This window comes from Erythrobacter sp. JB1-15 (assembly GCF_057365035.1).
In genome coordinates this window covers 1,371,398-1,429,068 of record NZ_CP200295.1, presented here as the reverse complement: position 1 = coordinate 1,429,068, position 57,671 = coordinate 1,371,398, and the positions used below count along the sequence as shown (strand labels likewise).

General features: G+C 58.4%; 48 protein-coding genes. 29 read left to right on the top strand and 19 right to left on the bottom strand.

Going from position 1 to position 57,671, the window contains the following annotated elements:
• Positions 1–109: 109 nt before the first annotated feature.
• From AC0V6L_RS06825 to guaA, 7 genes are all read right to left on the bottom strand, one after another.
• Entirely contained in the window at positions 110–1,084 is a 975-nt protein-coding gene (locus AC0V6L_RS06825; RefSeq protein WP_486153566.1) for an NAD(P)H-dependent flavin oxidoreductase, read from the bottom strand.
• Between the two features lie 105 nt (positions 1,085–1,189).
• Positions 1,190–1,846 carry an endonuclease III domain-containing protein gene (locus AC0V6L_RS06820; RefSeq protein ID WP_486153565.1) on the bottom strand — a complete coding sequence of 219 codons (657 nt, stop codon included), beginning with the start codon at positions 1,844–1,846 and terminating at the stop codon, positions 1,190–1,192.
• Complete coding sequence (locus tag AC0V6L_RS06815) at positions 1,840–2,232, bottom strand: endonuclease III domain-containing protein (protein WP_486153564.1); 393 nt, start codon at positions 2,230–2,232, stop codon at positions 1,840–1,842. Before AC0V6L_RS06815 ends, AC0V6L_RS06820 begins: the two co-directional genes overlap by 7 nt.
• Positions 2,216–2,554 carry a hypothetical protein gene (locus AC0V6L_RS06810; protein ID WP_486153563.1) on the bottom strand — a complete coding sequence of 113 codons (339 nt, stop codon included), beginning with the start codon at positions 2,552–2,554 and terminating at the stop codon, positions 2,216–2,218. Before AC0V6L_RS06810 ends, AC0V6L_RS06815 begins: the two co-directional genes overlap by 17 nt.
• Positions 2,532–3,059, bottom strand: a complete 528-nt coding sequence (locus tag AC0V6L_RS06805) for a metal-dependent hydrolase (protein ID WP_486153562.1) — start codon at positions 3,057–3,059, stop codon at positions 2,532–2,534. The genes AC0V6L_RS06810 and AC0V6L_RS06805 overlap by 23 nt, the downstream gene beginning before the upstream one ends.
• Before the next feature lie 18 nt (positions 3,060–3,077).
• Positions 3,078–3,692, bottom strand: coding sequence for a YceI family protein (locus AC0V6L_RS06800; protein ID WP_486153561.1), 615 nt, complete (start codon positions 3,690–3,692; stop codon positions 3,078–3,080).
• Between the two features lie 98 nt (positions 3,693–3,790).
• Positions 3,791–5,377 carry a glutamine-hydrolyzing GMP synthase gene (gene guaA / locus AC0V6L_RS06795; RefSeq protein WP_486153560.1) on the bottom strand — a complete coding sequence of 529 codons (1,587 nt, stop codon included), beginning with the start codon at positions 5,375–5,377 and terminating at the stop codon, positions 3,791–3,793.
• A 225-nt stretch (positions 5,378–5,602) separates the two neighbouring features.
• On the opposite strand from guaA, the gene AC0V6L_RS06790 reads away from it, so the two are divergent.
• A complete protein-coding gene (locus AC0V6L_RS06790) occupies positions 5,603–5,929 on the top strand; it encodes a UrcA family protein (protein WP_486153559.1) in 327 nt (108 codons plus the stop codon).
• Between the two features lie 594 nt (positions 5,930–6,523).
• On the opposite strand, the gene AC0V6L_RS06785 is transcribed toward AC0V6L_RS06790, so the two are convergent.
• The gene (locus AC0V6L_RS06785; protein ID WP_486153558.1) at positions 6,524–8,089 is read right to left on the bottom strand and encodes a class I adenylate-forming enzyme family protein; all 1,566 of its coding nucleotides are present in this window, start codon (positions 8,087–8,089) and stop codon (positions 6,524–6,526) included.
• Between the two features lie 161 nt (positions 8,090–8,250).
• On the opposite strand from AC0V6L_RS06785, the gene AC0V6L_RS06780 reads away from it, so the two are divergent.
• The 4 genes from AC0V6L_RS06780 to AC0V6L_RS06765 all read left to right on the top strand — a co-directional run bounded on the left by AC0V6L_RS06780 (position 8,251) and on the right by AC0V6L_RS06765 (position 13,815).
• The gene (locus AC0V6L_RS06780; RefSeq protein ID WP_486153557.1) at positions 8,251–9,039 is read left to right on the top strand and encodes a PIG-L family deacetylase; all 789 of its coding nucleotides are present in this window, start codon (positions 8,251–8,253) and stop codon (positions 9,037–9,039) included.
• 164 nt (positions 9,040–9,203) lie between these two features.
• Complete coding sequence (gene gyrB / locus AC0V6L_RS06775) at positions 9,204–11,762, top strand: DNA topoisomerase (ATP-hydrolyzing) subunit B (protein WP_486153556.1); 2,559 nt, start codon at positions 9,204–9,206, stop codon at positions 11,760–11,762.
• Positions 11,763–11,839: 77 nt separating this feature from the next.
• Entirely contained in the window at positions 11,840–13,024 is a 1,185-nt protein-coding gene (locus AC0V6L_RS06770) for an AI-2E family transporter (protein ID WP_486153555.1), read from the top strand.
• A gap of 2 nt (positions 13,025–13,026) precedes the next feature.
• The gene (locus tag AC0V6L_RS06765; RefSeq protein ID WP_486153554.1) at positions 13,027–13,815 is read left to right on the top strand and encodes a M50 family metallopeptidase; all 789 of its coding nucleotides are present in this window, start codon (positions 13,027–13,029) and stop codon (positions 13,813–13,815) included.
• Between the two features lie 20 nt (positions 13,816–13,835).
• Here AC0V6L_RS06765 and AC0V6L_RS06760 read toward each other — a convergent pair whose 3' ends face one another.
• Entirely contained in the window at positions 13,836–14,474 is a 639-nt protein-coding gene (locus AC0V6L_RS06760; protein ID WP_486153553.1) for a hypothetical protein, read from the bottom strand.
• Between the two features lie 109 nt (positions 14,475–14,583).
• A complete protein-coding gene (locus AC0V6L_RS06755) occupies positions 14,584–15,213 on the bottom strand; it encodes a lysophospholipid acyltransferase family protein (protein ID WP_486149468.1) in 630 nt (209 codons plus the stop codon).
• Between the two features lie 173 nt (positions 15,214–15,386).
• Between AC0V6L_RS06755 and AC0V6L_RS06750 the strand changes: the two genes are divergently transcribed.
• The 3 genes from AC0V6L_RS06750 (at position 15,387) to AC0V6L_RS06740 (ending at position 19,234) form a co-directional block, all read left to right on the top strand.
• Positions 15,387–16,820: a sensor histidine kinase gene (locus AC0V6L_RS06750; protein WP_486153552.1), complete on the top strand. Its 1,434-nt coding sequence runs from the start codon at positions 15,387–15,389 to the stop codon at positions 16,818–16,820.
• 105 nt (positions 16,821–16,925) lie between these two features.
• Positions 16,926–17,696, top strand: coding sequence for an ATP-binding cassette domain-containing protein (locus AC0V6L_RS06745; RefSeq protein WP_486153551.1), 771 nt, complete (start codon positions 16,926–16,928; stop codon positions 17,694–17,696).
• Complete coding sequence (locus tag AC0V6L_RS06740) at positions 17,696–19,234, top strand: ABC transporter permease/substrate-binding protein (protein ID WP_486153550.1); 1,539 nt, start codon at positions 17,696–17,698, stop codon at positions 19,232–19,234. Before AC0V6L_RS06745 ends, AC0V6L_RS06740 begins: the two co-directional genes overlap by 1 nt.
• A 21-nt stretch (positions 19,235–19,255) precedes the next feature.
• Here the strand turns inward: AC0V6L_RS06740 and AC0V6L_RS06735 are convergent, their stop codons facing one another.
• The 3 genes from AC0V6L_RS06735 to lgt form a co-directional block, all read right to left on the bottom strand.
• A complete protein-coding gene (locus AC0V6L_RS06735) occupies positions 19,256–19,687 on the bottom strand; it encodes a DUF2147 domain-containing protein (RefSeq protein WP_486153549.1) in 432 nt (143 codons plus the stop codon).
• Positions 19,688–19,762: 75 nt separating this feature from the next.
• Positions 19,763–21,910: a class I SAM-dependent methyltransferase gene (locus AC0V6L_RS06730; RefSeq protein WP_486153548.1), complete on the bottom strand. Its 2,148-nt coding sequence runs from the start codon at positions 21,908–21,910 to the stop codon at positions 19,763–19,765.
• Positions 21,805–22,716 carry a prolipoprotein diacylglyceryl transferase gene (gene lgt, locus AC0V6L_RS06725; protein ID WP_486153547.1) on the bottom strand — a complete coding sequence of 304 codons (912 nt, stop codon included), beginning with the start codon at positions 22,714–22,716 and terminating at the stop codon, positions 21,805–21,807. The genes AC0V6L_RS06730 and lgt overlap by 106 nt, the downstream gene beginning before the upstream one ends.
• Positions 22,717–22,926: 210 nt before the next feature.
• Here lgt and AC0V6L_RS06720 point away from each other — a divergent pair, with 210 nt between their 5' ends.
• The 3 genes from AC0V6L_RS06720 to AC0V6L_RS06710 all read left to right on the top strand — a co-directional run bounded on the left by AC0V6L_RS06720 (position 22,927) and on the right by AC0V6L_RS06710 (position 30,409).
• A complete protein-coding gene (locus AC0V6L_RS06720) occupies positions 22,927–24,645 on the top strand; it encodes a class I adenylate-forming enzyme family protein (protein ID WP_486153546.1) in 1,719 nt (572 codons plus the stop codon).
• A gap of 39 nt (positions 24,646–24,684) precedes the next feature.
• Complete coding sequence (locus AC0V6L_RS06715) at positions 24,685–27,444, top strand: [protein-PII] uridylyltransferase (protein WP_486153545.1); 2,760 nt, start codon at positions 24,685–24,687, stop codon at positions 27,442–27,444.
• A gap of 256 nt (positions 27,445–27,700) precedes the next feature.
• Positions 27,701–30,409, top strand: a complete 2,709-nt coding sequence (locus tag AC0V6L_RS06710) for a TonB-dependent receptor plug domain-containing protein (protein ID WP_486153544.1) — start codon at positions 27,701–27,703, stop codon at positions 30,407–30,409.
• Positions 30,410–30,465: 56 nt separating this feature from the next.
• Here the strand turns inward: AC0V6L_RS06710 and AC0V6L_RS06705 are convergent, their stop codons facing one another.
• Complete coding sequence (locus AC0V6L_RS06705) at positions 30,466–30,921, bottom strand: hypothetical protein (RefSeq protein WP_486153543.1); 456 nt, start codon at positions 30,919–30,921, stop codon at positions 30,466–30,468.
• Positions 30,918–31,580, bottom strand: a complete 663-nt coding sequence (locus tag AC0V6L_RS06700; RefSeq protein ID WP_486153542.1) for a YggS family pyridoxal phosphate-dependent enzyme — start codon at positions 31,578–31,580, stop codon at positions 30,918–30,920. Before AC0V6L_RS06700 ends, AC0V6L_RS06705 begins: the two co-directional genes overlap by 4 nt.
• On the opposite strand from AC0V6L_RS06700, the gene AC0V6L_RS06695 reads away from it, so the two are divergent.
• The 5 genes from AC0V6L_RS06695 (at position 31,564) to AC0V6L_RS06675 (ending at position 38,546) form a co-directional block, all read left to right on the top strand.
• The gene (locus tag AC0V6L_RS06695; RefSeq protein WP_486153541.1) at positions 31,564–32,139 is read left to right on the top strand and encodes a thiamine phosphate synthase; all 576 of its coding nucleotides are present in this window, start codon (positions 31,564–31,566) and stop codon (positions 32,137–32,139) included. The genes AC0V6L_RS06700 and AC0V6L_RS06695 overlap by 17 nt on opposite strands.
• 136 nt (positions 32,140–32,275) lie before the next feature.
• Positions 32,276–34,666, top strand: a complete 2,391-nt coding sequence (locus AC0V6L_RS06690; RefSeq protein WP_486155067.1) for an FtsK/SpoIIIE family DNA translocase — start codon at positions 32,276–32,278, stop codon at positions 34,664–34,666.
• A gap of 662 nt (positions 34,667–35,328) precedes the next feature.
• Positions 35,329–36,471 (top strand): hypothetical protein, encoded by a 1,143-nt coding sequence (locus AC0V6L_RS06685; protein ID WP_486153540.1) that lies wholly within the window; start codon positions 35,329–35,331, stop codon positions 36,469–36,471.
• A complete protein-coding gene (locus AC0V6L_RS06680; protein WP_486153539.1) occupies positions 36,461–37,609 on the top strand; it encodes a 7TM domain-containing protein in 1,149 nt (382 codons plus the stop codon). The genes AC0V6L_RS06685 and AC0V6L_RS06680 overlap by 11 nt, the downstream gene beginning before the upstream one ends.
• A gap of 10 nt (positions 37,610–37,619) precedes the next feature.
• Complete coding sequence (locus AC0V6L_RS06675) at positions 37,620–38,546, top strand: sugar-transfer associated ATP-grasp domain-containing protein (protein ID WP_486153538.1); 927 nt, start codon at positions 37,620–37,622, stop codon at positions 38,544–38,546.
• A gap of 24 nt (positions 38,547–38,570) precedes the next feature.
• Here the strand turns inward: AC0V6L_RS06675 and AC0V6L_RS06670 are convergent, their stop codons facing one another.
• Entirely contained in the window at positions 38,571–39,677 is a 1,107-nt protein-coding gene (locus tag AC0V6L_RS06670; RefSeq protein ID WP_486153537.1) for a substrate-binding domain-containing protein, read from the bottom strand.
• A 343-nt stretch (positions 39,678–40,020) separates the two neighbouring features.
• Here AC0V6L_RS06670 and AC0V6L_RS06665 point away from each other — a divergent pair, with 343 nt between their 5' ends.
• Positions 40,021–41,619: a sensor domain-containing diguanylate cyclase gene (locus AC0V6L_RS06665; protein WP_486153536.1), complete on the top strand. Its 1,599-nt coding sequence runs from the start codon at positions 40,021–40,023 to the stop codon at positions 41,617–41,619.
• An 11-nt stretch (positions 41,620–41,630) separates the two neighbouring features.
• On the opposite strand, the gene AC0V6L_RS06660 is transcribed toward AC0V6L_RS06665, so the two are convergent.
• Together AC0V6L_RS06660 and AC0V6L_RS06655 are read right to left on the bottom strand one after the other, a co-directional pair.
• Entirely contained in the window at positions 41,631–42,038 is a 408-nt protein-coding gene (locus AC0V6L_RS06660) for an acyl-CoA thioesterase (RefSeq protein ID WP_486149430.1), read from the bottom strand.
• Positions 42,035–44,263, bottom strand: coding sequence for a S9 family peptidase (locus AC0V6L_RS06655; protein WP_486153535.1), 2,229 nt, complete (start codon positions 44,261–44,263; stop codon positions 42,035–42,037). The genes AC0V6L_RS06660 and AC0V6L_RS06655 overlap by 4 nt, the downstream gene beginning before the upstream one ends.
• A 110-nt stretch (positions 44,264–44,373) precedes the next feature.
• Here AC0V6L_RS06655 and AC0V6L_RS06650 point away from each other — a divergent pair, with 110 nt between their 5' ends.
• The 7 genes from AC0V6L_RS06650 to AC0V6L_RS06620 all read left to right on the top strand — a co-directional run bounded on the left by AC0V6L_RS06650 (position 44,374) and on the right by AC0V6L_RS06620 (position 51,843).
• Positions 44,374–46,188: an aminopeptidase P family protein gene (locus AC0V6L_RS06650; RefSeq protein WP_486153534.1), complete on the top strand. Its 1,815-nt coding sequence runs from the start codon at positions 44,374–44,376 to the stop codon at positions 46,186–46,188.
• Positions 46,189–46,358: 170 nt separating this feature from the next.
• Positions 46,359–46,757 (top strand): VOC family protein, encoded by a 399-nt coding sequence (locus AC0V6L_RS06645; protein ID WP_486153533.1) that lies wholly within the window; start codon positions 46,359–46,361, stop codon positions 46,755–46,757.
• Positions 46,754–47,167 (top strand): cupin, encoded by a 414-nt coding sequence (locus AC0V6L_RS06640; protein ID WP_486153532.1) that lies wholly within the window; start codon positions 46,754–46,756, stop codon positions 47,165–47,167. Before AC0V6L_RS06645 ends, AC0V6L_RS06640 begins: the two co-directional genes overlap by 4 nt.
• A gap of 364 nt (positions 47,168–47,531) precedes the next feature.
• Entirely contained in the window at positions 47,532–48,263 is a 732-nt protein-coding gene (locus AC0V6L_RS06635; RefSeq protein ID WP_486153531.1) for an EF-hand domain-containing protein, read from the top strand.
• Positions 48,264–48,420: 157 nt separating this feature from the next.
• Entirely contained in the window at positions 48,421–49,164 is a 744-nt protein-coding gene (locus tag AC0V6L_RS06630; protein ID WP_486153530.1) for a response regulator, read from the top strand.
• Between the two features lie 10 nt (positions 49,165–49,174).
• Positions 49,175–50,686: a sensor histidine kinase gene (locus AC0V6L_RS06625; RefSeq protein ID WP_486153529.1), complete on the top strand. Its 1,512-nt coding sequence runs from the start codon at positions 49,175–49,177 to the stop codon at positions 50,684–50,686.
• A 65-nt stretch (positions 50,687–50,751) separates the two neighbouring features.
• Entirely contained in the window at positions 50,752–51,843 is a 1,092-nt protein-coding gene (locus tag AC0V6L_RS06620; protein WP_486153528.1) for a glutathione S-transferase family protein, read from the top strand.
• Between the two features lie 4 nt (positions 51,844–51,847).
• Here AC0V6L_RS06620 and AC0V6L_RS06615 read toward each other — a convergent pair whose 3' ends face one another.
• On the bottom strand, positions 51,848–53,422 hold the full coding sequence (locus AC0V6L_RS06615) for a helicase HerA-like domain-containing protein (protein WP_486153527.1): 1,575 nt from the start codon (positions 53,420–53,422) through the stop codon (positions 51,848–51,850).
• 103 nt (positions 53,423–53,525) lie between these two features.
• On the opposite strand from AC0V6L_RS06615, the gene pabB reads away from it, so the two are divergent.
• From pabB to AC0V6L_RS06590, 5 genes are all read left to right on the top strand, one after another.
• On the top strand, positions 53,526–55,355 hold the full coding sequence (pabB, locus tag AC0V6L_RS06610) for an aminodeoxychorismate synthase component I (protein WP_486153526.1): 1,830 nt from the start codon (positions 53,526–53,528) through the stop codon (positions 55,353–55,355).
• Positions 55,352–56,122, top strand: a complete 771-nt coding sequence (locus AC0V6L_RS06605; RefSeq protein ID WP_486153525.1) for an RluA family pseudouridine synthase — start codon at positions 55,352–55,354, stop codon at positions 56,120–56,122. Before pabB ends, AC0V6L_RS06605 begins: the two co-directional genes overlap by 4 nt.
• Positions 56,112–56,528 (top strand): alternative ribosome rescue aminoacyl-tRNA hydrolase ArfB, encoded by a 417-nt coding sequence (arfB, locus tag AC0V6L_RS06600; protein WP_486153524.1) that lies wholly within the window; start codon positions 56,112–56,114, stop codon positions 56,526–56,528. Before AC0V6L_RS06605 ends, arfB begins: the two co-directional genes overlap by 11 nt.
• 142 nt (positions 56,529–56,670) lie before the next feature.
• Entirely contained in the window at positions 56,671–56,838 is a 168-nt protein-coding gene (gene rpmG / locus AC0V6L_RS06595) for a 50S ribosomal protein L33 (RefSeq protein WP_007165948.1), read from the top strand.
• 105 nt (positions 56,839–56,943) lie between these two features.
• Entirely contained in the window at positions 56,944–57,654 is a 711-nt protein-coding gene (locus AC0V6L_RS06590; RefSeq protein ID WP_486153523.1) for a LolA family protein, read from the top strand.
• The last annotated feature ends 17 nt before the right edge of the window (positions 57,655–57,671 follow it).

Sequence of the window (57,671 nt, the reverse complement as noted above, 5' to 3'; positions counted from 1 at the left end):
ATCGTTAAGCATGCACTGGAACATGGCATTCACTACAGGCGGCGGCTTTGTTGCGCCGCCGCCCGCATACATCACGGTCTTTCTAGGAAAAACGCGCAGATTGAGACGCTTAACCGCGCGCCATCGCATTCATTTTGGCAAGGATGTCTTCTGCTTCGGTGATGATACGGTCCATCAATTCCTGGCAACTGGGAATATCACTGATGAGGCCTGCAACCATTCCGCAGCTCCACGCCCCTTTGTCCATTTCGCCCTCCATCATGATCGAGGGATAGACCCCTGCAACTTCGGGCAGGATATCCTGAATGGTGATCGCATCGCCCAGCTCTTTTTCCTTTTCGAGCAAGCGATCGACCGCATCATTGGCCAGCACTCGCTCCGTATTGCGAAGGGGGCGCATCACAAGCCGGGTATCCAATTCTGATGCTTCTACAATCGCGCGTTTCACATTGTCGTGCACTGGCGCTTCTTTGGTGGCGATAAAGCGCGTGCCCATATTCATGCCCTGCGCGCCCATTGCGAGGCTGGCGACAAGGCTGCGCCCATCAGCCATACCGCCAGACGATACGAACGGGATTTCCAGCTCATCGGCAGCTCGCGGCAGCAGGATGAAATTGGGAACATCATCCTCTCCAGGGTGCCCGCCGCATTCAAAACCATCGACGCTCACCGCATCGCAGCCAATTTCCTGCGCTTTTAAAGAATGCCGCACGCTCGTGCATTTGTGGATCACTTTGATGCCAGCATCTTTGAGCGGACCCAGCAATTCCACAGGATTACGCCCAGCGGTTTCCACCACAGGCACACCGCCATCAATCACCGCTTTGACAATGCCGGGATAATCGGGCGGGGTCAGCGTTGGCAGGATGGTGATATTCACGCCAAACGGTTTGTCCGTCATATCCTTGCACCGCGCGATTTCATTGGCGAGCTTTTCCGGTGTGCCCTGGGTAAGCCCGGTGATGATCCCCAGCCCGCCAGCATTGGAAACAGCTGCTGCCATTTCGGCAAAGCCGACATAATGCATGCCGCCTTGAATAATCGGATGCTGAATGCCGAACATTTCGGTGATGGCGGTTTTCATTGGTCGTCTCCCTCAATTGCTGTTTGGATGCGAGACAAGCCGAGTTTCACAATCCATGCAAGCGCCGATTTAGGGAGGGTCTGCCAGACGCAGCGCGCCGTAACGTCAGCTTTCTTCCCGGACGATCGGACCAGTCTCGCACAGATCGCGAACCGGGCAGATATCGCATTTGGGAATACGCGCGCGGCAGACCCGTTTGCCAAACTGGATGAGCCAGAAATGCCCATCGTCAAGCGCCCATTGCGGGCTGCGATCCTCCAATTGCTGCGCGGTCTTGTCCGCCGTTCTTGCCGCAGTCAGGCCCATTCGATTGCACACCCTGTGTACATGAGTGTCGACCGCGATCACGGCTTTGCCAAAGGTGAAACTCATCACGATGTCCGCGCATTTTCGGCCAATTCCGGGAAGGTCCATCAAACCCTCCCGCGTATCCGGCACGATGCCATCATACTCAGCGATCAACGCCGTGCAGAACTTGCGAATATTGCGAGTCTTGTTGTTGTATAGCCCGCATGGCTTGATCGCCTGCGCAATAGCCTCATCATCCAGCGCCAGCATAGCCTCGGGGGTTTTGGCAAGCTTGAATAAAGCCTTGGTAGCGGCCGCCGTGTTCCGGTCCAGCGATTGCGCAGACAGCATGCACGATATGCACGAACGAAACGCATCGGGCTGCCCTTTTGGCCCCTTGGCGTTCTTTGTTCGCCCTGGCATCGCGTTTGACAAGCGGCGGTAAACCTCCTCGACCTGGCGCTCGCTCAGCATGCCGGGCTGCCTTGTTGCCCCGTCTTGCAGTCTCGACGCACCGGGCAGTCGCCGCATTGCGCCTTGCGCGGGCGGCAATATGTCTGGCCGAGCTTTTTGAGCAGCAAATGATGCTCGTCCATATCAGCAGCGGACCATTCTTCCGGCACAATCGGCATCAGTGCATCATAGGTTTTGGCCGTATCCGCTTTGGCAGGAACCAGCCCCATGCGCTGCATGATCCGGCGATGATGGCCATCAATCACCATAGCGCGCCGCTCAAACGTGCTCGCATTCATTACCCCGGCGGCATTCTTGCGCGCGACACCGGGCAATGTTTCAAGCCACACCATCGCTTCTGCGGTTTCAAGGTTCGACAGATGGCGCAGATCAACACTGCCGCGCATGGTCTTGATAGCGTTCAAACAGTCTTTCAGCCGCCGGGCGGCAACAGCTTGGGAAAGTCTGGCGCTGCAAATGCGCCTCGAGTGTCCCGGCATCCACATTGGCGACCGCATCCCAATCGCCAAAAGCTTTCAAAAGCCCATCGGTGGATGCGTTGGAGGCGGCGGTTTTCGTTTGCGCGCCAATTACGCCGTGAACCAGCACCCATTCAGGGCTGCGACGTTTATCAGCGGGGCGGATGATCCGCCCAAATTGGCCAATCAAAGCGCCCTGTAACGCGCGCAAAGTATCGCTGCGCGGATCAGAGCCTAGATCGAGCTGCATAGCGCATTGCCCATCCTGCCGCAGCCAAACCAATGCAAGGCAGCCAAATCCAGCGAAATTCAGACAAAGCCGTCTCCAGCCCGCGCATGGAGAAAAAATCCATGCCAATCGGGGACACTCTCACGGGCGTGTATGGGGCAAAAATGCGCGCTTCGCTAAATGGCCACCACAGCGCCGCGCCCAGCCCGCCGCTTGTCAGGGTATCAAGCAGACCGTGACTGGCCATCGCGAATGTCAAAAATGCAAGCGCCAGACCGCTGCGCGCCTCTTTCCAGACCAGCGCCAGCGCACCGGCGCATATGCATGCAAATGCTAGCGAATGGGTCGCACCGCGGTGGCCCCATTCATCGGCATATTCAACGCCCAGCTTGAAGCCCGCCACATCGGCATCAGGCGCAATCGCGAACACCGCGCCGGCAACCGCCAGCTTGGGCGATATACGCCCGCGCCCCGCTGCAACCGCTATGGCAAGCGGGACGACAGCGTGAGTGAAAATGGTAGGCATGTGACCAAGATCGGCCCTTTATCGCTCAAATGTCAGCGAAAAGGTGACAGGCACGGCAGGCGTGATCGCATCAAGGCCGGCCAGTTCCTGCAATTGGGCAAGCCCTTCTGACAATTCGAGCGCATCGGCATAGACGATAACGGGCGCCTCGCTAACGACCAAAACACGATCAGCGCCCGCGCGGGTGACCTGCACTTTGGCTTCAATGGGAGCTTCAACGCCTTTGATGGTGAGCTTAGCTTCAAGCGTTTGGCTTGTGCTCTCTCCTACGTTCAACGCTTCGAAAGCTGCAGGATCAATCGTCGCTGTGATGTCTGCGGTGGGATTGTCAGCCACATTAAAGAACACATCGCGCATGCGTTCATTGCGGATATCGACGCCCGTTTCCAGACTGGCAAGATCAATGCTGATCGCTGCCTCACCCGCCTCAGACACGGTGCCGGACAGCGCGCTGAACGTGTTCGGCTCTGCAACATCGCCCGATTTCACCGAGACATAGGAAAGCGATGAGGCGTCAGGATCAATTGTCCAGACGCCTGCTGTTAGCGCTTCGGGCTGGGAAGCGTCAGGCGCGCAGGCTGCCGCGGAGAACACGGCCAATGATGCGAAGGCGATGCGGGTGATGTTGCTCATGAAAAATGCTCGGCTTTTCGTTGACTTCTGTATCATTGATTACCCTGATGATACGCTTGAACCAGCGCGAAAGTTGCACGGTGATTTCGCGGCGCGGTCTATTCCCACTCAATCGTTCCGGGCGGTTTGCTGGTGTAGTCATAGACCACCCGGTTGATCCCTTGAACCTCATTCACAATCCGCGTGGCCACCTGCGTCAGGAAGCTTGCATCGAACGGATAGACATCAGCCGTCATCCCATCGGTGCTGGTCACAGCCCTCAGGCCGCAGACGCTGTCATAGGTGCGGCTATCGCCCATCACGCCCACGGTTTTTACGGGCAGTAGCACGGCAAAGGCCTGCCAAATGGCATCATACAATCCGGCATTGCGGATCTCTTCGAGGTAGATCGCATCCGCTTTGCGCAAGATATCGCAGCGCTCTTTGGTCACTTCGCCCGGGATGCGGATTGCAAGGCCGGGTCCGGGGAAAGGATGGCGACCAACAAAAGCCTCGGGCAAGCCCAGTTCGCGGCCCAGATCGCGCACTTCGTCCTTGAACAATTCACGCAAAGGCTCGACCAGCTGCATGTTCATGCGTTCCGGCAGGCCGCCAACATTGTGATGACTTTTGATGGTCACCGATGGTCCGCCTGTGAAACTCACGCTTTCGATAACATCGGGATAGAGCGTGCCTTGGGCGAGGAAATCCGCACCGCCCACGCCTTTGGCTTCGGCTTCAAACAGGTCGATGAACGCGCCGCCGATGAATTTGCGCTTTTTCTCAGGATCGGTGACCCCGGCCAGCCCTTTGAGGAACGTGTCTTCTGCATCCACCGCGATAAGCGGGATGTTGTAATGATCGCGGAACAGGCTGACGACCTGTTCAGTTTCATTAAGCCGCATGAGGCCATGATCGACATAGACACAGGTAAGCTGGTCGCCGATGGCCTCGTGGATCAAGACGGCCGCAACCGCGCTATCCACTCCGCCTGACAGGCCGCAAATGACCCGGCCGGTGCCAACCTGTTCGCGAATTTCGGCAATTTTGGTCTTGCGAAATTCCGCCATCGTCCAATCGCCTTTCAGTCCGCAGACATGACGCACGAAATTGGCGAGCAGCCTGCCGCCATCGGGCGTGTGGACGACTTCGGGGTGGAACTGGGTGCCGTAAAATTTGCGCTTTTCATCGGCAATGACAGCAAATGGCGCGCCATCAGACGTTGCGACGATTTCGAAGCCGGGAGCAAACTGCGTGACTTTGTCGCCGTGGCTCATCCAAACCTGATGGCGTTCGCCTTCTTTCCAAAGGCCATCAAACAAGGCGCAGGGTTTGGTCACTGTCAGAAAAGCCCGGCCAAATTCGCCGCCTCTTGAACCATCGCCGCCGGTTTCATGACCGGGGCGCACTTCGCCGCCCAATTGCTGGCTCATCACCTGTTGGCCGTAACAAATGCCAAGGATCGGGATGCCCGCTTCGAAAAAGCTCTGCGGACAACGCGGGCTGCCGTCTTCGGGCACGCTGGCGGGCGAGCCTGACAGAATGATGCCCTTGGGCTTCATCCGTTTGAAAGCGTCTTCGGCGGCGTTGAATGGGGCGATTTCGGAATAAACCCCCGCCTCGCGCACGCGGCGCGCGATCAGCTGGGTCACCTGGCTGCCGAAATCGACGATAAGGATGGAATCGGGGATGTGCGTGTCGTCCATGGACACGCGCGTTACGGCAAGGCGCGGCGCACTGTCCAGCGGGGTTGGGACAAGTTTTCAGGCGGCCTATATCGCTGCGCTGCAACATCGCTGATTGAGCTTGTACATACTGAAACGAAAATTTTGCATCCAACTTGTTGGAACAAACGTAGCGTTGTTCGCGTTTGCACAATTATCTTTGTGCGCTGCACAATGTTTCGATCTGTTTTTCAAAGGACATCTCCCATGCGTTTTTATCTCCCGCTTTGCGCTCTTGCTGCCATCGCTGTGCCTGCAAGTGCCGTGGCAAAAGACAACATCACCACCGTCCCCGTGCGCGTTTCGCTTGAGAATGTGGACCTTGGCAACGCCGCTGACCGCGCCGTGTTGGAGCAGCGCATCGAGGCCAAGCTGCGCAAGGCCTGCACGGTTGAAACCAATGCCCGTTATGCTCTTGGACGCACCATTGTAGACGAAAAGTGCGTCGCTGATGCGCGCGCCGCGGCCATGCAGGCTGTATCCAAGTTTGCCGCCAACGAAGCACGCGGAAGCGGACAGGCCTCTGCCAACTGAACAATCTCAGCTTTTTGATTTGCTGAGCGGCTGCCTGATAGGTCGGGCAGCCGCTTTGCGTTACGGCGCAGAGGGCTTCCGCGCTATGTTGCATAAAGCGCAAATAAAATCGACGTTTTCGCATTTGAGTTTCATGCAATCGAACACCAAATGGCTCCCGTCGCCGGGCGAAAGGTTTCTCTCTCCTCTTTCACCGGGCGCATATAGGCAACCGATCTATCCCGGACACGGGCGATACATCGGATGCCATTCGCTTGCCGCTCGCAAGCGTCCGATCATAAAAGAGAGCGTCGGCAACCCAAAGCCGGGTGTCTTCCAGCACTCAGGCTTTGCCCCTCCCCCTCGCCGCGCTCTTTCGTCAGCGTTCCCCGCGTTGATGCCATTCGGATGCTTTGAGCCGCAGGCAGAGAAGCAGGACCGTCCAGTGCCCCAAAAGGGGTGTGCTGGGATCGGCGGTCCGGTTTCTTTGCCTACCGGCTAAAACGAGCGCGCAGCGATCCGCGAGACGCGGCCACACTCTCCCCCTCTCCCAAAGCGTGGCCGCGTCTCCAATCGCGGCTCTCGCCAAAACGCCCGAGGCTTGCGCGCAGACGGTTATTCGACCCCGCCCAATTGATCCGCTTTTTCGCGCAAATCGCTTTTCAGGATTTTGCCGATATGGCTGCGCGGCAATTCATCAACCGCATGGAGCGCAGCAAGCCGCTGCGTTTTGCCAAGCCGCACATTCACCGCCTGCATGACCGCATCTGGCGCCTGCGCACTCTCGTCAAGCACGACAAAACCCACCGGGCTTTCCCCCCATTTGCGCGAGGAGGCACCGACAACTGCGGCATCAAGCACGCCGGCCTCGCTCAGCAATTCACTTTCCAGATCGCTGGGATAAATGTTGAACCCGCCTGAAATGATCATGTCCTTGGCGCGGCCCACCAATTCCACAAAGCCATCTTCATCCACCCGGGCAATATCGCCCATGCGCATCCATACCTCGCCGGTTTCAGGATCGGTGTACCGCGCCTCGGCGGTTTTGTCGGGGCGGTTTTTATAGCCGGACATCATTGTGTGCGACCGCCCAATCAGATTGCCGGGGGTTCCCGCCGGCACTTCGTTATCCTCATCATCCAGAACCCGCATCTCGCTGCCCGGCGCAGGTCGCCCGACCGTGTGAAGCTTATCGGGAAACTTGTGACATTCCAGCAGGCACACCACGCCGCCTTCGGTCATCGAATAAATCTCCACCAATCCGCCCGGCATCCGGGCGAGCACTTCGCGTTTCAACTCAGCGGAAAACGGCGCGGATGTGCAATATTTGAGCGTCAGCGATGACAAATCAAAATCGGCAAACCCGGCAAAATCCATCAGCCGCTGATATTGCACCGGCACCAGCATCGTGACGGTCGACCGGTCCGCCTGCGCATGGGCAAGCCAGCGCGCGGCATCAAACTTGCCCATGATCCGCACCGTTCCGCCTGCGAAAAGCGGCGCCAAAAATCCGACCATGGTGGTGTTCGAATACAGCGGAGTGGAAGCCAGCGAGCGCACCGGCAGGCCAGCCTCCAGATAGGACATCGCAGTCGGCCCAAACTGACGCCAGCGCATTTGATGCGAATGAACGATCCCTTTGGGAATGCCGGTGGTGCCGCTGGAATAGATAATATTGAACGGATCGCCAGGCGCGGGGTCAAAATTGGGCGCGCGGCTGCCCGGCGGGGCCATCCATTGCGCAATATTCTCAAGCGGAACGCGCATCAGATCAGCAGCAAAATCCGCGCTCAATTCGCTTGCTTTGCCAGCATCAATAAACAGATGCCGCGCGCCCGAATCGGCGACCATGCCAGCCAATTGCTGGGCCGAAGCGCTGGTGGTGAGGGGCGCTGCGACCCCGCCCGCCCGTACCGCGGCCAGAAACACCAAAGCGTAATTGACGCTGGATGTGCCAAGGATCGCCACCGATTGCCCGCGTTCCAACCCCGTTTCGACAAGCCGCGCCGCCAATCGCTCAACCTCGCCAATCAATTCCGCCCAAGCGCAATCGCGCGTGTCATCGACGAGAGCGATCGCATCAGGTTGCGCCATTGCCCATTCACGAAGGATGGCGGCGAAAGAGCCAAATGGCTCGGCGAGTTGGGCCTTGATGGCCGCTTGTGCTGCGGGCGGTGTCATAGGCGAGCAGGATGCCGCGCGAAGCGATCGGCGGCAAGAGCGCTTCGCAGTTTGGATTTGTTTACGCTTGGCCTTCACAAGGAGCAAAAGGCGAGGAGGCCTTAAGCATGACGCGATCATATACATGGGCACATCTATCGGCATATTTACGGGGCTTAGGCATGGTGTGCGCCGGGATTTTCGGGCTGGTTCTCGGTGCGCATGCAAGCGCACAGGACGAAACCGCACCGCCGCCTCCCTCGATGAAACCGACCCCATCCTTTTTGGTGCTGCTGGCCCATCCCGATGATGAAATCATGCTTGCCCCTGCCCTGTCACGCATCGCTCAATCGGGCGGAGAGGTGACGGTGATGTTCGCGACCAGCGGCGATCAAGGACCAGGGTTCAGCGGCCTTGAACCCGGCCCTGACCTTGCAAAACTGCGCGAGGATGAGGCGAATTGCTCGGCCTTTGCCCTGGGATTGAATGCGCCGGAGTTTTGGCGGCTGGGTGATGGCACACTGGCCAAAGATGCGCATTTGCCCGGCAGCACGGCGCGCACGCTTGTTTCTTATGTTGGTGAAGCGATCCGGCTTACCTCTCCAAAGGCTGTTTTGACATTCGGCCCCGACGGCGCGACCGGTCATGCCGATCACCGCATGATATCAGCAGCGGTAACGCAGGCCGTGCAGGGGATGGATACAGGCCGGCCTGATCTGCTTTACCTTGCCATGCCCGGCGACGCGGCAGCGCAATTGCCCGGCTTTGAAGGATCGGGCGGGGTCAATCCGGCGCTGATCACCGACAGGATCGGCTATGACACATCTGATCTGGATGCAGCGCAAATTGCGGTTGAATGTTATGAAAGCCAATTTGATCAGGCCATGCGCGACAATCTGATCCTGACGCTCAACACTCAGGTTTGGCGCGGGCAGGTGCAATTGCGTCTGGCCTTTCCTCCACTGAATTAAGCCGCCTGCAAGCTGTGATCGCCGCCCTTGCTGCATGGCCCGAATTGGGACGCAGCAAGCCCAATTGCGCCCGAAACGCGGGCCGCCCAGACAAAAGGTGGAAAACCCGCTCACCTAAGCCATGATAGCTTGGGTAATCGCGCCATTGCGCCTATATCATCGCTATGGACGAACAGACCCCCGAAAGCTCAGAAAATACCCGCCAGAACGGCGAATATGGCGCCGATCAGATCAAGGTTTTGAAAGGCCTTGATGCGGTTCGCAAGCGGCCCGGCATGTATATCGGTGACACTGATGATGGGTCAGGCCTGCATCACATGGTGTTTGAGGTGTCAGACAACGCCATCGATGAAGCTTTGGCGGGGCATTGCGATCTGGTGCTGATTGAACTGAACGCGGATGGCTCAGTATCCGTAGAGGACAATGGCCGCGGCATTCCGGTCGGCATGCACAAGGAAGAGGGCGTGTCCGCTGCTGAGGTTATCATGACCCAGCTGCATGCAGGCGGTAAGTTTGAAAACACCTCTGATGACAACGCCTATAAGGTTTCAGGCGGGCTTCACGGCGTGGGCGTGTCAGTGGTCAATGCCTTGTCCGAATGGCTGGAGCTGACGATCTGGCGTGATGGCAAAGAGCACTGGATGCGGTTTGAACATGGCGATGCGGCCGGCAGTCTCGAAGTGCGCGGGCCTGCACCCAAAGTCGATCAGAACCCGGATGAAAACGGTTTTAAGAAAGGCACGCGCGTCACCTTTCACCATTCGAATGACACATTCAAAAACGTCACCGAATATGATTTTGACAAGCTTGAGCACCGCTACCGCGAGCTGGCGTTCCTCAACTCAGGCGTGCGCATCCTTTTGCGCGACAAACGCCACGAAGATGTGCTGGAACATGATCTGTTTTACGAAGGCGGCATTGGTGCGTTCGTCAAATATCTTGACCGCAACAAATCACCCCTGATCCCTGAGCCGATTTCGGTCTCGGCGAACAAGGACGGGATTGGCATTGATGTCGCGCTGCAATGGAATGACAGTTATTACGAAAACGTCCTGACATTCACCAATAACATCCCGCAGCGCGATGGCGGCACGCATCTGGCGGCATTCCGCGCGGCGCTGACCCGCACGCTCAACAATTACGCGACCAATTCGGGTCTTTTGAAAAAAGAGAAAGTGTCGCTGTCGGGTGAGGATATGCGCGAGGGGCTGACCGCGATTGTCAGTGTAAAACTGCCTGATCCCAAATTCTCCTCGCAAACCAAAGACAAGCTGGTCTCCTCAGAAGTGCGTTCTCCGCTGGAAAGCCTGATGGGCGAGAAAATGAGCGAATGGCTGGAGGAAAATCCGGCTGATGCAAAATCCATCGTCCAAAAGATCATCGACGCCGCGGCAGCGCGCGAAGCGGCCAAGCGCGCTCGCGAAATGAGCCGCAAGGGCGCGATGAGCATTGCCTCGCTGCCCGGAAAACTTGCCGATTGTCAGGAACGCGATCCGGCCAAATCCGAACTGTTCCTGGTCGAGGGCGATTCAGCGGGCGGCTCTGCCAAGCAAGGGCGTGACCGCAAGACTCAGGCGATCCTGCCGCTCAAGGGTAAAATCCTGAATGTGGAACGCGCGCGGCTTGACCGGGTGATCTCGTCCAAAGAGGTTGGCACGCTGATCCAGGCGATGGGCACGGGCATTCGCGAAGAATTTGATCTGGAAAAACTGCGCTATCACAAGATCGTCATCATGACCGACGCCGATGTTGACGGCGCGCATATCCGCACATTGCTGCTCACATTCTTCCACCGGCAAATGCCCGATGTGGTCGAAGCGGGGCATCTGTTTATCGCTCAGCCGCCTTTGTATAAAGTCTCCAAGGGCCGCAGCGAGGTTTATCTTAAGGATGAGGCTGCGATGGACCGCTATCTGGTTGATGCCGGATTGCAGGGCCGCGTGCTTGAAACCGCAGGCGGCGCGCGATCGGGCGAAGATTTGCGCGCTTTGGTCGATTCTGCGCTGCGATTGCGCAGTCTGATTGGCTTTGTCCCGCGGCGTTACGACCCTGCAATCGTTGAGCAGATGGCGCTGGCTGGCGCGCTTGATCCTGCTTTGTCGCCATCTGACCGGTTCACAGCTCTGGAGCTGACCGCATCACGCATGCAGATGGGCGATCCCGAAGCCCGCTGGAGCGTTGAGATAATCGAAAGCGGCGAAAGCACAGGCGGTGTCCGGTTCAGCCGGATCTGGCGCGGCGTCACCGATGTGCACGAGATCGAAGCGCGCTTCCTTTCCAGCACCGAAGCGTTGAAATTGCACGGCCTCGCAGGCCCGCAAGCCGATGCCTATGAAGGGCCCGTGCAACTTGTCAAAGGCAGCGGAGCCCCCGCCGAGACATCTGCTGAAAACTCCGCAGACGACGCGAATGATGATGGCGACGATGCCCCCGTAATCAGCAGCGATGATGCAATCACCCGGCCTACCCAATTGCTTGATGCAGTCTTCGCCGCCGGACGCAAAGGTCTGGCCATCAGCCGGTACAAAGGTCTTGGCGAAATGAATGCCGAGCAATTGTGGGAAACCACGCTTGATCCCGAACACCGCGTTTTGTTGCAGGTGAAAGTCGAAGACGCCGATGTAACCGACGAGATTTTCACCCGGTTGATGGGTGATATCGTCGAACCGCGCCGCGAGTTTATTCAGGACAACGCTCTCAATGTGGCAAACCTTGATGTGTAATCAGCTTATCGCACGCCAAAATCAGGATGGATGATCGCCACTTGATCTTCGCCATCGCGCGCCCGAAATAACACGCTATGTCTGCTGAAGAACCCAACGATACAAGCGCGCTGGAGCATTGGAGCTTTCTGCTTCTGCTTGCTGGCGTTTCCGTTCTGTTTATCTGGGTCGCCTGGCCATTTGTCGGGCCAGTGATGTGGGCGACGCTGGCTGCGATCATGTTTCAGCCGCTCTATCGGTGGAATTTGAAGACGCTTGGCGGCCGCCGCAATCCAGCAGCGATTTTGTCGCTCCTCATCATCTTTGTAGCGGTGTTGCTGCCAGCGCTTTGGATTGGTGCAATTGTGGTCAATGAAACGCTGGGCGTGGTGAACGCCTTGCGCCAAGACCCTGTTGATCTGGTTGCGATCTTCAACAGCTTCTACGCGATGGTGCCCGCCAGTGCGCAAAGTTTTATTGAGGATAATGGCTGGACCGACATCTCCGTTCTGCAGGACCAATTGCAAGGTGTGCTGGGCGAAAGCGCTGGCATGATCGCCAGCCAGGCCGTCAGCATTGGCAGCGGCGCTTTGGGTTTCGTTTTGAGCTTTTCGATCGGTCTATATGTGCTGTTCTTCCTTCTGCGTGATGGCAAACGTATTGGCGAAACCATCCTTCATTCCGCCCCGATTGAACGCGAAATTGCAGACCGGCTGGCAGACCGGTTTCTTGGCATTGTGCGCGCTGTCATCAAAGGATCAGGCGTGGTCGGAGTGGTTCAAGGCACTTTGGGCGGCATCATGCTGTGGATTGCAGGCGTGCCTTCTCCGCTACTGCTGGGCGTGCTGATGGCCATTCTTGCCCTGATCCCGGCGGTTGGCACGGCGCTGGTCTGGGTGCCCGCCGGGCTTTGGTTACTGTTTATAGGCGAGACCGGATGGGGGATTTTCGTCCTTGTGGGCGGCGGAGTGATTATCAGCTCGGTTGATAATGTCCTGCGCCCCATATTGGTTGGCCGTGATACGGGCATTCCCGACTGGATCATTCTGGTCACCACTCTTGGCGGCATTTCCATCGCGGGGTTTTCCGGCATCGTTCTGGGTCCGCTGGTCGCTGGCCTTTTCCTTGCCAGCTGGGGCATTTTGCAAGAACATCGCGCGCAAGATGAAGAAGCCGCCGAACGCTACAGATTGCGAGTCGATTCCGATGGCAGAGCGCCCAAGGAGCCGCGCGAGGAACGCCCCGAAGATTTCGAGCAGACAGCTGAGACCGAGCGCGCCTGACCATGCCTGGATCCATGGTAGAACCGGGCAGTCAGGGTGAAGCGGTTGGCCGCTTGCTGATCGCGGTCGTGGTGGTGCTGGCATTGCCGGCATTGCCGTTTGGCACTTACCTTACTTACCCCTTCGCCATTCTCACAACCTGGTTTCACGAAATGGGCCACGGCCTGACCGCGCTTGCATTGGGTCAAGAATTTGTGCGGCTTGAGATTTTTTCAAATGGGTCAGGCGTTGCAACTAGCCGGATGGATGCAAACAGTTCCGCCTTTGTCGGCGCGGCTATTGCAGCTGGCGGTCCGCTAGCGCCAGTGCTCGCAGGTTGCGCTCTGATCATGGCGAGCGCCCATCGCAAAGCGTGGCGGCCAACCTTGTGGATTGCCGCAATCGCCATTTTGGCATCGGTCATCCTCTATGTTCGCTCTGCCACCGGATATGCCGTCTTGCCGCTGGTCGCGGTGGCTCTTTGCATCATTGCGTGGCGCGCGCCTGCCGGGGTGACCCGGTTCACGCTGCAATTTCTGGGCGTTCTCGCCGCGATGAGCATGCTGCGCGATTTCAACTATCTGTTCACTGAGCGCGCCGTGATTGGCGGTCAGGCAATGCTGTCCGACACTGGCCAGATTGAGGCTGCGCTGTTCCTGCCTCACTGGTTTTGGGCCGGTCTAATTGTCTTGATTTCGGCTGCATGCGTATTCGCCAGCCTGAAATACGCGCTCAACGAAAAACGCCTGCGCGGATTGCCGACCAAGCTGCCCGCCAATGTGCTGCAATTCAAACAAAAGCCGCCACGTTAGAGGCCCGCTTGAGTTCCGGGTCAGGAGGCGACCTTTAGCGTGTTCACACCCACACAGCCATCGCCCGTTTCGCCGGACAATCCGATAAAGATCGTATCAATAATACGCGCCAACTTTTGTTCGGTCAGCTTATCACCCAGATGCAACAGCGCATCGGGCATGGTGTAATTGCCCAGCATCTGATTGATCAGCGATAACGTCTCATCAATTTCAAGCCCGGCAAAATATCCGTCCGCCTTCGCCTGCGCAATAATTTCGCTTGTATAGTGATCGGCCAGATCAACATAGGATCGCACCCGTTCGAAATTGGCCGCTCCCATCTCATTCACGATAGCGAAGAATTCCGGGTCAGCGCGAAACCGTTCGCGTGAAATGACAAAGCGCTGGCAGAAAAACTCATACATTTTGCGCGGCGGAGGCAAGTCAGCGGCGACCACATCTTCCATGATGCTGATATGCGGTTGGAGCCATCTTTGGGCGATGGCATCGAACAGATCGTCATAATCAGCGAAAATCTGATCAAACCGTCCGCGCGTCAGGCCGCTTTCAGATGCGGCCATGGTGTAGGTCACCTCTGAACCGCGCTCTTTCACCAGATCGAGCACCATTTGGGCGATCCGTGCGCGTTCTTCCAGCCGGTCTTGTTCGCTCAGCGCCATCGTGCCTGAACCCTCCTGTAGCTTCGTACATAGGAGCGTTGATTGCAGGCTTAAAGTGGCATGTTCTGCTTTTTTGTGCGCTGCAATGTTGGGCAGCCCAAACCTAAACCTAGATGTCGTTGCGCCCCGCAATAATGGCGAGCGCTTGTTGTTCGAGCACTTTATACCGCTCATAATCGGGCAGTTTTGACCGAAACCACTGGGCAAGCTTGAGCAGATCTTCGCCGTAATTGCCTGTTGGGATCATGGGCGGGCCAAATCCGATGACCCGGTTTTCATTGTCAGCATAGGCAGGCACAATCGGCACGCCAGCAGCCTGAGCAATGTGGTAAAACCCTGATTTCCATTTGCCATCCGATTTGCGTGTGCCCTCAGCCGCGATCACCAGTGATAGCTCTTCGCGTTTGGAATATTCCGCTGCCACTTGCTCAACTGCGCTTGATCGTTTGGTTTTGTCCACCGGGATGCCGCCCATATCGAGCATGAAATTGCGCATTATCCCTTCGAACAAAGTGTGTTTGCCCATAAAATTGGGTCGCACTTTCTCTTCATGCGTCGCGCCGGCAAAGAACACAAAATCCCACCCCGTCGTATGCGGAGCGCCTGCAATCACGCATTTCTTGATGTGAGTGGGAAAGCGATCTTCGATGCGCCACCCGCGAAAATGCCAGATGGCGATGATGATCCGGCGCACAATTCGCGACAGCAAAGTCACTTTGCGAGTTTCATTAAGCAGCAAGTTTCTCTCCCCGGCCTCTCTAATGGCCCTAAGAGCGCAAGTTACGCAAGGGAAAGCGGTTTGGCTGCCCAAACGCAATGGCGTTTTACAATCCGCTTTCATGCGAAATTTGCAAACAAGCCCGCTACATTTGACCGCTTGAGGCAATCCTGTATGGCCATAGGTCACAAGCCATGCTTGATCGTCCCTCGTCCACCCCATGGCCAATAGGCGCGGCACCCAATCCAGCTTTGTGTGCAGAAGATGATCGGCTGATCGTCCTTGGCAGCTATGACTTGGATGTTCTGCACGGCGATGCGGAGCTTGCACAGCTTTGCCAGTTTGCCGCCCATTTGTGCGATGCGCCCTCTGCCGCAGTCAGCCTTGTCGAAGCCGAGCGGCAAGTTTTTATCGCGCATGAAGGGATGAGCAGCAACGAAACTCCGCGCTCCATCAGCGTGTGCGCGCATGCCATGGCCGGGGGCGACATTCTCGAGGTGCCCGATTGCACCGCTGATCCTCGCTTTGCTCAATTCACATCGGTAACCGGCGAGGCGCATTTGCGCTTTTACGCAGGCGCCCCGCTGATATCGACCGAAGGCGCACCTTTGGGCGCGTTATGCGTGACCGATGTCGAACCCCGCCCGGAAGGCCTGAGCGAATTGCAACGCGAAGGCTTGTGGGTTTTGGCGCAAAGCGTCAAACGCCGCATCGAAGCCCACCGCGAAGCGGCACGCTCAATCGCTGAAATAAAGACCGGCGCTGATCGGCTGCAGTTCATGCTGGATAGCGTGCCCGATATCGCCTGGTCAGCAGCGCCCGGCCCCAAATGGGATTACTTCAACGCCCGCTTTACCGAAGTCACCGGCTTGCCCCCGCGCCAAACAATCGAAGACTGGCGCGAAGTCATCCATCCGGAAGATTTCGAAGCGAGCTTGGTCAAATTCGGAGAAGCGCTTGAAACCGCTTCTTTCTTCGAAGATGAATGGCGATTGCGCCAAGCCGATGGCAGCTATCGCTGGGTCATCTCGCGCGCGGTGCCATCAACCGATGATCCCGCCACCGCGCGCTGGTTTGGCACTTTGACAGATATTGATGATCGCTACCGGATCTCGCAAGAACGCGAATTGCTGGCAGGCGAGTTGGCCCACCGGATCAAGAACATCTTTGCGGTCGTCACCGGGCTCATCACTTTGCGCGCGCGCGGCGATGACAAGGTCGAAGCGTTTGGCAAAGACATGGCGGACAATATCCTTGCCCTTTCCCGCGCGCAGGATTTCTCGCTCAAGGCGGAACAGCTCGACGATTACAAGCTCACAAGCCTTCTGGAATTGCTAATGGCACCTTACGGCGTGCCGGGCTCTGATGTTGTGACCATTTCCGGCGGAAACATAAAAGCGGGCCGCAAAGCGTCCACTCCGCTTGCATTGGTGTTCCACGAATTGGCGACCAATTCCGCCAAATATGGCGCGTTCAGCGCGCCTGAAGGCCAGGTCGCAATCAACATTGAGGGCGACATTGTTAGCAAGACGGGCGACGACGCTGTCACCATCCATTGGCGCGAAAGCGGGGGCCAGCGTTTAAGCCGCCCTTGTCCAAAGGTTTTGGCACCCGGCTCATCGAAATGACGATTGGCAACCAACTGGGCGGGATCATCGAACGCGAATGGGAAGAGGGAGGCCTGCATGTCTCCATCACAATTCCGCGCAACCGGATAGAGCGCTAAACCTTCAATGCCCGCCCTTTTGACCTTTGACCAAACCGAGCGGCGCTATGGCCCGGCAGGTGACGTCATCGCGGTTGGCGGCATATCCTGCGATATCGAAAAGGGATCGTTTGTTGCGCTTGTCGGCGCATCAGGATCAGGCAAGTCAACTTTGCTCAAAATGGTGAACACGTTGGTTGTGCCCACCGGTGGACGCGTGCTTTTCGCAGGCGAGGATGTGACGGGCTTTCGGCCGTCCACTCTGCGCCGCCGCGTCGGCTATGTGTTTCAGGGCATCGGCCTGTTCCCGCATTTCAGCGTGGGCGAAAACATCGCCATAGGACCAAAGCTTGCGGGCGAAACCTTGTCAGACGCGCGCATCGCTGAGCTTTTGCAGCTGGTGGAGCTTGAGCCTGCGATGGCGCACCGCATGCCCGATGCACTGTCCGGCGGCCAGCGCCAACGTGTCGGCGTTGCGCGCGCGCTGGCAGGTGATCCAGAACTGCTGTTGATGGACGAACCCTTTGGCGCGCTTGATCCCATCACCCGCGATGCTCTGGGCGAAAAAGTGCGCGAACTACACGAGACATTGGGCCTCACCACTATCATGGTCACCCATGACATGGCCGAAGCTTTGCTGCTGGCCGACAGAGTGCTGGTGATGGATGCTGGCCATCTGGTCGCCGATTGCACCGCGCGCGAATTGCTCGCCGGGAAAGGCGGCGATATCGCTCAAGGTCTGGTCGCAGTCCCGCGGCAACAGGCGGCCAAGCTCAAATTGATGGAAAGCAGCGCCTAGTGGAAAGCTTTGGCGAGATATTGCTGGGCCTCGGCGACAAGCTGGCAGCGCATATCGTGCTGGCAGCAAGCGCGATTGGTCTTGGCATTGCGGTGGCTTTGCCGCTGGCGGTCTGGGCCAGCCGGTCAGCCGCAGTGGCGCGCATCGCGCTTGGATTTGCCAGCCTTGTCCAGACGATCCCTGCTCTGGCTTTGCTGGCGTTGTTCTTCCCAATCCTGCTGTCCCTTCGCGCGGTGTTTGGTGAAGGCCTACCCACTCTGGGATTTTTGCCTGCTCTTCTCGCATTGGCGCTGTACGCGCTGCTCCCGATCCTGCGAAACGCTGTCACCGCGCAGGCCAATCTTGATCCCGGCGTGCTTGAAGCAGCCGACGGCGTGGGCATGACAAGCTGGCAAAAACTCACTCTGGTCGAAGCGCCATTGTCTGCGCCTTTCATCATGGCCGGTATTCGCACAGCCAGCGTATGGACCATCGGGGCCGCGACGCTTTCAACGACAATCGGCCAGCCCAGCCTTGGCGATCCGATCTTTGCCGGATTGCAAACGCAAAACTGGGCGCTGGTGCTGGCCGGTTGCTTTGCCAGTGCCTGTCTGGCGCTTATTGCGGATATGCTGCTGGGCCTCGTTGAAAAGGGCCTCGCCGCCCGCCGCAAATGGCAATATTATGGCGGCATGCTGGCCGTGGCCCTTGGGCTTGCCGCAGCCTTTGCTTATCAATCGGGCAGCAAGAACGATGATGCCATCGTGATCGCGTCCAAGCAGTTTTCCGAGCAATATATCCTGGCCCAATTGATCGGCGCGCGGTTGGAGGATGCAGGATACGCCGTTGAATATCGCGATGGGCTGGGATCAGCCGTCGTCCATTCCGCGCTTGCCTCGTCCAATATTGATATCTCGGTTGATTATACCGGCACGATCTGGACCAATGAGATGAAGCGCACCGATCAGGTGCCGCGCGATCAAATGTATGAGGACATTGTCCAATGGGACCGCGAAACCAATGGCGTGCGCGTCTTGGGCAGGCTTGGCTTTGAAAACGCCTATGCTTTTGCGATGCGGCAGGACCGGGCAGCTGAACTGGGCGTCACTTCGCTGGAAGATCTGGTGCCGATTGCCGGGCGGCTGACGATAGGCGGGGATCCTGAATTTTTTGAGCGGCCCGAGTGGATCAATGTGCGCGATGCTTACGGCCTCAAAGTGGGCGAAACTCGCAATTTCTCGCCCACATTCATGTATAACGCGCTGAAATCGGGCGAAGCTGACGCGATCAGCGCTTACACATCTGACGGGCGGATTGCCGCTGATCGGCTGGTTGTGCTGGATGACCCGCGTGAGGCATTGCCCAGCTATGATGCGATGCTGATGATGTCACCCCGCATTGCCGAAGATGAAAAGCTGGTCGCAGCGCTAGAGCCGCTGATCGGCGCAATATCGGTAGAAGCCATGCGCGAGGCAAACTTTGCCGTGGACCGCGAAGATGATGGCAAAATGTCGCCCAAACGCGCAGCGGAGGAACTCGCCACGCGGATCGGCCTCTAACGCGCAGCCTTTGCGGCCGAACTATTTCGCCCGGCGCCAGATTTGCGTCTGACAAAACGGCCCAATACACCCTTTTACCTCGAGTGTATTCGGCCCCTTACGGCGCAGGACAGACCGATAGCTTTTGCCGGTATTGGGATCATAAATCTGGCCGCGCCAAAGCGATGCTTCTTCTTTGAAGCCGCTCAGGACGGGCAATCCGAGCAATTTGCGCTTCTTCTTCTTGGGATCAGGATTGTAGATATCGCGCTGATCCTGACCATCGGGCGGTGTGATGAGAAAACGCGCAATTTTGCCGCAGGTCGTTTTGCCGCATTTTGAGATTACAACCACCGCATCCTTATCCTGCGTCACCCAGCGCCCATTGATCGGTTCCGCCGCCAAAGCGGGCGCTGCGCTTACAAAGAACGCGGCCATTGCGCTCATAAATCCAGCCAATATCCGCGCGCGCATACATCACCTCATTTTTTGTGTTCCGGCTTATATACGCGCAATCGGCGCGGTGGGTTACACCGATGCATCCCGGCGCTAATCAAAGCCATGGCCGATAGGCCAGCGCCTGCCGCATATGCCAAGCACTTTGAACAAAACTCCCATGCCGCCATCTTCGACCAAGCGGTCGCGCTGGCGCTGCACTTTGTCTGCCTCGCCAGGGTTCTTGCGCTGCAAAGCTTCGGTCCGGGTATCAATCCCCATTTGCCGCAGCCATTCCCCCTGCATTTGCAGGCCCATAACTTCGGCGCCGTTCTTTTGCGCAACCTGCCCCAAAAGTTCAAAATCGACATGCGCGGTCAGATCAGCAAGGCCGGGATGATTGAGCGGATCGACTTTCTTGTGCTCCTTAAGCGCTTGCAGGGTCGACCCCGCGCGCAGTTCAAGCGAGCCGTAATCGATGATTAGCGCGGCCCCGCCCTGATTGGTCAAGCGGGTCGCTATTTCGGTCATAACGGCGGTTGCCGCCGGGCTGGTTTCAATCATGGTGCCCTGGCTTGCGCTTTTCCAGCTTGGCGGGACAACATCGTCCATCGGCTTGTCGCCGGCAACAAACACCAGCCGGTCATCATCAAGGCCCACCATGCGTTCATGCCAGCCCTGTGCAGAGCGCACCAGCTGATGAATCGGCAGCGCATCGAAAAATTCGTTCGCGACAATCAGCAGCGGGCGATCTTCAGGCAGGCTCGACAAATCATCGTGAAACTGCACTTGCGGAAATTCGGAGCGCTGAATTTTGCGCAGTTCCATCGAAGTTTCAACGAAATGCAATTGCGGGTTAAAGCCATAGCGGCTCGAAGTGCGCAAAATATCTTTCATCAAAGTGCCGCGCCCAGGGCCAAGCTCAACCAGATGAATACGCTCAGCAGAGCCCATTTTGACCCACAGATCCGCCAGCCACAATCCAATGAGTTCGCCAAACATCTGACTGATTTCGGGCGCGGTGATGAAATCGCCCGTCTCGCCTAGCGGATCACGGCTGGTGTAATAGCGCGCATTGCTCTCGGCCATGTAATGCGCGAGGCTGATGGGACCGGTTTCGCGGATCAGGCGGCGGAACGTATCGCCCAGATTCTCGGCTTTCGCTTTGGCTTCGGCCTCATCTGCCTTGGCATTTTCTAGCGAGGCCTTTTCTAGGGCAGCCTCTTCTGCGGCGGCCTTTTCTGCCGCAGCTTTTTCCGCAGCGGCCTTTTCGGCCTCCTTCCGGGCCTTCTCCTCAGCGGCGGCTTTTTTCTTAGCGGCGGCCTCGGCTCGGGCGGCCTCCTTGACCTTTTTCTCTTCCGCCGCTTTGGCCGCGGCAGCGGCGGCTGCAGCGGCTTCCGCTTTCTTGCGCTCTTTTTCTTCAGCTTTCGCCTTGGCAGCTGCCTCTTTCTCAGCGCGCTCCCTCGCTTCGGCCTCGCGCTTGGCTTTGGCTTCGGCTTCACATTTGGCCTTGGCTTTCGCCTCGCGTTTGGCTTTGGCTTCCGCCTCGCGCTTGGCCTTGGCTTCCGCTTCGCGTTTGGCTTTTTCCTCCGCCTCGCGGCGGGCTTTTTCCTCAGCTTCCTTGCGGGCGCGCTCTTCTGCTTCGCGCTTCGCTTTTTCTTCCGCCTCTTTTTTAGCTTTGGCTTCCGCCGCTTTGCGCGCTTTTTCTTCAGCCTCGCGGCGAGCCTTCTCGGCAGCTTCGGCCTCTGCTTTCAGGCGGGCTTTTTCCTCGGCTTCTTTCTTTGCTTTGACCTCAGTAGCCCGGCGAGCTTCTTCTTCCGCCGCCTCGCGCGCGCGCCTTTCGGCTTCTTGCTTGGCTTTGGCCTCGGCCTTCTTTTGAGCCTCTCGCTCCGCTTTTTCCTCAGCCTCCCGCCTGGCTTTGGCCTCGGCTTCGCGTTTCGCCTGCTCTTCAGCCTCGCGTTTCTCAGCCGCTTCGGCTTTCAGCCGCGCGTCTTTGTCCTTTTCGGCTTTCTTGGTTGCCGATCCGGCCTTCGGTCCAACATTTGCGAAAGCCGGCTCCAGCGGGATTTCGGTGACGCTCCCGTCCGGCTCAATCAGGCACAGACCCGCTGGCGCCCACGCATGGGCATCATCTTTGGCCCCGGCAAAAGCGCTGATTACGCCGTGTGCGGATTGCTCGCCGCCCCCGTCCCCACTGGTCCGCGAGTCAGCGCGTAGAGCGTTACAATCAATCCAATCACGATCAGCGGTATTGTCAGCCATTGGCCCATCGATAGTCCAGTTTGCACAGCAAAGTCTGACAATTGACTGTCAGGCTCGCGGAAGAATTCATTCACGAAACGGGCAATGCCCATCATCAGGGTAAACACCCCCACCAGCAATCCAGGACGATAGCGTGCGCGGGTTTTCCAAAACATAAACATCAACACAAGAAACGGTATCAAGCCTTCAAGAGTGGCCTGATACAATTGACTGGGATGGCGCGCGATGTCGCCGCCACTGGGAAAGACCATGGCCCAGGATACATCGGTTGCGCGTCCCCACAATTCGCCATTGTTGAAATTGGCAAGCCGCCCCAGCAAATGGCCCAGCGGATAGGTGATCGCGATGTAATCACAGACTCGCAAGAACGACAATTTGCCGCGCCAGCAGACAAAGGTGATGGCCAAAACAACGCCAATCACGCCGCCATGAAACGCCATGCCGCCTTCCCACACTTCGAGCAATTTCCATTTAAGGAAGCTGTCGCCGGTAAAATCGGTGAAGACGCTTGGGGTGTCAGCCGCCCCGCCCGTGTAGAATGCGGCGTAACCCAGCCTCCCGCCGATAATCACGCCCAACGTGCAATAGAAAAACAAATCATCTGCGTGCCGCTGCGCCATGGGTGCGCCGGGTGCCTTGATCGATTTCGACAGATGCCAATAGGCAAATACGACCCCGATCAGATATGCGAGCGAATAATACCTAAGCTCAAACCAGCCGATTTTGAACAAAGCCGGTCCCAAACTGTAATCCGACCACATCAGCGGAGCAGCCGCATCCGCGCTTGCAGCAAGTAGTGACAGCACTGATATTACCTCTTATTAGCTTGGCAACGCGGCATTTGCAGCGTGATCTTTAATTTGGCTCTTGGCACAGCATGAAGCCAGGGGAAAGCCCACCTCTGCCAAGGCAGGTACACGGGCATGCTGAGTAAAGATCACGCAAGCACAATACGTCAGTGCAAATGTGCCTAAAAGCACACAAGCACAAATGGGATTTACAGGAGAGAGAAACATATGCCCACTCAGCTGGATAATGCGCTTGAGGCAATCATTGGCGAATTGACGAAAGAAGGCATGCCGTTTGCCACAGTGCCGTTTGATCGGGACGGCACCAGCGTGCCCGCTTTTGCGATGGCTCCGCCAACAATGGCGCATTATTTCGCGCATTTCTGTAATGAACACAAGGACGTGCCGTTTCTGGTGGATGGCGATATCCGCCTGACATTTGGCGAAACCTATCAAGCGGCGGTGTGCGTGGCACAGGGGCTGGCCACCAAGCATGACATCCAAAAAGGTGACCGCGTCGGGATTGCCGCGCGCAATTCAGCCAATTGGATGATCGCTTACATGGGCATCGTGATGGCCGGCGGGTGCGCTACGCTGCTTAACGGTTTCTGGTCTGGCGAGGAGCTGGCTTACGGTATTCGCCTGGCTGAATGCAAAGCAGTGCTGGTCGATGCAGGCCGGGCCAAGCGGCTCGAAGGTCAGGACCATTGCGCGCAGCTGGTGATGATGGATCACACCGCGCCCGCTGACGGATTGGCCAATGTCTGGGCTATGCCGGATGCAGACAATCCCTCTGTAGCAATGGCCATGCTGGGCCAGCTTGGCCCTGATGATCTGGCCTCTATTCTTTATACATCGGGATCAACCGGCCAGTCCAAAGGGGCTTGGTCCGATCATCGCGGCGTTGTTGCAGGCGTGATGAGCTATGTCGCGCAAAGCGCCATGGCCAAGGTCCTGCTGGAAAAACAAGGCGAAGATATGAGCGCGCAGCCATGCGCGCTGGTTGCTGTGCCCCTATTCCACGTAACAGGCGAAGTGCCATTGTTCCTCCAGTCCTATGCGATCGCGCGCAAACTGGTGTTGATGCCCAAATGGGATGGCGAAGAAGCGCTGCGATTGATGGCGGAGGAAAAGGTCACTTATTTCGTGGGTGTGCCTTTGATGAGCTATGAAATCGCGACTCATCCCAACCGCGAAAAATACGACCTGTCAGCTTGCAAAAGCTTTGCCGCAGGCGGCGCGCCGCGCCCGCTTGAGCATGTAACCAAGATCAAAGAGGCGTTTCCCGGCGGCTTTCCGCTGCTGGGCTATGGCCTTACCGAAACCAATGCAGTGGGCTGCGGCAATTTTAACGAAAACTATCTGGCCAAACCGGGATCAACCGGGCGCGCATCACAGCCCATTGTCGAAGTGGCGATCCTTGATGATGATGGCAATCAGCTGGAGCAGGGCGCGGTCGGCGAGGTCTGCATCCGCTCCGTCGCCAATTTCCGTGGGTATTGGAACAACGAAGAAGCGACCGCCGGCGCCTTTACTGCCGATCAGTTCTTCCGGACGGGCGATCTGGGCTATCTGGACGAGGACGACTATCTGTTCATCGTCGATCGCAAGAAAGACATCATCATTCGCGGCGGCGAGAACATTTCGTGCATCGAAGTTGAAGATGCCGTCTATGCCCACAATGACATCGCCGAATGTTCCGTGTTCGGCCTGCCCGATGACCGAATGGGCGAAGTTCCCGCTGCGGTGTTCCGCGTGAAAGAGGGCCGCGATGCGATGGCAGCATCTGATCTGCGCGAATTTCTATTGTCGCGCATTGCTCCGTTTAAAGTGCCGCTGGAAGAGCATATTTGGGTGGTGACCGAAACTCTGCCGCGCCTGGGCACGCAAAAGATTGACAAGAAATCCCTGCGCGAAGCTTACACAAAGCAGCTTTCATCGGCGTAATCTCGCCCGCATTTTCCGCTCCAATAAGGGGGACCATTGATGGCAATAACCCGTGTCCCCCGTCAGCGGGCAATCATTGACCGGCGCGCTTTGGCCGAACAGATCGCGCAAATCGCAGCGGCTCAAAAGGATAGCGCCCGCCCGGCCGTGCTCGAATTGCTGCGCGGCGCGCTTGATGCGGGGCGCACGGAATTGGCGCACCGGCTTTCGCAAAAACCATCGGCGGGCCATGAATGCACGCTTGGCTATTCGTTCCTGACCGATCAGCTTATCCGCCTGATTTACGATTACGCGGCGAGTTACCTGTTTCCTGCCAGCAACCCCACCGCAGCCGAACGTTTCGCCATTCTTGCGGTTGGCGGATATGGCCGCGCTGAAATGGCGCCTCATTCTGATGTTGATATCGCCTTTATCACTCCGATGCGGCGCGCGCCCTGGTGCGAACAGGTGATCGAGGCGATGCTGTATCTTATGTGGGATTTGGGCCTGAAAGTGGGCCATTCCAGCCGCACTATCGCCGATACCACGCGCATGGCGAAAGAGGATCTGACCATCAGAACCGCTTTGCTGGAATCGCGCCTCGTCTGGGGGGACGCTGACATTTACGAAGAAGCGCGCCAGCGTTTCTGGAGCGAGATTGCGCGCGGGAGCGAACGCCAGTTCCTCACGGAAAAGCTGGAAGAGCGCAACCAGCGCCACAAACGCATGGGCGACAGCCGCTATGTCGTGGAACCCAATGTGAAAGAAGGCAAAGGCGGCCTTCGCGATCTGCAAACGCTTTACTGGATCGGCAAATACACCCACCGGGCAGAAACAGCTGCGCAATTGGTGGATATCGGCCTGTTTACGCCGGCAGAATACCGCAGTTTCCGCCGCGCAGAAGGGTTCTTGCTCGCGGTGCGCTGCCATATGCACATCATCACTGACCGGGCTGAGGATCGCCTGACATTTGATCTTCAGCGGCAAGTCGCCGAAGCGATGAATTTTGCCGAACGCCCGGGCAAAAGCGCGGTTGAACGCTTCATGCAATATTACTTCATGCAGGCAAAGCGCGTGGGCAGTCTGACGGGCGTGTTTCTGTCGCATCTCGATGAGGCCATGCCCAAGCCCAGGGTAATGAGCGGTTTCTTCGCTGGCTGGAACCAGAAGCCGCGCAAGCTTAAGGGCTATGTTGTTGAGGCTGGCCGTATCCGCGCGCCAGGCGACAGCTGGTTTGCCGATGATCCGGTGCGGTTGATCGAGGTTTTTCAGCTCGCCGAGGCAGAAGGCCTCGAAGTGCATCCCGATACGATGCGGCAAGCAGGCCGGGATACTAAGCTTATCACAGCCAAAGTGCGCAAAGACAAACGCGCCAATGCGCTGTTTCTCGATCTGCTCGCCGGGCGCAAGGATCCAGAAACGGCGCTGCGCTGGATGAACGAGGCCGGCGTTTTCGGGCGTTTCGTCCCTGATTTCGGGCGCGTCAATGCGCAGATGCAGTTCGATATGTACCACCACTACACCGTGGATGAACACACGATCCGTGCCATCGGCTTGCTGTCTCAGATAGAGCGGGGCCTACTGAATAAGGATCACCCGCGCGGTGCGAAGCAAATCCACAAAGTGGCGTCACGCAGAGCAATCTATGTCGCGGTTCTGTTGCACGATATCGCCAAAGGGCGCGGCGGGGATCATTCGGTGCTGGGCGCTGAGGTGGCTTACAAATTGTGCCCCCGCTTTGGCCTGGATGCCAAGGAAACCGATCTGGTCGCATGGCTGGTGCTGCATCACCTTTTGATGAGCTCAACCGCGCAAAAACGCGATCTCACTGACCCCAAAACCATTGAGGATTTTGTCGCAGAAGTCCGAACACTCGAACGGCTGCGCAATCTGGCATTGCTGACTGCGGTTGACATCCGCGCCGTTGGTCCCGGCACCTGGAACAGCTGGAAAGGGCAATTGCTGGGCGAATTGTATGACGCTGCGCAGGAACGGCTGCGGCTTGGTCATATGCGGCGGGGGCGCGATGAAAATGTGGCGGCCAAGAAAGCCGCGGTTTCCGAGGCGCTTGGCGCGCAGTCACACCTTGTCAGCGATATCGGCGATTTGATGGCCGATGCCTATTGGATTGCGGAGCCTGAAGACATTATCGCCAGCAATCTGTTGCAATACGAAGCCGCCCAGCGCGAGAATGGGCACCTTTCCGTGCATTGCGATGTCGATGAAGAACGCGGTGCCACTCTGGTCAGCATTATCGCGCCCGATCACCCCGGTTTGTTTTACCGGATAGCCGGCGGCATTCATCTGGCGGGCGCCAACATTCTGGATGCGCGCATTCACACCGCGCAAAACGGCTATGCATTCGACAATTTTCTGGTCCAGGACCAGCTTGGCCAACCCTTCCGCGAGGCCTCGCAGATTGAACGGCTGAAGAAAGCCATTGCCGATGCACTGATGGCCAAAATCGAATTGGTGCCCAAGCTGGCTGCCAAGCCGCTCAGCCATTCACGCGCGAAGACTTTCGATGTCGAAACCCGCGTCAATTTCGATAACACGGCCAGCAATCACTACACGGTGATCGAAGTAACCGCGCGGGACCGCGCTGCGCTGCTCAACCGGCTTGCCTATGCGCTGTATCAATCGAACCTGATCGTCCAGTCCGCTCACATCACCGCTTATGGCGAAAGCGCGGCGGATACGTTTTATGTAACGGACCTGACAGGTGCAAAGGTAACAGCGCCAGCCCGGCTTGCCGAAATCGAGGCGGAGCTCATCAGCGCGGCAAGCGATGAAAAGCAGGAAGAATTGGAGCAAGCGTAAACCAGATATTGCTGGGTTAAAGTAAGTTGCAAAAGGGATACATCGCTACCGCATTCGGCGGTCTCATCGCCAATGAACTGGCGCGATTCAGCCAGTACGCGTAGATTCGTAAAGGCTTGTTAAGGTTACGAGCGGAAGAAACCTACCTTTAAGTCACCGCACAAAGTGTGGAACTTGCAACTCTACGGATGAGGATACCCTGATGGTTCACGCTAAATCTGCGTTTAGTTTGTCATGCGCTTCGATTGCGCTGGTTATGTCTGCTCCCGCTCTTGCGCAGCAGCAGGAAACGATCACCAGCGATGCACAGGCTAGCGATGATGATGGCGGTAATCAAATCCTCGTCACAGGTTCGCGCATTCGCCGTCAGTCTCAAGGTGACCTGGCATCACCTCTCGCCACGATCGGCAGCGAAGCGATTTCCGATATCGGAGCGCAGAATATCGGCGAAATCGCGCAATCGCTCACAATCAACAGCGGCGCGCAAAACAACCCCGATGCCTTTACGCAAGGTGGCACAACCGGCACGTCCAATATCAACCTGCGCGGTCTTGGTGTGGCGTCCACGCTGATCCTGCTCAATGGCAAGCGTCAAACCCTGTCATCGGCTCCCACCAATGACGGCATCAACTTTGTCGACACCAGCTCGCTCGTGCCTCTGATCGCGGTAGAACGCGTCGAAATTCTGAAAGATGGTGCATCTTCGCTTTATGGCTCGGACGCGGTTGCAGGCGTGGTAAACTTCATCACGCGCAGCGACTATGAAGGTCTGCTCGTTTCGGGCGAATACACCGAACATTTGGGCACAGGCGATTATTCGGAATACAACATCCAGGCGCTTGCCGGTTTCGAAGTCGGCGATTTCAATCTGGTGGGTGCGATCAGCTACGTGGACCGTTCCCCTTTGACGACAGCCGAGCGCCGGTTGTCGCGCGGCCCGGAATTTGCAGCAGATGGCACGCCAACATTTCTGGGCGATGACACATCTGCGCTTGGCAATCCCGGTTCATTCTTTGGCGTGCCCGGCTTTCCAGCCAGCGCCCCCGTGCTTGATCCAGGCTGTGCCCAAGCAGGCGGTATCGCCGATGTGATCTCCGCCACCCCGGCCGGCGTACCCGATGTGGGTCTGTGCCGCTTTGACTTTGGCGAGTTTTTCAACCTTGTCCCCGAAGAAGAGCGCATCACCGCATTCATTTCTGCCAAAGCTGACTTGTCCGACAGCGTGCGTTTCAGCGCCGAGATAAGCTATGCCGATAACGAAGCCCGGCGCGGCAACTCACCCACATTCCCGTTCCTGCAATTGGGTCAGGCGGTCGTCCCAACCTTTAACCCGAACAACATTTTTGGCGCAGATGTCGTCTTTTTTGGCCGGGCCAGCGGTACGGGCGGCGAAGTGTCGCCTGCACTGTTTACTTCAGAAACATTCCGCGTCTCCAGCACATTGGAAGGCGATTTTGATGGGCTTCTTGCCAACGGTTTGTGGAATGTCAGCCTGACTTTCGCCGACAATGATTTTTCTGGAAACACAGAAGACACGGTGCGAGATCGCTTCGCCTGCGCATTGCGCGGGTTTAACGCGTCGCCCGCCTTTAACGCGGCAACCGGTCTTGATTGTACGGCCAACAATCCATTCCTGATTGCCAATGGTGCGACCATCCCTGCTGATGGCACGTTCTTTGACCCGTTTGCCTCTGCGTTGGCAGGTGGTGGCAACACCAATGCAGCCTTGCTTGACTACATCACCGAATTCTCCGTTTCCAACCGCGAAGCCGAGCTGTTTGTTGTTGAAGGCTTCGTGTCTGGCGACTTGTTTGAATTGCCGTCTGGCCCGGTTGGCATCGCGATTGGCGCGCAATATCGTGATCAGCGTATCTCAGCCAGCTTCGACAATATCTCTGCCAATGATGGTTTTGCCTTCCTGATCGGTGAGCAAGCCTTTGACGGCGGCCAGGACGTTTATGCGGTGTTTGGCGAGATGAATATCCCGGTGGCTGATTGGGCTGATGTCCAGCTGGCCTTGCGTTATGAAGATTATGGCGATCAGGGCGGCAGCACGGTCGATCCCAAGATTGCCCTGCTTCTTCGCCCGGCCGATTGGATATCGCTGCGCGGTTCGTTCGCCACATCTTTCCGCGCGCCATCAACATTCCAACTGCAAGGGCAATCGACAACACTTCAGCAGGTGTCCGATCCCAATAATGGCGGCGCGAACGCGTTTGTTGCGGTGCGAGCAGTGGGTAACCCAAATCTCGTTCCCGAAGATTCGACCGCGTATAATCTCGGCTTTACTTTGAGCCCGCTTAACGGCCTGGAAATCAGCGCGGATTACTACAATTTCGAATTTGACGGTGCGATTGTACAAACAGCGCCCCAATCCATCGTGAATGCTGACCCTAATGGCCCCGACGTCATCCGCAGCCCGGCTGGCACGATCATCCAGGTCAATAACAGCTATGTGAATGCAGCCAGCGTCGAGACATCGGGCGTCGATTTTTCAATCCGCTATGCAATCGATGCTGATTTTGCGACGATCACGCCCAGCTTTGAAGGCAATTACGTCTTTGATTACAACTTGCAGACCACAGTCGGTGGGCCAGTCATTGAAGGCGCGGGCAATCGCAACTTCACCAATTTTGGTTCTCCCACCCCTGAACTGCGGTTCAACGCCGGATTGCAATTTGAAGCGGGCGCTCATGCGCTCAACATCTTTGGCCGTTATATCGACAGCTATCAGGACGACCAAAACGGCGGCGCGGATATCGACAGCGATTTCCGGGTCGATGTGCAATACAGCGTTGCGATCAACGAGTTCTTTGATCGCGACAGGTTGCTTCAATTGACCGTTGGTGCGCGCAACATCTTTGATGTGACCGCGCCGCGCGTTGCAACCAATGGCGGGTTTGACAGCCGGGTCCATGATCCGCGCGGCGCGCTGTTCACTGTGGGCCTCACTGGCGAATTCTAAAACGTCGCAGACTAGACATCGAAAAAGGGCGCTCGCAGCAATGCGGGCGCCCTTTTTTATGGTTCAGCGATCAGCAAAAGCGCGATGCATTTATCGTCATAGCCAACAAAGCCCCATTCGCTCGATGCTCCGCTGATAGGGTTCCATAACCCGTCATAGCGATTTGAGATGACGGTCAATTGCGCCGGATCAAACAGGTCGAGAAATGCGCGTGCACAAGTGTAAGCCGCATCCCTCGCTAACCAGGGCTGCGATGGATTGAGGATATCATGGGAAAGCGCCTCAGTAATCTGCGCCGCTGCCGACCGGCGCTGATGAAGATCCCCTGACGCGTCCAGCAATTCCCAATTGAACCCTATGGGTTTGAGTCCAAGCAAGACAACAAACCGGTCCGCCACATCGCAATGCGTGCCGCAGCGCTCGGTAAGCGCAGCATATTCAAATGCCGTGCTCGCATGATCGCGCAATGGTGGGAGCCATTTTTGCGCAAACCGCTCAAACGGATCGCTCACCCGCGTTCGCCAAACAGCGCGGTACCCACGCGCACATGGGTCGCGCCCAATTGAACGGCAGTTTCATAATCGCCGCTCATTCCCATCGACAGGCCCTTAACCCCGTTGTCCCGTGCAAGCTTGGCGAGAAAGGCAAAGAATGGCGCAGGCTCAATGCCTGCGGGCGGAAGGCACATGAGACCTGCAACGGGCACATCGGCATCGCGCGTTTGCCCCAGAAATTGCGGTAGATCTGCTATGCGGCAACCACCTTTCTGGTCCTCATCTCCAATATTGACCTGAACAAAGCACGGCACTTGCTTGCCAGCCTTATTCATCGCCTTGGCGAGCGCTTTAAGCAGGCTGGGCCGGTCCAAGGAGTGAATCACATCGAACATCGCGACCGCTTCGTCCGCTTTGTTCGATTGCAATTGGCCGATAAGGTGCAGCTGGGTACTGGGGAAACGCTCACGCAAAGCCGGCCATTTGCTTTGCGCTTCCTGCACGCGGTTTTCGCCGAAGATGCGGTGGCCAGTTTCGAGCACTGGCGCGATTTTCTCTGCAGCATGCGTTTTGCTCACCGCGATCAACGTAACCTCTTCGAGTTTGCGCCGCGCAGGTTTGCAAATGCGCGCGATGTTCTCTTTGACGCTGGCGAGACGAGTGGCTGCATTTTCCATGGCCAAGCGCTATAACGCGGGCGTGCGTCAAGACCAGACCCTCCCTTCCCTATGGCTGATTTCGGATGAGCGAAACGACGAAAGCCTTGAGCTGGCATTGCGCACAATGCCGCGCGGCAGCGGGTTCATCTATCGCCATTATCACCTGAGCGATGCTGAAAGATGGGTCCGTTTTGAGCATCTGCGACGCATAGCGCGGGCTTGTGGGCACTGGGTTATCCTCGCCGATAGCGGTCTTACAGCGCGCGAATGGGGCGCGGACGGTGTATATGGCGCGCCGCGTGCTTTATACCCCCGGCGCCGCGGCCTGCTGCGCTTCGCGACCGTGCATGACATGCGCGAATTGGCATTGGCGAACCGATTTGGTGTAGATGCAGCGCTGATCTCACCAATTTTCGCTACCCGTTCGCATCCGGGCGCCGCAGTGCTTGGGCCAGCGCGTTTTCGGCTCCTCGCCCGCAAGGCCGCTATGCCGGTGATCGCTTTGGGCGGTATGTCATACGGACAGGCGCGCAGGCTGCGATGGAGCCGCTGGGCGGCGATTGACGGATTATGCTGACGGCGAGCGCGCTGAACGAGCCGAAGCCAACCGACAAACCGCGCCCAATCATCCCCCAACACACCGCACTGCCCTTGACCCGGTTGAGCGCAGGATTCATGGTGTGTTCCGCCCCTTCTTCCCTAGGAACATTATGATGGCCAGCCGCGCAGTGCACACTCGAAAATCTACCGCCGAATGGCGCGCTGGACTGCGCCGCTCGCTTCGGCGCACCGCGCAGATTACCGGCGCAATTGTGCTGTTTGTCGCCATGGGATTTCTGGCCGTATCGCTGGTGACTTACACGCAGACCGATCCCAGCCCCTCAACAGCGGCTTCCGCCGAAAGCGTTGGCAACTGGATGGGATCGTGGGGTGCCTATGCCGCTGACCGCGTGTTGTTCGTGTTTGGCCTGCCCGCTTATCTGTTGCTGCCGCTGTTATATGTCTCTGCAATGAAGCTGTGGCGTGACGTGGAAAATGGCGATGAGCCTGAAACAACTCGCTGGTGGCTGCCTGCTGGCCTGTTGCTACTGGCGATGGTGCTGATCGCAACAGTGCTGACGCTCGCCTTTGCAGGGCCAGGCGGCAATATGCCTGCTCAAGTGGGCGGGATTAGCGGACTTCTGGGGGCTAGCCTGGTCGAAGGAGTGGGCGGACTGTTCGGCGCGGCCGCGTCGGGTTGGGTCATTTTGCTCATCGCTTTGGTATTCCTTGCGGTCAGTGTCGGATTGCTAACCCGGATTTTCGCGATTGACTGGCGAGCGCTGCTTACCGTTCCGCAATTCATCGCGAGCAGCGCGGTGGGCGGTGCGGTGGCATCGCGCTTGCCATGGCTGGGAAGCGAGCCGGAGTTGGTGAATGATCCTCAAGGATTTGCAGACGAACCGCAGGAACGTGAGCTTCCTGAAAGGGCCACTACGCCGGCTGTTCTCGATATGCCCGAACAGCGCCGTGCCCCTGAAATCAGCGACCCGACAGCGCCGCCCAAACGCGCCGCGCCGACCAAAGCAACCCAGCGCGACATGTTCGCAACCTACGACCTGCCGAGCCTCGACCTTCTCACCAATCCATCCACCGATGCGGTGCCGAAACTGGATAAGCTGGCGCTCGAACGCAATGCCCGGCTGCTCGAAAACGTGCTCGATGATTTCAACGTCAAAGGCGAGATCACCGCTGTGCGCACTGGCCCCGTGGTGACCATGTATGAGCTTGAGCCAGCGCCGGGGATCAAAGCCAGCCGGGTTGTGGGCCTGGCCGAAGACATCGCTCGCAATATGAGCGCGATTTCCGCACGCGTGTCGCCCATTCCCGGCAAGACTGTCATGGGAATTGAACTGCCCAATGCGGACCGCCAGATGGTCCTCTTAAAAGAGCTCGCCGCTTGCGCCGCCTTTGCTGAGGCGAAAGGCAATCTGCCGATCATTCTGGGCAAGGATATCGCAGGCGAACCAATTATCGCCGACCTGGCCGCTATGCCGCACTTACTGGTGGCGGGGACCACGGGGTCGGGCAAATCGGTGGGGCTGAACTGCATCATCCTCAGCCTGCTCTACCACTTTACCCCCGCCGAATGCCGGATGATCCTGATCGATCCCAAAGTCCTCGAACTGGCCAGTTACGACCATATCCCGCATCTGCTTTCGCCTGTGGTGACAGAGCCGCACAAATCGGTTCGCGCGTTGAAATGGGCGGTGGAGGAGATGGAGAAGCGTTACCGAATGATGTCGTCTGTCGGATCGCGCAACATCAACGGCTTCAACGACAAAGTGCGCGCCGCGATTGCCAAGGGCAAGCCGCTCGGCCGCCGGGTGCAGACAGGCTTTGATCCTGACACGGGTGAACAATTGTTTGAAGAAGAACAGCTCGATTATGAACCGCTGCCGCAGATTGTGCTGATCGTCGATGAACTGGCCGATTTGATGGTGACGGTGGGCAAGGAAATCGAAGTGCTGATCCAGCGCCTCAGCCAGAAATCGCGCGCCGCTGGCATCCACCTCATCATGGCAACGCAGCGCCCGTCGGTTGATGTCATCACCGGGGTTATCAAAGCCAACCTGCCCACTCGGATCAGTTTCAAAGTCACGAGCCGGATCGACAGCCGTACCATCCTGGGCGAACAGGGCGCGGAGCAATTGCTGGGCAAGGGCGATATGCTTTACAAACCGAACACCGGGGCGACGGTCCGGGTGCATTGTCCGTTTGTGTCGGATGAGGAAGTGGAAGCGGTTGCCGATTTCTGGCGGGCGCAGGGAACACCGGATTATGTTGATGCGGTCACCGAGGAACCCGAGGATGGCGGCGGGCTGACTTTCGAGGATGATCTGACCGCTTCGGACAATCCTGATGAGCGCAAATATCGCCAGGCCTGCCAGATCGTGGTGGAGAACCAGAAAGCTTCAGGCTCCTGGCTTCAGCGGCAAATGGGCGTGGGTTACAACACCGCTGCCAAGTGGATTGAGCGGATGGAATCGGAAGGTCTGGTGGGGCCTGCGAACCATGTTGGGCGGCGCGAGATTTTCCGTGATCAGGATGGCAATCCTATCTGATCCGGCTTGCGAAAAATCAGCGCTCGCGATCCTGTTTCAAAGCGGGTTTGGTTGACGAAGTACATTCTGGAGGATGGGTGTTTGAGTGTGGGGGAGCACGCCTTTACCTTGCCCGCGCCGCGCAGCTAAATTTCCTACATTGGAATAATTCTTGCGTGAGAAAGCCGCCTTTTGGTTATATGCTGTTTTCAGTATCACCATATCGGCGATAAACTCCCCACTATTTCCGCATTCCTTAACAAAACAGCCAGCTCGTGCGCGCTGAATAAGGCTGGCGGAAGGCTCGTATTGGGCTGGAGGAAGGCTGGTGGCAGACGGATGCGGCCATAAAGTCGGTCCGGGGCGGCTCGGGGGAAGGCTCTGGGGGATGGCTCGCGCGGTCAACCTCGTAGTCGGCCCCTTGGTCAGGCCCGTGGTTCGCCCGTGGTTCGCGAGTGGTCAGCTTCGTGGTCAGCCTTGTGGTCGGCTCTTCGTCGATCCGTGCTCGGCCCCGTGGCCGTCCCTTTGTCGATTCTTGGTCAGCCAGCAGGCCAGCCCCAAGGCTCACCCCCCGGCTCAACCCGGAGATCGCCCCTGATGCCCGGCCCGTGCTTGTTTGGCAGGCAATGTAACTAACAGTTAGAGTTAGCACTTTCTAAACGCCCTCTAGGTATTTCCCGCATATGACCTGGGGGATTAAAACTGTGCCATCGCACCGCGCCTTTAACCTACTTGCAAATCTATGCGCCGCATGTCTGGCCGCCCTCTCGGCTGCCTTCACCGCCGCCACTCGGAGGCTCTTGTCCGCCGCGCGCACTAAAGCGGCACCCGCAGCTGCCCTTTTTGCGGCCCCTGCAACGCCGGCCCCATCAGCCCTCCGCACCGCAGCCCGCATCGCAGCCCCCCGGCCCGCCCTCACAGCAGCCGTCACAGCAGCCCTCATAACCGCCCTCATAACCGCTCTCATCGCGCCCTCATCTGCCTCTGCCCAGGACACAGGCTGGCGGCTCGATCCTGATGCCCGCATCGAATTGGGCGCGGTCAGCGCGCAAACCGCCACGCGCGATGATCAGTTTATCGTTAATGGCGATGCCTTCACGGTGCGCGCACAGGTTGGTCTCGATTACGAAGACAGCAATTCGCGCTTTCGCGTTGAGGCTGACAGGATCGAAGTGATCCGGCTGGATGATGATCGCCGCAACACCAATCGCGACCGTCTGACCGCTTTGTTCGAGCAGGATCTGGACGACAATTGGCAGGTTCAGGCCCGCGCGCGCTACTCCGATGATCTGGTTACCGCCGAATCAGCCGATACAGATGAGCTTCAAGGCTCTGTTCGCGTGCGATATCAAAAGGATCGCAAACACCGCGTGCAGGTGCGTGCCAGCTGGCGGATGCGCGAATATGACAATGGCCCGGCGGCCCAAACCGATGGCTCCGGCCTGCGGGTTGATGCGCAATATCGCCGCCGCTTTGGCCGGTATCACTATGCCACTTTCGATCTGCGCGCCGAAAACATCGATTCCGATGATCCGCGCCGGGGATATGAGCGGCAATCAGCCAAAGCGTCCTACACCCAGCCCATCACGCCGGACCTGCGCGTTCGCCCGGCTATCGAAGTGCTCAAAACCCGGTTCGACAACCGGCTTGGCAGCGATGCCGAAAGGCGTTCTGACACGCTGATCGCGCCCGAAATTGAAGTGCATTACTGGCCCGGCCGCCTGCGCGTCGAAGCCGAAGCAAAATACATCTTTTCAAGCAGCAACCTGATGACGCGAGAGCGCGAGGGATACCGCCTGACACTCTCGGTGGGGTATGCTTTCTAGCTTTCGCGCCCGGCTCAAACTGGCGTGGTCCAGAGCCACGCCCCAGGTTCGCCGCCCCATCTATATTGGGGGCGCGGTGGCCTTTGTGCTGCTTGCCCTGGTGGTGGCCGGATTGTTCAACACGGGCAGTTTTGTCGCCATGCCATCCTCGTTCGGGGATCAGGCGACCAGTCAGGCGATCTGGGGTCTGAAACCATCCAACCTGCTGATGGTGCTGCCACTGGGCGCGTTTCTGGTGGTGCTGGCGCGCAGCTTTATCGGGCTTAAAGCCTTTGGCCTGTTCACGCCCATGCTGATCGCGCTGGCATTCCTTCAGATCGGCCCTGTCATGGGTCCGGTTGTGCTGGGATCATCAGTGCTGGCGGGCATGCTGGTGACGCCGGCCTTGCTCAAACTGCGCATGACGCGTGTCGGCTTTTTGGGCGTGCTTATATCGCTGATTGTGCTGGTTCTGGTCGCTTTGCAGATCATTCTGGATACCAATCTTCAGGTCGATGCCTTCCCGGTTATTGTCTGCGCGCTGGTGGTGGAACGCTGGTGGCGGCAATGGGAAAAAGATGGGCCCACAGAAGCGGCCAAACAGGCGTTCAGCACATTCATGATTTCGGTCGTCATCCAGTTTGTGATGGTGTCGCACTTTGCGCTTGCGCTGATTGAATGGTCGCCGCTTTTGATGCCCGCGCTAACCGGCGTCGCGATTGCGATCCTTGGGCGGTATCGCGGACTGCGAGTGATGGAAATTCACCGTTTCATGCCGATCTGGCTGGAACGGCGAAGGGTCGCGCGCAACGCTGCGAACCCCGATCAGTTTGAAATGGAGTTTGTCTTTCCAACGCAGGAAGAAGCGCGCGAGCGTGCGCCGCCCATCGAAGGGATGTGGGTCATCAGTTCGTCCGCCGATCTGGAACCGGGCAGGCGAAGGCGAGTGCCTCAGCCCATTGAGCCTGAACCGGCAGCCGCAGCCGCAGCCGCGCGCCGCAAAAAGCACACAGCTAGGCACAAAGCGGGGCACGAACAGGCAGATGACGACCATCAGGTCACACCCAATAGCGAGGCTCAGTTCGAGCCTCGCTTAGACGCATCTGGAAAGCCGCCCGTTTACAACGCCTGGATTATCCGTTCGCAGGAGGACGTCTGAGATGTTTTCAATGTTTCGCCGTAAACGAGCATCAACCGACGCGCTCGCAGCGCTCAGGCCGTCGCCGGTCAATCCGATTGAGGAAATCCTCGGCATCAATATGCGCAATGCGCTGATCGCGAAATACAATCCGCGCAGCGCAATCGAACGCGCGCGCGACAAGGTTGCAGCCAAAGTGGCGTTGGAAGCGGCGGGTATATCATGCACCGGCACCATCGCGGTGATAGACGATCACCAGAAACTGAACGCGTTCAAACCCACGCGCGACATGCCCGATGCCTGGGCAATCAAACCCGCGCGCGGATCGCAGGGGGACGGTATTTTGCTGGCTGTCAGGCGCGAAGGCGATGTCTGGTATAAAGGGTCTGGCACGCCGCTGACTGAGACCGATGTGATGCACCACATCCAAAAAGTGGTGGATGGCGGCTTTTCCGGCGACACAGCCAGCGAGGATGCTGCGCTGATCGAACCGCTGATTATCGCTGATCCCAGTCTTGCCGATCTGGTGCCCGAAGGATTGCCCGATCTGCGCGTTATCTGCCTGCATGATGAACCGCTGATGGCGATGCTGCGGCTGCCCACCAATGCTTCTGATGGCAAAGCCAATCTGCACCAGCGCGCCATTGGCGCAGGCGTGTCGCTGGAAACGGGCCAGATTACGCGCGCTCTGGTGCAGGGCGAGGCGATCACGCATCATCCCGATACGGGCACGCGATTGATCGGGTATCAGGTGCCCGGATGGGACCGGGTGTTGGAACTTGCGAGCAAATGCGGGCCAGCGATTGGGCTGGGCTATAGCGGGTCAGACATTGTGCTCGATAAGAATGACGGGCCGCTGATTATCGAAGTGAACGCGCATCCCGGCATTGAAATTCAGAACATCTGCCAGCTTGGCCTGAAAGCGCAAATGGCCGCCGTGGGCGAGGATTTCCGGTAGGGGCGTCTTCGGTAAGGGACGCGATTACTGCGCCGCCGCAATTGCGGGCTCAGCCGCGCTTTCGCCGGTCAGGTCGCTGCGGGTCAGTGTCAATTGCTCGCGCACGCGGCGTTCGTTCAAAGCCATTTCATCAGCCGGGGATGCGACCAGACCAATGGCTGCCAGCGGGCCATCGGCTGTCCAGTTTTTGACCCATTCAGCCAGATACAGATCAAGGCCGGGAATAGCGCGCATATGCGCTTTTTTCACATAGACATATAAAGGCCGCGCGCCGGGATAGGCAAAGTTTGAGATATTCTCATAAGTCGGGTCCACCCCGTTCATTGGCAGGCCCTGCACCTTGTCGGCATTTTCATCGAGATAGGAAAAGCCGAACACGCCGACAGAGCGCGGATTGCCTTCGATTTTCTGGACGATCAGATTGTCCTGCTCGCCCTGATCAACATAAGCGCCATCGCTGCGCACTTCGGTGCAGACCTGCTGGTGGCGGTCTTTATCTTGGCTTTTCAAAGCCTCCATCGCCGGATTGGTGTCGCACCCGGCTTCCAGCACCAATTCTTTGAGCGCATCGCGCGTGCCCGATGTGCTGGGCGGGCCGTAAACCAGGATCGGCTCATCAGGCAGCGACGGGTCGACATCGGCCCAGGTCTTGGCGGTTTGTTCCTGGCCATAAGGCCGCGCCGCCAGCGCCTCATACACGGTGCGCGGCGACAGGTTGAGCATGATGCCGCCCGAGGCCGAGGCAAACGCGATGCCATCAAGGCCGACTTGCAATTCGATGATGTCTTTCACGCCATTGGCGGCGCATTTGTCAAATTCGCTGACTTTCATCCGGCGCGATGCGTTGACCATATCAGGCTTGTCCGCGCCAAGCCCTTTGCAAAACAGCTGGATGCCATTGCCTGACCCGGTGGATTCGATCAGCGGCGATTTGTAATCGGTGTTGGAGCGCGAGAAGCTTTCCGCGACTTGTTTGGCAAAGGGATAGACCGTTGATGATCCCACCGCCCGGATGGAATCGCGCACTCCCGAACCGCCCGCATCGCAGCCAGACAGCAAAAGCGCCGCCATCCCGGCGCATCCCGCCAGTAAAAGGCGCATGGGTTTCGTATCTGGGTGGGTGTTAGTCATGACGGGGCGCTAAATGGTGTCTGTGACAACTGAATGACGCGCCCACGGTGAAGGCTCTGCGCGCAGGCGCTTGCCCCACCATAGCGCCGCGACCGGGTGCGAGTGAAAAGAGTGTAACCCGGCGGCTGTCTGGTCGCACTTGTAAACAAATTTAACATCATCATAAGAGCTTCCCCTAGTAAAGCTCGATATGGGCAGGGTTATTTTACAATTTTTATTTGGATTCATCGCGATACTTGCGAGTTCTTTAGGGAGCGCGCCAGCATTCGCGAGCAATGGACCGGTTAAAAACGCCGCGCCTGCCTGTATTTCCACCTCAGGTAACACCGCCAATTTCGCCGAAATGCGCGATTCGATAGAGAATCCCTCGGTCTGGCAGTGCGAAAACAAGGTCTGGCGCGCCAATGTGCCGGTTGGATGGCTGAAATTTGAGGCAAGCGACTGGCAGGATAAAGCCCGCCCGCGCTACTTTTTCACCCGAACCGCGCGCTTTGGCAGCATTTCATTTGCCGCGATTGACGCAGATGGAGCAATGCGCACGGCCAGCTACACCGAAAAGGACGGCAAGCCCTTTGCCGCAGGTCCGGTGTTTCAGCTCGATCTGCCCGAGATCACTTCGGACACCGCCGCCATTTTGGTGCGGATAGAACGCCCGCATTCCATCCCGCTCCTCACCGAAGCGCGGCTGAGCGCGTTGCCTGAAAATGGCGATTGGTCGCAATTCGAAGTGATGCTGCTTGCCATGATCGTCGGCATGCTGCTTTTGCCATTATTGTTCGATGTGAGCTTTTACATTGTGCTGCGCGAAAAATTCGTGATGCTGCACGCCGCGCTTGTCATCGCGATGATGGGCTATGTGCTGTTTGCAGGCGGGCTGATTTCGGTTTTTGCCACATTGCCGCTTACGGTGCTTGCCATTGCCGCGCCTTTATCATGGACCGCCGGATCGGCCATTGCCGCGTGGTTTCTGGCCGAATTCCTTGAAGACGGCATCCAATCGCCTCTGATGAAGCGTCTGACCATTGGCACGGCCATGTTCACTCTGAGCGTTGCAGGAATGTGTTCGTTCCAGTTCGCATTCCTGCACCCGTTTGATGACCGATTGTTCTTCTTTGCCTTCCTGCCATCCATCATCATCTACACCTTTGCGGTGGTCAAAGCGCTGATGAAAGGCAGCCGCGTTGCGCGTTTCACCGCTGCGGCATGGCTTCCCATCATGCTCGCCGCGATAGAGCGCACGATGCGCGGGCTGGGCGTTTATGAAGGGCCATCATCGCTCGATCAGGCGATGTATCTGGCAACAGGTTTTGAAGTCATCATCATGTCGCTGGCTGTCGCCGACCGGTTCCTGGCGATCAAACGCGAACGCGATGAGGCCGTGGCAGAGGCAGAGACGCTGGAACATCTGTCAGAACGCGATCCGCTAACCGGATTGCTCAATCGCCGCGCGGTTGATGCGCGGTTTGAGAAATTGCACGCCGCCGGTTTTCACACCTTTGCTCTGGTTGATCTTGACCACTTCAAGGACATCAATGACCAGTTTGGCCACAGGATTGGGGATGATGTGCTGGTTGCGGTGGGCAATGCGCTGCGCGGCAATGACAACCGCAGCGCCATCGGCGTGCGCATGGGCGGCGAGGAATTTATCGTCCTGCTGCGCGGGCGCGGCGCGCTGCAACGCGCGGAAGCTTTGCGCCAAAGCATTTCCATGCGCATCGCCGCAGCGGTGCCGGGTTTGGACCGGCCCGTCACTGCCAGCATGGGCGTGATCGTGCTGCCCAAAATGGGCGGCAATGTGACCAATTTCGCCGATCTATACGGGCGCGCGGATGCGATGATGTATCAGGCCAAGGAAAGCGGGCGAAACCGGATGTGTTATGAAAAACTCACCGTGTTCGATCATGCCCCGCCTGCCCGCAGGCCGCTGATCCGCGCAGCGTAAGCCGCCGGTCCTCACTTTTCGCTTCGAAACGGCTCCAAAACCTCTGGCCGCACCCGCGCCAGCCGCTGGCTTTCCTTGTCGAGCATTGCCCATGTGGTCTGCGCAGACACCAGCACTTTGCCGGCCTCATCCGTGAACTCGGCAAACCGCACAGATTTTGCGCCCCGCGCCCCGTCCGGGATCCACGTTGAACCCAGCGCGCTTTGCCCGCTGGCGATATTGCCGCGATAATCAATCTCGTGCCGGATCACGACCCAGAAAAACTGTTCGTGATCTTGCGGGCGCGCGGCGGCATCCCAATGCGCGGTGGCGATATCCTGTATCCATCCCGCCCACACCGTGTTGTTAACATGGCCAAGCTCATCAATATGATGAGGCTCAGCCACGAAGGTTTTGGTGAAACGCGCCGCCTCGCTCACTCGGACGCTGGCTCTCTATCTGTCTCAACGGTATCGCCCATCCCCATCTGCCACAGGATAAAGTTGAATTCCTCAGCCGTTTCATAAAGCGAATTCCACCGCCCCGATTTGCCGCCGTGCCCTGCGCCCATATTGGTTTTGAGCAGCAGGATATTATCGTCGGTTTTGGTATCGCGCAGCTTGGCCACCCATTTGGCAGGCTCCCAATAGGTGACGCGCGGATCATTCAAACCGGCGGTGACCAGCATGGGCGGATAATCCTGCGCTTTGACCTGATCATAGGGCGAATAGGACAGGATATAGGCAAAGGCCTGTTTGTCGGTAATCGGATTGCCCCATTCCTGCCATTCGCCCGGTGTCAGCGGCAGGTCTTTGTTGAGCATGGTATTCAGCACATCGACAAACGGCACATGGGCAACAATTGCGCCATATTGCGCGGGGTCTTGATTGACGATTGCGCCCATCAATTCGCCGCCAGCCGATCCGCCGCTCGCGGTGACTTTGCCTTCCTCGGTGTATCCCTTGGCGATCAGGCCGCGTCCGACATCGACAAAATCGTTAAACGTGTTGGTGCGTTCATTCAGCTTGCCTTGCAGGTACCAGCGCCGGCCCAGATCATCGCCGCCCCGGATATGGGCAATCGCATAGGCAAAGCCGCGATCAACCAGGCTCAACCGCGTGGTCGAAAAACCGGGCGGAACCGCATAGCCATAAGCGCCATAAGCATAAAGATGCAGCGGGCCGCCCTCTCCGCCGTTCAACTGGTCGCGGTCTTTGCGATAGACCACGCTGACAGGCACCATTGTGCCATCGCGCGCTTCTATTTCCAGCCGCTCGGTCACATACAGGCTGGCGTCATATCCGCTTGGGATTTCCTGCTGTTTCAGCTTTGTCAGATTGCCCGATGCGACATCATAATCATAGACAGTGTCAGGCGTGACCATGCTTTCATAAGTCAGGCGCAGCGCGGTTTGATCATATTCGGGATTGTTCGACAGGCCTGCGTTATAACTCGCTTCGGGAAAGGCAATCGGCGCTACCGATAGCGGCGCATCATATTGGCGCAGCTGGATCTGATCGAGACCGTTCAGCCGCCCTTCGGTGGTGAAAAACCCTTTGAACAGGTCAAAATCGGTGAGGTAAAATTCATTCGATCCCGCAATCACCGTTTCCCATTCGCCCGGCGCATCCAGCGGCGCTTTGGCCAGGCGGAAATTGATGTGATCGTCATTGGTGTGCACCCACAATTCGCCATCGCGAATATCGACGCTGTATTCGGTGCCTTTCTGGCGCGCCTTCACCAGAACGGGCGCTGCGGTTGGATTGTCAGCGGGCACAAACCGCACTTCGCTTGTTTCATTATCGCCTGTGGCAATGATGAGATAGTCTTCCTGCGCGGTAAGCCCTGCGCCCACGCCGAAGCTTTGGTCCTCTTCTTTGTAAAGCGTCACATCCTCTTCAAGGCTAGTGCCGATCACGTGCAATTTGGCTTCCAATGTGCGCCATTGCTCGGTCGATGGGCCATAGACGAGCGCTGTGTCATTCATCACCCATGTCAGCCCGCCGCGCAGGTTCGGAATTTCATCGGCGAGCATTTCGCCCGTTTCCAAATCCTTGATAACGGCAGTGTAACGCTCTGACCCATTGGTGTCGGTCGAATAGGCCATGAACCGGCCATTTTTGCTGATCGCAACCGCGCCGAGGCGGAAATATTCCAGATCGCCGGCCAGCGCGTTTTCATCGAGGATCAGCGTGCCAGCCGCATCCGCAGCTGCGCCCACTGGTTTGCGGTAATGTTTGCGATATTGCTCGCCTTCGTCAAATTCGGACCAGTAAAGGTAATCGCCGCGCCGCTGGGGCACCGTGCTGTCATCTTCCTTGATCCGCGCGCGCATTTCGGTGAACAGCGCCTCTGTCGCGGCCTCGCGTTCGCCCATTTGCGCTTCGAACCAGGCGTTCTCAGCCTTGACGTAATCGAGCACGTCTTCGTCATCGATCGTGGGATAGCTTTTGTCATACAGCCAGTCATACGGATCGCTGATTGTGATGCCGTGGTGGGAATAGCTGTGCTCGCGCTTTTCGGCAGTGGGCGGGGATGTCGGGATGGCATCAGATGGCGTGGTCACGCTGGGCATATCCTCTTGAGTGGTGTTGTTGGCGGCAAGCGCAGGCGCAAGGGCCAGCGCGGCTGAGGCGATAAGTAGGGCAGGAATGGCGGTTTTCATCAGAAGCAATCCTTAGGGTCAGGATGGACAGCGCTGGAAAGCGCGCAATGGTAAGCGTATATGCGCCGTGTAACCCGATTGCCGCGCACCGCAAGTCAAGGATCGATCATATGTTGATGCAAACCCACGAAGCCCGATTGAAAGCTCTTCGCGAAGAGCTGAAAAAGCGCGATTTGGCAGGCTTTGTCATTCCCATTTCGGATGAGCATATGAGCGAATATGTCGGCGAATACGCGCAGCGGCTGGAATGGCTGACAGGTTTTGGCGGATCAGCTGGCTTTGCCGCGGTCACGCTGACCCATGCCGCGATTTTCGTCGATGGGCGCTATACGGTGCAAGTGCGCGACCAGGTGGATGGCAATCTGTTCGATTATCGCAGCGTGCCCGGCGATACTTTGGCAGGCTGGCTGAAAGAGGTCGCGCAAAGCGGCGAAAAAATCGCTTACGATCCCTGGCTGCACACCGCCCAATGGGCAAGCGGGCTGGAGCGCGCTTTGGGCAAAGACGGGATTGAGCTGGTGCCAGCTGACACCAATCCGCTCGACGCAGTGTGGGCCGATCAGCCCGCGCCATCTGATGCGCAGGCTTTCGTGCATGAAAATGATCTGGCGGGGCAGTCTTCGGCGGAGAAACGCGCCGCGATTGCCGATTGGCTGGCGCGCGAGGGGCATGATGCGGTGGTGATCCCGGCGCTCGATTCCATTGCATGGCTGCTCAATATGCGCGGGCAGGATGTCGCGCATACGCCTGTCGCCTTGTCCTATGTGATCGCGCATAAAGATGGCCGCGCGCAGCTTTACATCGCTCCGGAAAAAGTGACGCCTGAACTCACTCAGCATCTGGGCAATGCGGTCGAGATCAAGCCGCGCAGCGCATTCCAGAGCGCGCTTGCAGACCTTGCGGGCAAATCGGTGAGCGTGGATCCCGATTACGGCGTGGCAGCGATTGCGCAGGGCCTTAAAGCGGCGGGCGCGAAAGTTGCGCTCAAACAAGACCCGACCGTGCTGGCCAAAGCGATCAAGAACGAGGCCGAAATCGCCGGCCACCGCGATGCGCAGGCGCGCGATGGGGCAGCGGTTGCGCGGTTCCTGCGCTGGCTTGAGGAAACCGCGCCATCAGGCGATATCGACGAACTGGCAGCCGCGGCAAAGCTCGAAGGGTTCCGCCGCGAACATGGCGATCTGCGCGATACATCCTTCGACACCATCTCCGCAGCCGCAGGCCACGCCGCGCTGCCGCATTACAAAGTGGATGAGGACAGCAATATCCCCATCCCTCCCGGCTCTATTTATCTGGTGGATTCGGGCGGCCAATATCCCGCAGGCACGACCGATATCACCCGCACCGTGTGGATTGATACGCCCGGCGGCTCTGCCCCCACGCCCGAAATGAAAGACCGCAACACCCGCGTTCTAAAAGGGCATATCCAGATCGCCTGCGCGCGGTTCCCCCAGGGGACCAATGGCGGGCAGCTCGATATTCTAGCGCGGCAATATCTGTGGGAAGCAGGCGTCGATTACGCGCATGGCACCGGCCACGGCGTCGGCAGCTTTCTGGGCGTTCACGAAGGGCCGCAGCGCATCGCCAAACCATCCGGCGGTCAGGCGGGCACATCGCAGGAATTGCACGCAGGCATGATCTGCTCGAACGAACCGGGCTATTACAAGCCGGACGCGTTCGGCATCCGGATCGAGAACCTTGTTCTGACAGTAGAGCGCGACATTGAGGGGGCAGAGGGCCGCTATCTTGGCTTTGACACGCTCACATTCGTGCCGCTGGATCGCCGCCTGATCGATAAAGCCCTTTTGACAGACAGCGAGATCGCCTGGGTGGATGATTACCACCGCCAGGTGCGCGATTTGCTGGTCCCGCAATTGGACGGCGATGACCGCGCCTGGGTAGAGCGGGAAACCGCCCCGCTTTGATAAGTTTATCAGACCTCCCACCCCGCCTCCCCGCCCGTCCACCAAATCCTGATAGGTTCCATTGGTGGACGGGCCGGGTGGGAGGTCTGAACCATAACACAATTGCACCCATGCTGATGTTCCTGTAATGTTCCTTTATTGCGAGTCGCAAACCACAGGGAGGATTACAGATGATCGGCTATGTTACTTTGGGAACCAATGACTTGCCCCGCGCCGCTGCGTTTTACGACGCTGTTGCAGGCGCCATGGGCTATGGCCGCATGATGGAAGAGGGCGAATTTATCGCCTGGGGCAATTTTGAAGATGGCACGGCGGGCATTGCGGCGACAAAGCCGTTCAATGATGAACCCGCCAGCGTCGGCAATGGCGTGATGGCGGCTCTTATGGTGGCAGACCCTGATAAAGTGAAAGAGGTCTATGACGTGGCCATCGCCCAAGGCGGCAGCGACGAAGGCGCGCCGGGTCCGCGCGGCGATGATGGCTTTTACGCAGGCTATTTCCGCGATCCCGATGGCAACAAATTGAACGTGTTCTGCATGGTCCCACCTGACGCGGCCAGCTCATCATGACGGGCTTTACCGGGACAGGCGCGCACAAGCTAAGCGATAATTTCCTGCATTTGGGGCTGGGTGCAACCGCCATTGCCCAGCCGCCTTTTACCGGAATGGATTGGTATGAAGGATACGGCGCGCGGCACGGCGATGACGGGGCCGAAGGGCGGCTGGTGTCGCAATACACCTTCGCGGAAGATTGGGATGTGTGGGAAATGCACCCTGCCGGCAGCGAAGTAGTGATCTGCACAGCAGGCGCGATGACGCTTATTCAGGAAAGCGCCGATGGTGCGCATCTCAAAACCGCGCTTGAAGCGGGCGAATATGCGATCAATCCCCCCGGCGTATGGCACACCGCCGATGTCGAAAGCGAAGCGACCGCGATCTTTATCACCGCAGGCGAAGGCACACAGCACCGCCCGCGCTGACCCGCCTCCGCTATTCAAAGCGGCCCGCGCACCGCGAACGCCCTGCCCGCTGCCCTACCCGCCCTCTGCCGCCTGCCGACCACCTCCTGCAGTCTGGGCCAGCCCAACCCTTGCGCCTGTGTGAACGCGGCTGCCTGCCTGATACAATCTGCGACACAATTGCCCGCGCGCGGCATAATTGTGCGACACAGGCTGTGTAGAACACTTGTCATGAGCTGCGGTAAGAACGCTTCTGGTATCGCTCCCCTCCTGCGATCCAAAGGCTGATTTGCCCTCCCCCTTGGGGCGCCACGCCTGATCGCTTTCCGGTCGCGATTTTTGCCGCAGCTCTCTTGATGAACATGAACACCTGTAAGGAAATATTATGCGTAAGATGACAATCACTCTGGCCGCTTCTGCCTTGATGCTGGGCGGCGCAACCATTGCCCTCGCTGCTAACCAAGCTGGCGATCGCGGCATGATGAAAGCCGATAGCAACAGCGACGGCGCGATCACTCTGGCCGAAGCCAAAGCGCACAGCGATGAACGCTTTGCCAAACTTGACGCGAACAATGATGGCGTGCTCAATATGGAAGACCGCAAAGCCAAACGCTCAGAACGCTTTGCCGCTGCTGACACCGACGGCAATGGCGAACTGACCCTTGAAGAAATGACTGCCGCCCGCGAAAATCGCAAAGCGCAGCGCGCCGAAACCAATGCCGAACGGCGCGCCAGCCGATTTGCACGACTCGATCAGGACGGCTCTGGCGGGATCAGCGAAGCGGAAATGATGGCCGCACAAGAAGCGCGCGGTGACAAACGCGGCGGCAAAGGCGAAGCACGCAAAGGCCGGCGCGGCGGGCGCGGGGATCGCGCCATGCGCATGCTGGCCCGCGCGGACACCAATGGCGATAAAGCCATTTCGCGCGCTGAATTCGATGCCTCTGTCGAAGCCCGCTTTGCCCGCCTCGATGCCGACAATTCCGGCACAGTCACAGCCGAAGAGCACGCCGCCGCCCGCGAAGCGCGCAAAGCTGAACGCAAAGCGCGCGGCGACGGCGAACGGCGCGGCGGCCCTCGGGGTGATCGGGGCAGCGATCGCCAAAGCGCCCAGTAATCACGCCCGCTAAATGGCGAACCGATCCGGCCGCGCGTCTCTCCCCCGCGCGGACGGATCACCCTTTTTGTACACCCGGTAAACCTTGCCAGGCGGGCCCGCGCCTTCCATGAAACCTGCGCTATCAAATGCTCCCCACACCGATCACTGATGGATTATGACTGAAACCGCCCAAACCCGCGTTCTGCTTGTCGATGACGAAGCGACCTTGCGCGAACCGCTTGCCGATTACCTAACAGGGCAAGGCTTTGCCGTGACCCAAATGGAAAGCGCAGCGGCGGCGCGCGCGCATCTGGCCGGCAACACGCCCGATATCGTGCTGCTCGATATTATGATGCCGGGCGAAGATGGATTGTCATTCTGCCGCCATCTGGTCGAAACGCAAAAATTGCCCGTCATCTTTTTGACCGCGCGCGCAGAAGCAACTGACCGGATCGTCGGGCTTGAACTGGGCGCGGATGATTACATCACCAAACCGTTCGAACCGCGCGAATTGGTCGCGCGCATTCGCACGGTTTTGCGCCGCGCCGCGCGCGCGCCATCACCCCAGCAAGAGGCCGAGGATTGGCATTACCTGTTCGAAGGCTGGCAGCTTGATCCCCTGAAACGCAAATTGACCGACCCCGGCGGTGTCACGGTCCCCATTTCAACGGCTGAATTTCGCCTGCTGCGCGTCTTTCTTGATAGCCCGCGCAGCGTGCTGGATCGCGACATGCTGCTTGACCGGGTGCAGGGGCGCACCGCGCATCTGTTTGACCGCGCGGTCGATAATCAGGTGAGCCGCCTGCGCCGCAAGATCGAGACCGACAGCCGCAACCCGCATTTCATCCAGACCGTGCGCGGCGGGGGATACCGCTTCGCCGCCAGCGTGACGCGCGCGCCGGCTGAGGATCGGGGCTGAGCTGGCTGCGGTGAAACGCCTCCTTCCCTCCAGCCTTTTAGGCCAAGTGATGACGGTGCTCGCCATTGGGCTGCTGGCGGCGCAGATCATTTCGGCTGTCCTGCTGTATCAGGCATCCGAGCAGCGCCGCGATGCAGCGCTTGTCAATTCGCTCGCTTTCCGGGTGATCGGCGCACTTGCGCGAACCGAGGAAGCAAGCGAGCAGCAGGACCGGCGAGCTGGGCGAAACCGCGATGGCAGGCGCGATCGTGCAGGCGGCAGGGATGCGCAGCGAACGCCTCCTCCCGGAGCAAGGCCCCCTGGCCGGCCTTTCGCGATGCGAGTGGAGCGCAGCGATAGGCTGGCGATATCTGCAGGCGAACCGCGTCTTGCCGATTATGAAACCGCCTTGCGCGGTGTGCTGGAAGGGCAGGGTGTAACCGTTGGCAGCATTGCCGTAACGCAGCGATTGGCGGGAGCAGATCCGTTCGTCCAGCGCATGATGGATCGCCGCCCGCGCCTGAGCGCCCGTCAGCCCGATTGGGAAAATCGCCGCATACTTGTCGCCGCGATAGAGCGTGCAGATGCGCCCGGATGGCTGACCGTGCGCGTGGCTGAGCCCAAACGCTCCGGGCAAGGTCCGTTTGTCATCGCGTTTCAAACGCTGGTGATTTTTGCGGTGCTGGTGGCGCTGTTATACGCAGTGCTCAGGCGGATCACCCGGCCTTTGGCGCAGCTGACGAGGCGCGTGAGCGATTTTTCCGCTCACCCTGACCGCGCGGTGAAACTGGCGGAAACCGGACCGTCCGACACGCGCCGATTGATCGCGGCGCACAACGCCATGGAAGCGCGCGTGGCCGCTTTGCTTGATGAAAAAGACGTCATGCTGGGCGCGATTGGCCACGATCTCAAAACGCCTCTGGCAGCGCTCAGAGTGCGGATTGAAAGCGTGCCCGATGATTGCCAGCGCACCCGCATGGCGCAATCGATCGAGGATATCACCGCAACGCTCGATGACATCTTATCGCTCGCGCGGATCGGGCACGGCGCGCCTGCGCCAGAAGCCACCGATGTGAGCGCGCTTGCCACCAGCGTGGTGGAGGAGTTTGAAGATTTGGACGAGCCGGTTTCGATTGCCGATCAACCACGCACCGATCAACCCCGTCTGGTCGCCCCGCTGCATGTCACCTGGGCAAAGCGCGCGCTGCGCAATCTGATTGCCAATGCGGTGCGTTATGGTGAGCGGGCCGATGTCACTGTGTTCAAAGCAGACGGGCACGCGGTTTTGCGCGTCGAAGATTACGGGCCGGGTATCCCGAAAGAAAACATCGCCGCCATGCTCGAACCCTTTGTGCGCGGCGAGGCATCGCGCAACCGCGCAACCGGCGGCACAGGGCTGGGCCTGACGCTGGCGCGCGCCATCGCGGATCAGCATGGCGGGAAATTGGTGTTGTCCAATCTGAGCGATTTGAGCGATGTGAGTGATGCAAACGGAGCGAGTAACCGGACAGGCCTGCGCGCCGAACTCCATCTGCCGCTTTGAACATCAAGACCGTGCGGCCAAAAGAGCGTGAAGCCTGCACACCCATTTAAGTCGGAGAGACAAGCATGAGCGTTACACTTTACGGCGCGCCCCCGTCGCTGTTTTCCGGAAAAGCGCGCGCTTATCTCGATTGGAAAGGCGTGGATTACACCGAAAAACTGCCATCAGATGCGCGGTTTCAATCAGATATCGTGCCCGCCATTGGCCGCCAGATAATCCCGGTGGTTGAGCTGGATGATGGCGCTTTGCTGCAAGACACAAGCCTCATCATTGACCATTTCGAAGCGGCTGTGCCGGGGCCATCGGTCTATCCTGCTACGCCTCGCCAGAAACTTGCCGCTTTGCTGCTGGAAACATTTGGCGATGAATGGCTGGTGATCCCGGCCATGCATTACCGCTGGCACTATAATGAGGAATGGATTTACGCAGAGTTCGGCAAGACCGCTCTGCCCGGTGCTGCACGGGAAGAACAATATGCCGCCGGAAAAGCGCGCGGCGCGATGTTCAAAGGGTTTGTCCCGATGCTCGGGATCAATCCTGTCACGATCCCTGCGATTGAGCGATCTTATGAAACGCTGCTGGGCGATCTCAACACCCATTTTGCGCAGTGCCCGTTCCTGTTTGGCACCCGGCCAAGCATTGGCGATTATGGCCTTATCGGCCCGCTTTACGCGCACAATTATCGCGATCCCAAAAGCGGCGAAATGATGCGCCGCCTTGCGCCGGAGGTTGCCAGGTGGGTGGAGCGAATGATCGCGCCCACGCCGCTATCCGGCGATTTTCTGGAAGGGGACGCGGTGCCTGATCCAATGATGAATGTGCTGCGCCGGATGATGGCGGAGCAATTGCCCTATCTTGCGAAAACCGCCGCGATGCTGGGGGATTGGGCAAGCGCGAACCCGCGCGGCGAATTGCCCCGCGCACTGGGCATGACATCTTTCACCATAGAAGGCGTAACCGGCGAGCGCGCAGCGCTTCCCTTTGGGCTGTGGATGCTCCAGCGCGCGCTGGATTATCTTGGCTCGCTATCCGGGGATGAGCGCGCACGGTGCGAGGCAATGCTGCGCGCATGCGGCGGCGATGATCTTATCGCTTTTGAAATGCCCGTGCGCCTGACCTATGAAAACCACACGCTTGGCGTGGCGGATCAGGCCTAGCCGCTTACCGCATCAGCCCGCCGATCAGATTGCGCACAAATCGACCGGCAATCGGCCCTGCCAGATCGGTCGCGATGGAGCCTGCTGCCGATGTGATGCCCGATGCGACCGGATTGGCGCGCGATTTCTTGCCCAAAACTGCCGCCGCTGCGGCGCCTGCCATGCCGCCTGCGGCAACCTTTGTGCCGCGTCCCAGAGCCTTTTCCCACATTGATTTCGTCTTGCGCGGGCGTTTGCGCACTTCTTCTTCGCCCTTATCCGCCACTTCCTTTGCGGTTTCAGCAGCATCGGCGGTTTTGGCGGCGAGCACTTCTTCTGCGCTTTCGCGGTCCACCGCTTCATCATATTTGCCTTCGAACGGGCTGATCGATTGGATGATCGCGCGTTCCTTGGCTGTCACCGGGCCAAGGCGGGAACGCGGCGGTTTGATCAAAGTGCGCTGCACGATTGTCGGCGCGCCTTCTTCATCAAGCGTTGAGACCAGCGCTTCGCCCACGCGTAATTCGGTGATGACTTCTTCGGTGTCGAGATCCTCGTTGATGCGGAACGTTTCTGCCGCCGCCTTGATCGCGCGCTGATCGCGTTTGGTGAACGCGCGCAAAGCGTGCTGGACGCGGTTGCCCAATTGGCCTGCGACTTCCTCGGGAATGTCGATCGGGTTTTGCGTCACGAAATACACGCCCACGCCTTTCGACCGGATCAGGCGTACGACCTGCTCAATCTTGTCCTGCAAAGCTTTGGGCGCATCATCAAACAGCAGATGCGCTTCATCGAAAAAGAACACGAGGCTGGGTTTTTCCGGGTCGCCGACTTCGGGCAGGCTTTCGAACAATTCAGCCAGCAGCCACAGCAGGAATGTCGCATACAGTTTGGGTGAACGCATCAGCTCATCAGCGGCCAGCACATTCACATATCCGCGGCCCGTATCATCAACTTGCAAAAAGTCGTCAATTTCCAGAGCTGGTTCGCCAAAGAAGAAATCCGCGCCCTGGCTTTCGAAACTAAGCAATTGCCGCTGGATCGCGCCAACCGATTGTTTGGAGACATTGCCATAAACGCCCGAAAGCTCTTTGGAATTTTCATGGGCCCATTGCAGCAGGCTGGTAAGATCGCCGAAATCAAGCAGCAGCAGGCCGTTTTCATCGGCATGCTTGAACACAATCTGCAGCACACCTTCCTGCGTGTCATTGAGATCGAGCAGGCGCGCCAATAATAGCGGCCCCATTTCGGATATCGTGGTGCGGATGGGATGGCCCTGTTTGCCGAACAGATCCCAGAAAATCACTGGATTATCAGAGTATTCGTAGTCTTCCATGGCCAATTCCTTGGCCCGCGCTTCCAGCTTGTCGGCATGTTTGAACTTGGGGCTGCCGGGCATGGCAATGCCAGACAGATCGCCTTTCACATCGGCCACAAACACCGGCACGCCTTGCGCAGAAAAGCTCTCAGCAAGGCCCTGAAGCGTGACCGTTTTGCCCGTGCCCGTCGCCCCTGCAATCAGGCCGTGCCGGTTCGCGCGCGACAAGGCCAGGTTTTGATTTTCGCCATTGCCGCCAAGGCCCAGAAAGATATCGCTCATAACCGCCCAAATTCCTCAATCGTGTCCTTGTAAGGTTAGTGAAGAGCCGAAGCGGAGCGGTCAAGCTCTCGACTTGGACGCAGCATCCGCTAAGGCAGAATGCATGGGTTCGGGACTGCCAGATACACTCTCAAATGCGCCGTTCGTGCTGCTTGATGATGCGCGCGGCGTGGGCGCTGCCGATGCCCTGTTATACGAAGCGCCCGCGCGGATTTTCACCGCGCACCGCGCTGCCGATGTGACCGGCGCGCTTGATGCGGCCCGCGCTGGCGCGGCCGGTGGCGGACATCTGGCAGGCTATATCGCGTATGAAGCGGGCCTTGCGCTGGAGCCGAAATTGCACGCTTTGGCAGATGCGCGCACCGGAGCGGCAGGGCCGCTTGTGTGGCTTGGCCTGTTTGAAGATGACCCTGTACGCATTCCCGCTGACAAGGTGCCTGATTGGCTGGCGCAGCGCCGCTGCGGCGCGGCTTCTATCGGCCCGCTTGATCCGCAGGTTTCGCCCGGCGGATATGCGGCCGCGTTTGAAACACTGCGCAGCGCCATTCACGCAGGCGATATCTATCAGGCCAATCTGACCTATCCGCTTGCAGGCTCTTACAAAGGCGATCCGGTTGGCCTGTATGCCGATCTGCGCGCTTCTGCGAGCGCGGGTTACGGCGGCATGCTGTTTGATGGCGCGCATTGGCTGCTTAGCTTTTCGCCAGAGCTGTTCGCGGCGCTGGACGGACAAAACGCCAAGGTCAAACCGATGAAAGGCACGCGCCCGCGCATGGCGGACCCGCAGGCAGATATTGCCATGGCTGAGGAACTTGCCAGCTCAGCCAAGGACCGCGCGGAAAACCTGATGATCGTGGACCTGATGCGCAATGATCTGTCGCGCGTCGCGGTGCCGGGCAGCGTTGCGGTGGATGCCCCTTTCGCGATTGAGAGCTATCCCACGGTGCACCAAATGGTCTCCACCGTGCGCGCGGTTTTGGCGCCCGGACACAGCGCCGCCGATCTGGTGCGCGCTTTGTTCCCGTGCGGTTCGATCACGGGCGCGCCGAAAATTCGCAGTATGGAGCTTATTGATACTGCCGAACGCGATGCGCGCGGGGCCTATTGCGGGGCGATTGGCCGGATCAGCGCAGACGGCGATGCCGCGTTCAATGTCGCGATAAGAACGCTGCGCCTAACCCCTGTCGAAAACGAAACCGGCACAGCGGTGCTGGGGGTCGGATCTGCAATTGTGGCGGATAGCGATGCGCATGATGAACGCCGCGAATGCGAAGTGAAAGCGGGCTTTGCACGGCGCATGGGGGCAGATTTTCCCGCGCCGCAATGCGATTTGATCGAAACCATGCGGTTTGAACCGGAAACGGGGATTGCGCATCTTGATCTGCATCTTGCCCGGATGAAACGCAGCGCCGCGCAATTGGGGTTTGAATTTGATTCCCACAGCGCGCGCAATCAAATTCAGGCCTTGTGTTTTGAACTGGAAAGCCCGGCCAAATTGCGCCTGCTCACCGCGCGCAGCGGGGCGATTGCGCTTGAGGCCGGGCCTTTGCCCGCTCCCTTTGACGCGCCTGTTCCCGCGGCAGCCCTGCCAAACCCGGTCGCGCCCAGCGATTGGCGCCTTGCGCACAAGACATCCGATCGCGGATTTTACGAGGATGCTTTGAAAGCGGCCCGCACATATGGGGCACAAGAGGCGGTTCTGGTGCGCGCCGATGGTTTGGTGACAGAGGGAACTTTCACCAATATCTTTGTAGAGCGGGATGGCAAATTGCTGACCCCGCCTGCCGCATTGGGGCTGCTGGCCGGCATTTTGCGCGAAGATTTGATCGCGCAGGGCCGCGCGCAGGAAGCCGAATTGACGCTGGATGATCTGGCAAATGGATTTCTCATCGGCAACGCTCTGCGCGGCCTTTCAAAGGCAGCACTGATATGACGATACCCATCCTGTTCGAAGACGGCGAAGCGCTGGTGATTGATAAACCGGCAGGCCTTCCGGTTGATCGCCCCCGGCGCGGGGGGGAATGTCTGGACGATCATCTGGACGCCCTCAAACTGGGTTTTCAGCGCCGCCCCACCGCTGTCCACCGGCTCGATACCGATACCAGCGGCTGCCTGTTATTGGCGCGCAATCCCAAATCTCTCAAACGGTTCAACAAGGCGTTTGAGGACCGGCTGGTGGGCAAAACCTATCTGGCGGTGCTCGATATCGAACCGGCTCAGCAATCGGGCACGATTGAGCTGGCGCTGTCCAAAATCAGCTCGGCAGAAAAAGGCTGGCGGATGATTGCGGCCAAAAAGGGCAAAGCGGCGATATCGCATTGGGAACTGCTCCAAGTGATCGGCGAAGGGGAGCGCAAACGCTCGCTCATCCGGTTCCGCCCTGAAACGGGCCGCACGCACCAATTGCGGGTCCATGCCTTGCAGGGCCTTGGCGCGCCTTTGCTGGGTGATCCCGTTTATGGCCCGGTGCGCGGACAAAACAAAGGCGCACCGCGCACGATGCTGCATGCTGAAACGATCACGGTTGAGCGGGCGGGCAAGCCTGCGATCACGGCCTTTGCGCCATTTCACGAAGATTTCGTGCGCGCAGGATTAACCGCGCCCGCAGCTCCTGATCTTGCCCCTGAACTTGCGCCTGAAGTCGCACCCGAACTCGCGCCCGCAGCCGATACCGCCTCTGGTGCGGACGATGGACAATAACCTTTTAGACCGCGCCCATGCTCTGGCGCAGGAGACGTTTCTCGCAGGATCTGGACCCGGCGGGCAGAACGCCAACAAAGTCGCGACCGAAGTGCAGCTGCGCGTCAATATTTACGCGCTGCGCCTGCCCCCGCCCGTTTTTGCAAGGCTGCGCGAACTCGCCGGATCAAAGCTGACCACCGCTGGCGATCTGCTCATCACAGCGCGCCAGCACCGCACTCAGGAAGCCAACCGACAGGCCGCGCGCGCAAAGCTGGAAGAGCTGCTGGAGACGGCCCACCGCCAGCCCAAACGGCGCGCCAAGACGCGAATCAACCGAGTGGGCAAAACCCAGCGGCTCAAAACCAAAAAGGCGCGCGGCGCGGTAAAGGCGAACCGCAGCAAGCCCAGCGCCAAAGATTGGTGAGCCAATGGGGCCGTGTTCGCTTGACTTTTACCCCAGAATCACCCAATGGCCCGCCTCTGTAAGGCGGCGCTTCCCGTTTGGGCACGCGCCGCTCGTTTGTTTCAGGCCATCAATGGCCGCCACCCGATCTTAGGAAACCGCCATGGCGAAGCCCGCAACCGTCAAGATCAAGCTCGTCTCGACCGAGGGCACGGGCTTTTATTACGTGACCAAGAAAAACCCGCGCAACATCACCGAAAAGATGGTGTTCCGCAAATATGACCCGGTCGCGAAAAAGCACGTCGAATTCAAAGAAGCCAAGATCAAGTGATCGCCGCAGCGCGGACGTGAACGCGTAATGGCGTGACTTAACGCTTGCGCGTGCTTCAATTCAGCCTCAGTTCAACGCTTTCACACTAGCGACAGGGCTATGGCTATGAGACATATCTTTCGCAAAACCGCCCGCAAAACCGCCCACAAAACAGGGCGCACAGCAGCAATGCTGGCTGGCACCCTAGGCGCTATCGCGCTGGGCTTCACCCTCGGTCAGCCGGGGCAAAGCCCTGTTACCCTCGCGCCGGCTGCGATCGCGCAATCATCGGGCGATCTTGATAAAGCGGTCACCGCATTGCGCGGCATTTCGACGATGCGCGCAGATTTCATCCAGTCCGATCAACGCGGCCAGAATGTGCGCGGCGTGATGACGCTGAAACGGCCCGGCAAAATCCGCTTTGATTACGGCAAGAACGCTGATCTGCTGGTCGTCTCGAACGGCAAATCGCTGTATATGGTCGACTACGAAGTGCGCCAGGTGCAGCGCTGGCCGATCAAAAACTCGCCGCTGGGCGCTTTGCTTGATCCGGCGCGCGATGTGAAGAAATACGGCACTTTGATCCCGACCAATGACCGCCGCGTCATCAGTATCGAAGTGCGCGATCCCAAAAAGCCTGAATTTGGCGTCATCAATCTGATTTTCGTGCGCAATCCAAAGGCACCGGGCGGATTGCAGCTTGCGCAGTGGGTGGCGCTGGATGCGCAGAATTACCGCACCCGCGTCAGCCTTTCGAATCACCGCTATGGAATGTCGGTCGCTGAAAGCACTTTTAAGTTCCGCGATCCACGCCGATCCTCTCGTCGACCGCGCTGAACGCTTCGCCTCTCAGC

What these genes read in the sequence shown, in the direction of transcription:
- AC0V6L_RS06590 (WP_486153523.1), top strand. Translation starts at nt 56,944, where the DNA reads ATGAGACATATCTTTCGCAAAACCGCCCGCAAAACCGCCCACAAAACA.
- AC0V6L_RS06760 (WP_486153553.1), bottom strand. Translation starts at nt 14,474, where the DNA reads ATGGCGCTGAGCGAACAAGACCGGCTGGAAGAACGCGCACGGATCGCC.
- AC0V6L_RS06630 (WP_486153530.1), top strand. Translation starts at nt 48,421, where the DNA reads ATGACTGAAACCGCCCAAACCCGCGTTCTGCTTGTCGATGACGAAGCG.
- AC0V6L_RS06790 (WP_486153559.1), top strand. Translation starts at nt 5,603, where the DNA reads ATGCGTTTTTATCTCCCGCTTTGCGCTCTTGCTGCCATCGCTGTGCCT.
- AC0V6L_RS06770 (WP_486153555.1), top strand. Translation starts at nt 11,840, where the DNA reads ATGTCTGCTGAAGAACCCAACGATACAAGCGCGCTGGAGCATTGGAGC.
- AC0V6L_RS06765 (WP_486153554.1), top strand. Translation starts at nt 13,027, where the DNA reads ATGCCTGGATCCATGGTAGAACCGGGCAGTCAGGGTGAAGCGGTTGGC.
- AC0V6L_RS06670 (WP_486153537.1), bottom strand. Translation starts at nt 39,677, where the DNA reads ATGACTAACACCCACCCAGATACGAAACCCATGCGCCTTTTACTGGCG.
- pabB (WP_486153526.1), top strand. Translation starts at nt 53,526, where the DNA reads ATGGGTTCGGGACTGCCAGATACACTCTCAAATGCGCCGTTCGTGCTG.
- AC0V6L_RS06710 (WP_486153544.1), top strand. Translation starts at nt 27,701, where the DNA reads ATGTCTGCTCCCGCTCTTGCGCAGCAGCAGGAAACGATCACCAGCGAT.
- AC0V6L_RS06720 (WP_486153546.1), top strand. Translation starts at nt 22,927, where the DNA reads ATGCCCACTCAGCTGGATAATGCGCTTGAGGCAATCATTGGCGAATTG.
- AC0V6L_RS06645 (WP_486153533.1), top strand. Translation starts at nt 46,359, where the DNA reads ATGATCGGCTATGTTACTTTGGGAACCAATGACTTGCCCCGCGCCGCT.
- AC0V6L_RS06800 (WP_486153561.1), bottom strand. Translation starts at nt 3,692, where the DNA reads ATGAGCAACATCACCCGCATCGCCTTCGCATCATTGGCCGTGTTCTCC.
- AC0V6L_RS06730 (WP_486153548.1), bottom strand. Translation starts at nt 21,910, where the DNA reads ATGGCTGACAATACCGCTGATCGTGATTGGATTGATTGTAACGCTCTA.
- AC0V6L_RS06785 (WP_486153558.1), bottom strand. Translation starts at nt 8,089, where the DNA reads ATGACACCGCCCGCAGCACAAGCGGCCATCAAGGCCCAACTCGCCGAG.
- AC0V6L_RS06825 (WP_486153566.1), bottom strand. Translation starts at nt 1,084, where the DNA reads ATGAAAACCGCCATCACCGAAATGTTCGGCATTCAGCATCCGATTATT.
- AC0V6L_RS06640 (WP_486153532.1), top strand. Translation starts at nt 46,754, where the DNA reads ATGACGGGCTTTACCGGGACAGGCGCGCACAAGCTAAGCGATAATTTC.
- AC0V6L_RS06780 (WP_486153557.1), top strand. Translation starts at nt 8,251, where the DNA reads ATGGTGTGCGCCGGGATTTTCGGGCTGGTTCTCGGTGCGCATGCAAGC.
- AC0V6L_RS06615 (WP_486153527.1), bottom strand. Translation starts at nt 53,422, where the DNA reads ATGAGCGATATCTTTCTGGGCCTTGGCGGCAATGGCGAAAATCAAAAC.
- gyrB (WP_486153556.1), top strand. Translation starts at nt 9,204, where the DNA reads ATGGACGAACAGACCCCCGAAAGCTCAGAAAATACCCGCCAGAACGGC.
- AC0V6L_RS06635 (WP_486153531.1), top strand. Translation starts at nt 47,532, where the DNA reads ATGCGTAAGATGACAATCACTCTGGCCGCTTCTGCCTTGATGCTGGGC.
- AC0V6L_RS06715 (WP_486153545.1), top strand. Translation starts at nt 24,685, where the DNA reads ATGGCAATAACCCGTGTCCCCCGTCAGCGGGCAATCATTGACCGGCGC.
- AC0V6L_RS06605 (WP_486153525.1), top strand. Translation starts at nt 55,352, where the DNA reads ATGACGATACCCATCCTGTTCGAAGACGGCGAAGCGCTGGTGATTGAT.
- AC0V6L_RS06815 (WP_486153564.1), bottom strand. Translation starts at nt 2,232, where the DNA reads ATGCGCGGCAGTGTTGATCTGCGCCATCTGTCGAACCTTGAAACCGCA.
- AC0V6L_RS06735 (WP_486153549.1), bottom strand. Translation starts at nt 19,687, where the DNA reads ATGCGCGCGCGGATATTGGCTGGATTTATGAGCGCAATGGCCGCGTTC.
- AC0V6L_RS06620 (WP_486153528.1), top strand. Translation starts at nt 50,752, where the DNA reads ATGAGCGTTACACTTTACGGCGCGCCCCCGTCGCTGTTTTCCGGAAAA.
- AC0V6L_RS06675 (WP_486153538.1), top strand. Translation starts at nt 37,620, where the DNA reads ATGTTTCGCCGTAAACGAGCATCAACCGACGCGCTCGCAGCGCTCAGG.
- AC0V6L_RS06745 (WP_486153551.1), top strand. Translation starts at nt 16,926, where the DNA reads ATGCCCGCCCTTTTGACCTTTGACCAAACCGAGCGGCGCTATGGCCCG.
- guaA (WP_486153560.1), bottom strand. Translation starts at nt 5,377, where the DNA reads ATGGACGACACGCACATCCCCGATTCCATCCTTATCGTCGATTTCGGC.
- arfB (WP_486153524.1), top strand. Translation starts at nt 56,112, where the DNA reads ATGGACAATAACCTTTTAGACCGCGCCCATGCTCTGGCGCAGGAGACG.
- AC0V6L_RS06750 (WP_486153552.1), top strand. Translation starts at nt 15,387, where the DNA reads ATGCTTGATCGTCCCTCGTCCACCCCATGGCCAATAGGCGCGGCACCC.
- AC0V6L_RS06690 (WP_486155067.1), top strand. Translation starts at nt 32,276, where the DNA reads ATGGCCAGCCGCGCAGTGCACACTCGAAAATCTACCGCCGAATGGCGC.
- AC0V6L_RS06680 (WP_486153539.1), top strand. Translation starts at nt 36,461, where the DNA reads ATGCTTTCTAGCTTTCGCGCCCGGCTCAAACTGGCGTGGTCCAGAGCC.
- AC0V6L_RS06665 (WP_486153536.1), top strand. Translation starts at nt 40,021, where the DNA reads ATGCGCGATTCGATAGAGAATCCCTCGGTCTGGCAGTGCGAAAACAAG.
- AC0V6L_RS06655 (WP_486153535.1), bottom strand. Translation starts at nt 44,263, where the DNA reads ATGAAAACCGCCATTCCTGCCCTACTTATCGCCTCAGCCGCGCTGGCC.
- AC0V6L_RS06805 (WP_486153562.1), bottom strand. Translation starts at nt 3,059, where the DNA reads ATGCCTACCATTTTCACTCACGCTGTCGTCCCGCTTGCCATAGCGGTT.
- AC0V6L_RS06685 (WP_486153540.1), top strand. Translation starts at nt 35,329, where the DNA reads ATGACCTGGGGGATTAAAACTGTGCCATCGCACCGCGCCTTTAACCTA.
- rpmG (WP_007165948.1), top strand. Translation starts at nt 56,671, where the DNA reads ATGGCGAAGCCCGCAACCGTCAAGATCAAGCTCGTCTCGACCGAGGGC.
- AC0V6L_RS06810 (WP_486153563.1), bottom strand. Translation starts at nt 2,554, where the DNA reads ATGCAGCTCGATCTAGGCTCTGATCCGCGCAGCGATACTTTGCGCGCG.
- AC0V6L_RS06820 (WP_486153565.1), bottom strand. Translation starts at nt 1,846, where the DNA reads ATGCTGAGCGAGCGCCAGGTCGAGGAGGTTTACCGCCGCTTGTCAAAC.
- AC0V6L_RS06650 (WP_486153534.1), top strand. Translation starts at nt 44,374, where the DNA reads ATGTTGATGCAAACCCACGAAGCCCGATTGAAAGCTCTTCGCGAAGAG.
- AC0V6L_RS06700 (WP_486153542.1), bottom strand. Translation starts at nt 31,580, where the DNA reads ATGGAAAATGCAGCCACTCGTCTCGCCAGCGTCAAAGAGAACATCGCG.